This is a genomic window from Gemmatimonadota bacterium (genome assembly GCA_026387915.1).
GTDB lineage: Bacteria > Gemmatimonadota > Gemmatimonadetes > Gemmatimonadales > Gemmatimonadaceae > Fen-1231.
In genome coordinates this window covers 1-56,159 of record JAPLKS010000004.1, presented here as the reverse complement: position 1 = coordinate 56,159, position 56,159 = coordinate 1, and the positions used below count along the sequence as shown (strand labels likewise).

The window sequence follows — 56,159 nt, the reverse complement described above, 5'->3', positions numbered from 1 at the left end:
CACCGGTGGCAGCGGCCACACCACGGAGCGTTTCACGCACGAGCAAATCGCGCGACTGCTGATCGTCGGTACGTAGACGACCATAACTCCACGCCACAAACGCGGTCGCGGGCAGCACAAAGAACGCGAAGAGCACCACCGTCAGTTGCGCGCGGTAACTGCGGAGCCAATGTCGCCGGTTGATGCGCACCCAACGACCGAGTGCGCCGTCGGCAAGAATCAACAGCACCCACAGGGCGCCGAGGAGCAGCAGGTTGAAGCAGACGAGCAGCGATCCGCGCGTGACCAACACTTCGTACCCACGCATTTCGACCCGCGCATGCACGCGGGCAATGCGCCCACCCGTCACGGGGACGAACCAGTCGCCGTGCATTTCACTGCCGCGACGCGTCCATTTCTCCCCCAGACTAATGTAGCTCGTCGGGTTCGTTTCACTCAGGGAAAGTGAATAGGGCGGCTCGGTGGTCGTCGGTTCGCCCACGCCCACGAGGGCGCCAAACGGATCGTGCGGCAGCAGCCGCGAGCGCGGGCCCACCACGACGGTGGTGACCGAACCGTCGCTGTGCGGTGCCGACAGCACGAGATTCACCGACGCTCCTGCTGGCGACGCTCGCATGATCGGCTGCGCCGCGCCGCGCGCCTCGCGCGCAAAGATGTCGAGCCCCGCGGGCTCCGATGTCCCCATGGAGACCCGCAGATCTGCCATGCGAACGCCGCGCGCGTCCCACGTGGTCACCTCCACGGGATAGTCGCCCGCCGAGAGATACGACGCAGCGTACTGGGCCAGCAGTTCCACGCGACTCTGCGCCGCTCGCGCGGGATCGAGTTGCGCGGTAAAGCCCTTGAGCAAGTTGGCAGCGGCGCTGTCCACCACCTGCAGTGCACCAACATCGCGTTCCGCCAGCAACACCCGCGCACGCACGGACTGCCCCCACGTGAGCGTCACGGCGCCACAGGCGGCAATGAAGGCGGTCGCGAGCATGGCGCCGCGCGTGCGACGCGAGAATGCGAGGACGCCAATCCCCAGCACCCAGAGCAGCGGGTACCAAGGAGGAAACCCTCCAGGAGCGTCAATGAGGAGGGGCGCCAACAGCGCCGACACCGACGCAATCAGCACCGCGACCCAGGGCGGCGCGCCACGACGATCACCGAGCGCGGCACGCCCCGCCGTAATGCCGGCGATCATCACCGACACGGCCGCGAGAAAGAGCACCGCTTCCCACCCGAGCCACAACGCCAGATTCGCACCGTTCTGCGGCACCTGCATTCCACGCGCGAGGTCGCGCAAAATGAACGGACCGATTCCCGCGACAAGTACCACCGCCACTAATGCCTGTGCCCGCGAGCGACGACCCACTCGGGCGCGCAACGTGGCCAACAGCGCCGTCAGAAGAATCGTGCTGGTCAGCGCGAGGGCGGCAATGCTGGCCGTGAACGGGCCACCGTCTGGGACGTAGTATGCGGCCGGATCGAAAAGCACCGACACGTTGGAGAACGACGTGAGCGGCACAATGGCGACACACGCCAACGCCACACCCAGCGCGCCGAGGCGCAACCGTACGTCACGCGTGGCGCGCCAAGAGGCCGAAAGCAGAAACCCAAGGGCAATCGCGAGCGCGAGCCCCCCGCGGACGCGTGCGCGCTCCACCACGCGCGCGCTCAGCACCTCGACCGAGGGCGCCACGCCGTGCACGCCCAGCAGCGGGACACCGCCCGCATTGAGAATCGCAAACGTATCCGCCGGCGACGACGCCGGATCGCGATACGCATAGCCGTCAATCTCGTGCGTCTGGGCCATCGCACGGTCGAGTGTTGGCGCGAGTTCATCGGCGGGTTTTTCGGCGTGGACGAGTGTGGCCGCAATCGCCCGTTCGTTCCCGCGTCCGGCAATCGCGTAAATGGCGAGGTAAAAGGGCGTGCCCACCACCCCCACTGGCCCGGCCAACGAGTCGAGCGGCACCATCATCCGTCCCGACCACGCCACTGGGGTGGCGATCCCCGGGCCGACGGCGCGCACCAGCACGACCGCGCGAGTTGGCGAGTCGCCTCGCAACTCGTCGAGAAAGCCAAACGCTGCGGCCGCACGCGGCGGAGCGTCGAGCGCGGCGTTCGCCAAGCGCTGCAGCTCACTCGTCTCCCGCTCCAACGCTGCTACGAGATCGGTCGTGGCTTTATGCTCGACCGCGATTCGCGTCCCCGCCGCATCCAGTGCGCCTGCTGACCGCGCCAAACGGTCCCGCTCCGCTACCCCCGCAATCACCAAAAAGACGGCGAGCGCCGTAACCAGCCCCACGCGGGGCCAGCTCCGCGGGAGGCGAGAGACCGCCACCACCGCGGAGACCGCAGCCACAAATGACACGCCAAGCGCCAGCGTGGACGGCGTGCGCAACCACGCCGCGCCTGCCAGCACGGCAACCGTGGCCGACACCCCCCACCAGAACGCGCGGCGCGTATTCACGGACTCATTATACCGCAGGCTCGCGCGCGCCGCGCCTTGGCTATCTTTCATCGATGCGTCGGATTGCAATCATCTTGCTTTGCGCCTGCCTTGCCCCTGCCGCTGGGGCCCAGGTGGTGACGGTGGACGAAGGCAGCTTTGCCCTCGTCCGTAATGGCGAGCGCGTTGGCCGCGAGGACTTCTCCATTCGGAGCGCTCCAGGCGCGGCGGGGCGGATGTTTGTGGCCCAGGGCACCGTCGTCACAGGGACCCATCGCGTGGCACCAGGGCTCAACGCCGACACCGCGGGCTTTCCCGTGCGGTATCAGGTCGAGGTGCGCGAGGATCGTGTGGTCACCGAGTCCTATGCGGGCCAGAGCGCCGGCAACCGCTATTCGTCGCGGTCCCAGCGGGACGACGGGGAGTCGGCCCGGGAGTATCGACTCCCAGCCGGTACGGTGGCGGCCGAAGACGGGGTGATCCATCACCTTTGGTTTGTCGTACGACGAGGCGCGGGCAGCCGTGTTCCGGTGCTCGCCCCACGTCGCGGCGCAGTGGACACCCTGCGAGTAGAACTCGTGGGGCCGGAACGGCTGACCATCGACGTTCGTGAGTTTGAGGCACGCCATTTCCGGGTACGGGGGGCGTCCGATGACTCAATTCGGGACATCTGGGTCGACCTGCAAGGCCGGTTACTCAAGGTCTCAATACCGTCCAACAAGTTTGTGGCGGTGCGCGAAGAAGGACCCCGGTAGCGACGGGCGGGAGTGCCAGTGCCCACCCCATCGGGAATGGACGATGCGGGGTATTGCAACTTCCTGAAACAGTTTAGCGGCATCAAGCGTAAGACCCTACGAATCTCAGCCAGGATCCATTTCCCATGCGAAAGCTGTGGAGTGCCGTACTTCTGCTCGCGACCGCCGGACCGCTCGCCGCTCAGGCGACGGCGTCGTTGTCGCTAGACGAAGCCATCGATCTCGCCAAAAAGAACAGCCCCATGGTGCTGACGTCGCGGAACAATCGCGCGCGCGCCGAGGCCAGTCTCAAGTCGGCGTACGGGGCGCTGCTGCCGAGCGCCAACTCGTCGCTCAGCACGAGCCTGCGCCAGGGTAAGCAACAGTACTTCAGCGGCGTGGCGTTTGGCGCCACGAGCGATGTGCTCAACTCATCGTGGGGGCTCGACCTGAGCGCTCGCCTGAGTGCTCGCACCCTCGCCAACATGCGCTCTGCGAAGGCCGCGCTCGACGCCTCGGAAAATGCGCTGAAGGCGGATGAGAACAGCATCCGTAGCACGATCATTCAGCAGTACAACCTCGCGCAGCAGATGCAGTCCCGAGCGGCGTTGCAAGACACGCTCGTCGCCAGCACACAGCTCCAGCTCGACTTGGCCCGCGCCAAGGCGGGGGTCGGCTCCGCCACGTCACTCGACGTGAAGCGCGCCGAAGTCGCGTTTGGACAGCAGCAGGTGGCAGCGCTCCGCGCCCACAATAGCGCGAACGTCGAGCGGCTTCGCCTCTTTCAAGCCATCAGCATCCCGGCGCCAGACGCGGTCACCCTGACGTCCAAGACGGCAGTCACGGAGCCGACCCTTGGCGTGCAGGAGTTGGTGACTGCGGCGCGTCAGTCGAACCCGACGGTGCTCGCCTCACGGTCGCAGGTCACGCAGGCCGAGAGCGAGCTCTCCGCCGCGCGCGGCGACTATCTCCCGTCGGTGGGCTTCAACGCCTCGGTGGGTGGATCGGCTCAGCAGTATCGCGATGGCAACTATTTGGTGAATCAGGCGCAGAACTCCGTCGCGAGCTCGCGCGCCAACTGCTTTAGCACCGATTCCCTGCGCCGCGGCGCCGGGCTCTCGGGCATTTCGTCGTGCGGCGCGATTGCACTGAGCGCCGCCGACGCCCAGAAGCTGCGCGACTCCAACAACCAGTTCCCTTTCGGCTTCACGCCCAACCCGTACAGCGTGTCGCTGTCGGTGTCGCTCCCGCTCTTCGACGGGTTCTCCCGCGAGCAGCGCGTGCAGGCGCAGACGCTCACCCGCAACGAGTCGCAGCAGCGGGTGCGGGCCTACGAACTGCAGCTGGTCACCGACATCACGTCGGCACACGGTACGTTGCTGGCCGACTATCGCACCGTGAAGTTGCTGGAGAACAACACGCAGGCCGCGCGCGACGCACTGCGCTTGGCCGAAGAGCGCTACCGCGTAGGGCTGAACAGCCTCGTCGACCTGCAACAGTCGCGGTCGGACTACGAAAGAGCGCAAACGGATTTGATCGACGCTAGCTTTGAATTCCACCGGGCGTACGCGGCGCTGGAAAATGCCGTCGGCCGCCCCCTTCGCTGACCGGGGACCGAGATGAGTAAGGGAATGAAGTACGGCATCTTCGCCGTCGCCGTGGCCGCGATTGGCGGCGTGGTGTTTGTCACCGCGCGCCAGAACAGCAACAAAGCCACGGAAGTCCGCGTCGAAGCCGTCGCAAAACGCGATCTCGTGGCGTCGGTGACGGCCAGTGGTCAGGTGCGCCCGCATACGAAGGTCGACCTCTCGTCCGACATCACGGGCAAGATCGTGAAGCTGTCCGTGCGTGAAGGCGACTGGGTGACGAAGGGGCAGTTCCTGCTCCAAATCGACCCCCAGGTGTTTGAGGCAGCCGTGCAGCGCGCCGAAGCGATGGCGTCCAACGCCAGAGCCGGGCTCGCGCAGGCGCAGGCCAGTCTGATCCAGTCGCAGAACAACTACCGTCGGTCACTAGAAATCCGGAAGAGCAATCCGAATCTCGTGGCCGAAGATCAAATCGAACAGCTCAAGACCGCCTCAGAAGTTGCCGCCGCACAGCTGGATGCGGCCAAGCACAATGTGGAGCAGGCCGAAGCCTCCGTGAAGGACTCCAAGCTGCAGCTGGGCAAGTCCACGATCTACGCCCCGATGACGGGACGCATCACGCGCCTCGTGGTGGAGAACGGCGAAACCGCCATTCAGGGCACCTTCAACAAGGACGCCGCCACCCTGCTCACCATCTCGGACATGAGCGTGCTCGAGACCAAGGTGAAGGTCGACGAAACCGACGTGAGCCGCATCCACCTCGGCGACTCCACGGTCGTGCAGCTCGACGCCTTCCCCGACACCACGTTCGTCGGCAAGGTGGTGGAGATCTCCAATAGCTCGGTCAAGGGCACAACCACGGCCACGGGCGATCAGGCGATCGACTACGAAGTGACCGTGCGCCTGCTCAATCCGCCCAAGGACACCAAGCCGGATTTCTCGGCCACGGCCAAGATTATCACCTCGTCCGTGACCCAGAAGCTCTCCATTCCGATCATCGCCCTGACGGTGCGCGAGAACGAAGCGCTGGCCAACACCGACACCGCGCAGCGCCCAGGCGCCAAACAGACAAACAGCAAGCAGGTGGGGAAGAAAGACGTCGAAGGCGTCTTTGTGGTGGGCGCGGACAACAAAGTGACCTTCCACCCCGTAAAGGTAGGGATCGCGGGCGAGAAACACTTTGAAGTGCTTTCGGGTCTGAAGGAAGGCGACCGCATTGTCGCCGGCACCTATCAGGCGATCCGCGAACTCAAGGACGGCACGCTCGTGCGCGAAGCCAAAGTTCCAGAAAAGAAGCCGGGGAGCACCAAGTCGTGAGCCAGCAAATGGAAGAAGTCGCACTCGGGATTACCGCCGAGCGTCAGGTCGTGATGTCGGCGGCCGGCATGGCACCAGGGAAAGACTGGGTCATCGTCTCGCGCGGTCTTAAGCGTGAATACGACATGGGTGGTGAAATCGTCCGCGCCTTGCGCGGCGTCGATCTCGCCATCCATCGCAATGAATACGTTGCCATCATGGGACCGTCGGGGTCGGGCAAGTCCACCCTGATGAACATGATCGGCTGTCTGGACACGCCAAACAGCGGCGAGTACTGGCTGAACGGCCAACTCGTGTCGACCATGAAGGACGACGAGCTGGCGCACGTGCGGAATAAGGAGATCGGCTTCGTCTTTCAGACGTTCAACCTGCTCCCCCGCGCCACGGCGTTGGCCAACGTGGAACTGCCGCTTGTGTACGCCGGTGTCTCGGGGAACGAACGCCGGGAACGTGCGGCGGCCGCCCTCGAGCGTGTGCAGCTCGGTTCGCGTATGACGCACCGACCGAACGAACTGTCCGGCGGCCAGCGTCAGCGTGTGGCGATCGCGCGCGCCTTGGTCAACGATCCTTCGATTCTTCTCGCCGACGAGCCGACCGGTAACCTCGACTCCACGACGTCAGAAGAAATTATGCGTGTGTTCGAGCAGCTGGCCGAAACCGGCCAGACGGTCATCATGGTGACGCACGAGCCCGACATCGCCGCGCATGCGCGTCGCGTGGTGGTGCTGCGCGACGGCCTCGTGGCCAGCGACGACAAGCGCGACACGTTCACCAAGTCCGTCGGGCTGGTCTGATCACAGGGCGAACGCTCAAACGGGCGTCGCCCGCGTGAGGCCACATTACTGCGGGGGATCCGGTGCTTCGCCGCGTCCCCCGCGCTGTTTCTCCACTCGCACCTCCCCCCGATTCCAGGTTGCACATGCTGTTCTTTGAAGCCGTCCGCATGGCGCTCAATACGATTCGCGTGCAGAAACTCAAGAGTTTCTTCACGGCGCTTGGCGTGTGCATCGGCGTGATGTTCCTCATTACCGTCGTGTCGATCGTGGACGGCATGGGGCGTTACATGGAAACGGAGTTGGTCGGCAAGCTCATTGCCGTGAACTCCTTCGAGCTCCGCCACCGCCCCAACTTCGGCGCGGGCGAAATGAGCCGCGAGGCACAGCAGGAGTTCAACCGCCGGCCGCGCCTCCTGGAGAGCGACGTGGAACCGGTCGCCGAAGCGCTCGGTGAAGGCTCGCTCTGGGCGATGTATTCCACCGACCAGCTCAAGGTGGAGTCGCCCTACTCGCGCCCGCGCTCGGCGAGCATTACGGCCATCGACGGCCAGTACTTTGAAATCAAGAAGCTCGACGTCACCGTTGGCCGCCGCTTTACCCCGGCCGAACTCTCCACGGGTGCCAGCGTCGTGATTCTCGGGCCGGACCTCGTGAAGCGCCTCTTCCCTACCGTGGCTCCAGTAGACCGGCAGATCAAGCTCGGCGGCAAGATGTATACGGTCGTGGGCGTGGGCGAGTCACTCGGCAGTGCGTTCGGCATGAGCTTCGACAACTATGTCTATGCACCGTTCCGCTCGCCGGTGCACCGGTTGCTCAACAAGCAACCACACGTCATCGACGGCATCATCATTCAGGTGCCGGTGGCCGACATGCTGGCCGACGGGCAAGAGCGCGTGCGCACCACTATGCGCGCGCGGCACCAACTGCACCCGGCGCAGAAGGATGACTTTACGCTCGAGACGTCCGACACCGCGCTCGAGTTCTGGAATAAAATCAAGCAGTATCTGATCCTCGCCGGCGTTGCGTTGCCAGCGATTGGCCTCGTGGTGGGCGCCATCGTCATTATGAATATCATGTTGGTGGCCGTCGCCGAACGCACGCACGAGATTGGCATTCGCAAGGCGATGGGCGCCAAGCGGCGCGACATCCTGATGCAGTTTCTGATTGAGTCGGCCACGCTGAGCACCTTTGGTGCCGCCATGGGGATTGCACTCGGCGCGTTGTTCGCATTGCTCATTCGTTCGACCACGCCGATGCCCACGTACGTGGCGCCGTGGTCGATTATGGTGGGCGTGTTGATTGGCGCCGGCGTGGGAATTATTTCGGGGGTGTACCCCGCGAGCCGCGCGTCGCTGCTCGATCCGGTGGCCGCGTTGCGGCAGGAGTAGCGCATGCGTTCAATGGATAAAATCAAAATGTCGCTCGAGGGCGTGTTCATTGCCTTCGATGCCATGAAAGCCAACAAGGTGCGCGCCGGTCTCACCATTCTCGGCGTGGCGGTGGGCGTGTTTGTCGTCGTCGTGATCTCGGCAGCGGTGCACGGCATCAACGAGAGCGTGGCGCAGCAGTTTCAGTCGGCTGGACCGACGACGTTCTTTGTGCAGCGCTACCCGATTGTGTTTGAGAACTGTCACGATTCGGGCGATGCGTGCACCTGGCGCTCGAACCCTCCGCTCGCGTACAGCGAAGCCGACATTCTCAAACGCCTGGAATCGGTGGAAGAAGTCGGCATTCGCTCCGGCTGGGGCGCGTCGGTCAAGTACCGAGATCGTGAACTGCCGATGGTGGGCATCACCGGCATTACCGCGAACTGGCCGCAGCTCAATCCGCCGGACATGATTGACGGGCGCGTCTTTACCGAGCAGGAGTCACGCGCGGCGGCTCCCGTGGTGGTGATCAATACCACCGCCGCGGAGCGGCTCTTCGGCGACGACGCCGCGCTCGGCAAGGAAATCACTCTTACGGCGTTGCAAGGCGCGAAGCGCGGAAGTCCCTTCCTCGTCATTGGCATTTACAAAGACAATGCGAGTTTTCTGCAGGGGGGAGAGCGTCCGGCGATCGTGACGTCGGTGTATGCGCTCAACCGTCGCCTTGGCTCCAATCCGCGGCAGAGTGCGTTCATCATCAAGCCGAACCCGGCGGTCCGTCAGGACCAGACCATCGACGATGTCACGGCGGCGTTGCGTGGCGCGCGTGGGCTCCGGCCGTCCCGCGAATCGAATTTTGCCATCACCACCCAAGACAAACTGTTCGACATCTACAACAAGGTGTTCGGCATGTTCTTCTTGGTGATGATCTCGCTGAGCTCCGTGGGATTGCTGGTCGGCGGCGTGGGCGTGGTGGCCATCATGATGATCTCGGTCACCGAGCGCACCCGTGAAATCGGCGTGCGGAAGGCGCTGGGCGCGACCCGCGGGATCATCCTCTGGCAGTTCCTCGTGGAGGCCGTGACGCTGACGGCCACGGGTGCGATGATCGGCTTGGCGGTGGGCTGGGCGGTGGCGCTGCTCATTCGGAGCACGACCCCCATTGCCGCCTCGGTGCCCCCGCTGGCCGTGGTGGCGGCGCTGGGGGCCAGCGCCTTCACGGGGGTCGTGTTTGGCATGCTGCCAGCGATTCGGGCCTCGCGTCTGGACCCTGTAACGGCGCTCCGGCACGAGTAACGGTCGCCCGCCGGCGCTCGGGGGCATTCGCACCCTGAGCGCACCCTGAGCGCACCCTGAGCGCACCCTGAGCGCACCCTGAGCGCACCCTGAGCGCACCCTGAGCACGCGCGGAGCGGTGAGGGCCAGCGGGGTTGCTGTCGAACGAAACATCTCAGCCCCGCCCCTCGTAGGGGCACCATGCAACTGTTAGAGGCCGTCCGGCTGGCCCTGCAAACCATCCGCGTGCAGAAGCTCAAGAGCTTCTTCACGCTGTTGGGCGTGACGATTGGCGTAATGTTTCTGATCGCCGTGGTCTCGATCGTCGAAGGGATGAACCAGTACGTTAAGAACGACTTCGCGGGCAAAATCTTTGGCGTGAACACGTTTACGTTTCGCCGCCTGCCGGACTGGAATCAAAACAGCACCGACGCCCAGTGGCGCGAGTGGATGCGCCGTCCGCGCATTTACATGCCCGAAATCCAGATCGCGCGGAGTGCCCTGCCGCCTGGTTCGCGCACCGCGGTGGTGAGTCAGAGCTTCATGAAAGCCTCGTCGCAGTTCGCGCGGCCACGGCAGGTCGATGCCATTGCCACGGAAAGCGACTACTTCGTGATGAAGAAGTTCAAGGTCACCAGCGGACGTGCCTTTGTGCCGCAGGAAGTCGCCGCAGGCAGTCGCATCGTGGTCATCGGCGTCGAAACCGCGAGTCACTTTTTTCCTGGGCTTGACCCCATCGGGCGTGAGCTGCGCATTCGCGGCACGCCGTACACGGTCATTGGTGTGATCGAGAAGCAGGGGAACGTGTTCGGTATGTCGCTCGACCGTATGGCGATTGTGCCCTACACCACCCCGCTCCAGCGCGTGTTGCGCCCGCGCGGCGACATCATGCAGCTCGAGGTGCAGGCGGCCTCGGCGGAGATGGTCACGGAGGGGATTGATGTGATCCGTGAAGTTGTGCGGGCCAAACGGCGACTCGCGCCAGGTCGCGTGGACAACTTCACGATCGAAACGCCGGCCGCAGCGCTCGAGTTTTTTGCGACCATCTCGAACCGCGTACAGACGTTCGGCACCGCTCTGCCCGCGATCGGCCTGTTGGTCGGGGCGATGGTGATCATGAACATCATGTTGGTGGCAGTAGCGGAACGCACGCGTGAGATCGGCATTCGGAAAGCGCTCGGCGCTCGGCGCAAAGACATCATGGCGCAGTTCCTCATTGAAGCCGCCACGCTCAGCCTCATTGGCGCGGCGCTCGGCGTCGTGCTCGGCATTGCGGCCGCAAAGACGGTGGCCGCGTTCTCGCCGCTCCCAGCGGCCGTCGCGCCATGGAGTGTTGGGGTCGCCTTGCTCTTGGGCGCGGGGGTTGGCATTGCCGCTGGCGCGTATCCCGCGTCGCGCGCCAGTCGGCTCGACCCCATTGCCGCGTTGAGGCAGGAATAATGCGCGTCGTCGACCGCGTTCTGATGGCGCTCGAAGGGGTGACGATTGCCTTCGATGCAATTCGTGGCAACAAGGTACGCGCGGCGCTCACCATCTCGGGTGTGGCGGTGGGCGTATTCGTGGTCGTCGCCATGGGCGCGGCGGTGCATGGCATTCGGCAGAGCTTTCAATCGGACATGGACGAGTTTGGCGCCACCTCATTTCAACTCCGTCGCACGAACCCCGTGAGCGTGTGCGACGGATCGGATGAAACGTGCCCCGAGCAACGAAACCCCGCCATCACGGTGAGCGAGTGGCGAGCCATTCAGCGGCTCCCTGAGGTGCAGTCGGCGATCGGCTGGTTGTTTGGCAGCGGCGATTTTGCGTACCGCGACCGGTATGTGAAGGGCGTTAACTACGATGCGCAGAGCACTGAGTGGGCGCAGGTGGATCTCGCCGATGTTTCGCCAGGGCGGAGCTTTACCGAGAGCGAGCACGACGGCGCAGCGCCGGTCGCGCTCGTGAACGACTCGCTGAAATCTCAACTGTTCGGTGACACCGACCCCATCGGCAAGTCAATCACCATCAGTGGCAAGCCGTTCACCGTGATCGGCGTGTTTCATACCAAGGCCGGCTTTATCAAGGCACTTGACGGACGCGGCCCCGACAAGCCGCGGGCGCTCCTCCCGATGATGTCGGCGTACCGCCATCTCGATGTGTGGAAACGCGGGTTTATGGCGTTCGTCAAGCCACGATCGGACGTCACGCAGGCAGAGGCAATCGACGCGGTGACCGCGCTGCTCCGAAGCCGACGCGGCCTCAAGCCCGGCATGCCCAACAATTTCTATTTGGTGGGCCAAGACCGGATGCTCGATATTTTCAATCAGCTCTTCGGGGCAATCTTCTTGGTAGGCCTCGCCCTGAGCGGCGTTGGCCTGCTGGTGGGTGGCGTGGGCGTGGTGGCCATCATGATGATCTCGGTCACCGAGCGCACGCGCGAGATTGGCGTGCGTAAAGCACTGGGCGCGACGAGTGGACTGATCCTCTGGCAGTTCCTCATTGAAGCGGCCACACTCACCTGCCTCGGAGCCGCTATTGGACTCGGCGCGGGCGCCGGATTGGCGGCCCTCGTGAAGGCCTTCACTCCGATTCCAGCTTCTGTCCCGCTTTCGGCGGTCGTCAGTTCGCTCGTGGCCGCCGCGCTCACCGGCGTGCTCTTCGGCGCGGCGCCCGCCGCGCGGGCCGCGCGCCTCGATCCGATCGCGGCACTCCGGCACGAGTAACGCACCTCTTGCGCGTGCGCACGCATCTCCTGTGATTTCATAGGGCATGCGCTTCGCTGACGTCCTGATCACCGCGCTCGGGGAAATCCGAGCGAATGTTCTCCGTTCGTTCTTTACGCTGCTCGGCATTATCGTGTCGGTGGCGTTCCTTGTGGCCGTAGTCGCGATCATCCAAGGGATGAATGCGTACGTCAAGGAGAACATCGCGGGGGCCGTGATTGGCGCGAACTCTTTTCAAGTGCGCCGCACCCCTATTCAGATTGGCCAGTTCAACGATCAAGAGTGGCGTCGCGTGCAACGCCGCCCTCGCGTCGACGAACGCGATGCTGCGGCCGTACGAGCCGCCGTGCCCGACGCAGATGCCATTGCCCTTACCTCGGGGTGGCCCACGCCGGTTGCTGACCTCGTCTGGCGCGACCGCACGATGGGTGACGTCCCGGTGTTTGGCGTCACGGCGCCCTATCAGACCGTGCAGGACTACCGCTTTGAATCGGGGCGCCCGCTCACCGACGTGGACGTCACGGGTCGGCGCGCCGTAGCAGTCATTGGGCATGATGTCGCCGAGAAACTGCTCGACGGCGTTCAGGCCGTTGGACAGGAGATTCGCGTCGCCGGGCAGCGACTCGAAATCATCGGCGTCGTTGCACCCAAAGGGCGAGTGCTCGGCCAATCGTTTGATTCGTTCATTCTGACACCGATCACACGATTCGAAATGCTGTACGGTCGCCGCCTCACGGCAACGATTTCCGTGAAAGTTGCCGATGCCGCCAACGTCGCTCCGGCCATGGAGAAAGTTGAGGAGGCGCTGCGCCTCTCGCGGCACCTTCGGCCCGGACAGGACAACACGTTCTCCGTTGAGACCGCCGACGCGCTCGTCGCGTTCTGGAAGAGTCTCACCGCCGTGCTCTTTAGTGTGATTCCTGCGGTCGTGGCCATCGGGATTGTCGTCGGCGGAATCGTGATCATGAACATCATGTTGATGGCCGTCAACGAACGCACGCGCGAAATCGGAATTCGCAAAGCGGTCGGTGCGCGCGCGCGCGACGTGGAGCGGCAGTTTCTCGCCGAGGCGGTGATTTTATCGACACTCGGCGGGCTCGCCGGTGTCTTGGTCGGCTGGGGCTTTGCCGAACTGGTATCGGCGGTCTCGCCGCTGCCGGCTCGCATCACCGCGTGGAGTGTGCTGCTCGCAATGGGGCTCGGCGCCAGCGTCGGGATTCTCTTTGGTGTGTATCCGGCACGCCGTGCCGCGCAGCTCGATCCCATTACCGCCATGCGGCAGGAGTAACAGCTATGGCCTGGCGTGCGGATCAGCTTCGAGAAAATCTCGTGATTGCGGTCGATACGTTGATCGCCAACCGCCTACGCAGCGCGCTGACGATTCTCGGCGTGGTGATTGGCGTGGCGACCGTGATGACCATGGCGACCATTGTGCAGGGCGTGCAGGAGCAGATCGTCCGATCCATTCAGGTAGCTGGCCCCACCACGTTCTACGTGCTCCGCGTTTTTTCGACATCGCCGGTCAACCCAGACGCGCTCCCCAAGTGGATGCGGGTGCGTCCCGACCTCACGATTGGCGACGCGGAAGCCATTGGGACGCTGCCGATCATACGGTACGCCGGCATCTGGGCTCGCGCGCAAGGACGGTTGGAGTTCCTGGGTCAGCGTACACAACCGCTGGCCATTTGGGGCGCAGATGACCGGTTTCCCGAAGTGCAGGGCGGCGGCCTGCAGGACGGACGCTGGTTCACGAAGGCGGAACTCAAGAGCGGGGCCGCGGTCGCGGTGCTCGACGAAACGCGGGCACGGCAAATCTTTGGTCGCGTAGATCCGATTGGAAAGACCGCCATCGTCGGCGGCAAGCCGCTCACGGTCATTGGGCTCTATGTGCCGGTGGAAAATATTTTCCAACCGCAGGGGCAGGAAATCGGCGCCATCATCCCATTTCGAACTGCGTATTACGGGTATCGCATCGACAAGATGCGGGGCATCTGGATTCCCGTGAAGCCTCGAGACGGTGTCACCGTGACGGAAGCGCAGGAAGCGGTGACCGTGCTGATGCGCGAGCGACGCACGCTCCGCCCGGGCGAAGAAAATAATTTCGATCTCGTCACGCAAGACCAAATTCTTGACACCTTCAACAAGATCACGGGCGTCTTTTTTCTGGTGATGATTGTGCTGGCGTCGGTGGCGCTCATGGTCGGCGGCATCGGCGTGATGGCCATCATGATGGTGTCGGTCACCGCGCGTACGCGAGAAATCGGCGTACGCAAAGCGGTCGGCGCCACGCGACGCGACATCATGGTGCAGTTTCTGATCGAAGCGGCGTTCCTGACGGGAATGGGCGGTCTCATTGGTATTCTCATTGGGCTCGCCGCGGGGCAAGGCGTCAACGCCGTCATGCACATCAAGGGCGAGGCCCCCATTGGCTTGACGTTAATCGCCGTGGCGGTCAGCGTCGGCATTGGGCTGGTGTTTGGAGTGGCACCCGCCAGGCGCGCCGCGCGGCTTGATCCCATTGAAGCGTTGCGGCACGAGTAAACTGGCGCCAATGTTCAGGGTCTCCCCCAGCGTGGAACCCTTATGACGTCTGTTCGCCTCACGGCACTGATCCTCGCCGGCTATGGCGTTGCCGCCTGCGCGGCACAGCCCCCTGCTCCGGCTGCGACGCCGGCGTCGCCTCCGTCCGCCGCTGGCGCAAGTACAGGCGCGGCACCATCGACTACGCCAGCAGCAAACGGCGAACGACTCGGCATGGTCGGCATCCGCCGACTCGATGTCCCGTACGTAGCCGAATCCAAGCTCCGGAAATTCTTCGACGGGCTGCAGAAAACCGGCATCATGGTGCGCGACAAAGAGTGTGGCGGGAATCTCTGGAACGTGGAGATCGTCACGCAGACGTCGGTCACGCTGGGGCAGCAGGGGGAGAGCGCCAGCGGGCACAAATGCACCATCCAGTTCGGCCGGATTACCGAGGTCTTTGACGAAAACGGTGCGCCAACGATATACCGCCAGCGGCGTTAGCCGCCTTGGGGCGGAACCTTGTTCCGGCCCACCGGGGTATGATCTACAGGCTCAGCTGGGGCTTACGGCGCGTTGGACCAGCGGTAGGCTGGGCGACACGGGGCCGAACCCCTCCCATTGGGAGGCCAAAACCCCTAACGTTTTACGCTAGCTGGGCGTTATCAGGAGGTCGGCGGAATTTCGCCGCTCCCACTCACGTTGTCATTGGAGGATGGACTCGATGAAGAAGTTCTTTGCGATGGCTGCAATGCTGATGGTGATGGCTGGTTCCGCGGCTGCCCAGGGCGGCGGCGGTATGGGCGGCGGCCAGCAGATGGACCCGGCTCAGATGGCCGAGCGCACCATCGGCGGTCTGTTCAAGGACATCACCGTGACGGACGCGCAGAAGAAGTCGGCCACGGACATCATCGTCAAGGCGATGACGGACTCGCGCGCGATTGACCGCGCGGCCCCGGACGCGCAGGAAAAGCGCGCCGCGGTCACGAAGAAGCGCAACGACGACCTCAAGGCGCTGCTCACGAGCGACGCCGACAAGAAGAAGTTCGATGACAACCTCGCTGCGATGCCGGCCGGTGGCCGTCGTGGCGGTGGCCCGCCGCCGACGCTCTAACGCTCTGTAGGCGCGCTTTGGCGGCAGGCTCGCCAAGCAACGATTCGAAAGCGGGCTGACGGATTTTCCGTCAGCCCGCTTTGTTGTTCCGGTCGAAGTCCGCCGACCCCTGTGTTGTTCCGGCGTGACGCCCGCGCTACTTCCCGCGCGAAATCGCCTTCGCCGCTATCCGGTCAATCAGAGCCGGCGCAAACAGCTTGAGCCACATCCCAATCTTCCCGCGCGCGGTCATCACCAGTTCGCGTTTGCGCGCCGCTGCCGCCTGTAGCACGTGCTGGGCGCACACGGATGGCGTCATCGCGGCATTCAGGTCGATCGGCACAAAGCCCAGTGGCACGCCGCTCGCATTGAGATTGCGTCCCTGTACGCCGGTGCCAACGAAGCCCGGGTTCACGATGGTGACAGTCACGCCGGTCCCCTCGAGTTCGATGCGCAGTGAATCAAAGAAGCCATTCATCGCGTGCTTGCTCGCCGCGTAGCCGCTGCGCATGGGCACGCCGGTACGTCCCGCCAAACTCGACACGCACACAATGCGACCGCGCCGCGCACGGAGGTGCGGCAACGCCGCCGCGGTGGTGTACACGGCACCGAAATAATTGACCTGCATCACTCGCTCGAACACGCGGAGATCCTGCACTTCGTCCACGCGCGCCCACATCCCGAGCCCCGCGTTGTTGACGAGGGTGTCGAGCCGTCCGTAGTGAGCGACGGTGGTGGCCACGGCCGCCGCGCAGGCGTTCGGATCGGTGAGGTCCGCAGGTACGGCAATGGCGGTTCCCCCCGTGGAGGCCCCGGCCGTTTGACAGGCACGGACGACGCGCTCGAGTTCGTCGGCGCGACGCGCGACGAGCGCCAGCTTGGCGCCCTGCCCCGCCAACTGCACCGCCATCTGTTCGCCTATCCCGCTGGAGGCGCCGGTGATCATCACGACGTTATCGCGGAACTCACCGTTCATCGCACCGTCCTCATTCGGTGACCGCCCCGATGGCTTGCACTTCAATCTGATACCCAAAGTGCAGGTCATTCACTGGCACGACGGCGCGCGCTGGCCGGTGGCCGCCCATCACTTTGGCATACGCCACATTCACGCGGCCCCACAGTGCCATGTCGGAGACGTAGATGGTCATCTGCACCACCTGGTCGAGCGAACTCCCCGCGGCCTTCAGCACGGCCTCGACGTTGCGGAGCACCTGCTCGGTCTGCTCTTCGATGGTGCCCGCCACGTGCGTGGTGGCACCCGGCACCATCGGGAGCTGTCCCGCCACGAAGGCAAAGCCGTTGTGGACAATGGCCTGCGAGTAGTGACCACCAGGGATGGGCGCGTTCGGCGTTTCAATAATCTGCATGGGGAGGGGTTTGAGGACCCCTCAACTTACGAGATTGGGCGCCCTGCCGTGATAGCCACCCGACTCGCCCCGCACCCGGTGTGTGCCCTATCTTTCACATATGACCACCGTTGACGCCCTCGCCATTTTTGCCCATCGGGACGACGCCGAACTCTGCTGCGGCGGCACACTCGCCAAGCTGGTGCGGCTCGGGCACCGGGTGGGAATCGTCGATCTCACGCAGGGCGAGATGGGCTCGCGCGGGTCAGCGGCCACGCGGGCCGCAGAAGCGACGGCGGCCGCGGCTGTGCTTGGGGTTCAGGTGCGCGAGAATCTGGCGCTGCCCGACGCCGCCATTATCAACACCCCCGAGACGCGCGCGGCGCTCGCCAACGTCATTCGCAGGCTCGCCCCGCGTATCGTGATCACGCATGCCCCGGCGGGCCGGCATCCCGATCATCGCGTCACCGCACAGCTCGTGCGCGATGCCTGCTTTGTGGGCGGATTGGCCAAAGTCGCGCCCGATCTCCCGCCCCACCGCCCGCTCAAGATCCTGCACGCTATTGCCTACCGCGAAGATCAGGAGAAGCCGACGTTCGTCGTGGACATCTCCGACGACTTCGACACCAAGCTGCGCGCCATTCAGTGCTATGGCTCGCAGTTCGACGGCGCCACACAAGCCGGCGAAGTGTATCCCACGGGCGAACCGCTCTACGATGTGATCCGCCATCAGAGTGCGCATTACGGGTCGCTCATTCGCCGCCCATACGGGGAGCCATTTTTTACCTTCGAGACCATGCTCGTCGACAACCCGCTCTCGCTCGACGTCTCCTCGATGTAACGTCCGCGCGCCCCCAGCGCGCTTATATTTCAGGACTTATGACAGCCCCGATTTATCTCGATCACGCCGCCTCCACGCCGGTGCGCCAGGAAGTGCTCGACGCCATGGCGCCGTTCTTTGACATGCGCTTTGGCAATGCCTCCAGCACGCACCGCTGGGGCCGCGAGTCGCGCGCGGCGCTCGACGACGCCCGCGACCGCATTGCGGCCTGCCTCGGCGCACACCCCGACGAAGTCTGCCTCACCTCCGGCGGCACCGAAGGCGACAACCTCGCCATCCTCGGCGCGTGGCGCGCGCTCCGTGGTGCCGGACGCACCGCCGTCGCCACGTCGGTGATTGAGCACAAAGCCGTGCTGGCCGCCATGCATCACTGCGCGGCCGAAGGGGCCACGGAACGGACGATACCGGTGGACGCCACTGGCACCGTCTCGCTCTCGCACGCACGCGCGATGATTGCGACCGACACCGCGCTCGCGAGCGTGATGTGGGTGAGCAATGAGATTGGCACCATTCAGCCCATACAGGCGCTCGCCGAACATGCGAAGTCGGTGGGAGCGTTGTTTCATACCGATGCGGTGCAGGCGTTCGGCAAAGTGGACGTGGACGCCCGCAAAACGCCGTTCGATTATCTCGCGATTAGCGGTCACAAGTTCGGCGCGCCCAAGGGCTCGGGCGCAATGTTCATTCGGCGTGGCACGCCGCTCGAGCCGCTGTTCTTTGGAGGCTCACAGGATCGTGGCCGACGCCCCGGCACCGAGAACGTGGCCTTTGCCGTGGGGCTCGCCACGGCCTGCGAACTCACGCTCAGCGAGCACGTGCGCGAACATGCGCGCCTCACCGCGCTCCGTGACCGACTGCAGGCCGCCATCGTGGCCGCAATCCCAGATGCCGTGGTGCATGGACGCGACGCACAACGGGCGGCGCATATTCTCAATGTGTCCATTCCGGGAACCGACAGTGAGTCGCTGCTGATTGCGCTCGATCTCCAAGGCATTGCCTGCTCCGGCGGCTCCGCGTGCCAGAGCGGAAGCGTGACACCGTCACACGTGATCAGCGCGCTCGGTGTTCCCGCCAACATTGCGGCCAGTGCGATTCGCATGAGCGTGGGCTCGCTCACCACCGATGCCGCGATTGACCGTGTTGCCGAACTGTTTCCCAAACTCGCGCTGCGGGCGCGGGGCCATGCGGCGGCATAGCGAGTGAGCACCAAGCCGCGTGTGCTCGTCGCGATGAGCGGCGGCGTGGATTCCAGCGTCGCCGCCGCGTTGCTCGTGCGCGATGGCTACGATGTGGTTGGCGTGACCATGAAACTGTTCGACGACGGCAACGAGCTCCCCGACCGCCCCTGCTGCTCGCTCGACAGCACCAGCGACGCGCGCCGAGTCTGCGAACGTCTAGGCGTGCCGCATTACGTCCTCAACATGGTTGATCATTTCAGCCGCGATGTCATCACAGACTTCGTGGCGGAGTACGCTCGCGGCCGCACGCCCATCCCCTGCGTGCGCTGTAACACCTTCACGAAGTTCAGCGATCTCGTGGCCAAGGCCGACGGCATCGATGCGCCACTCGTGGCCACCGGCCATTACGCACGCGTGATGGACGGCGCCCTGCATCGCGGCGCGGATGACAACAAGGACCAAACGTATTTCCTCTGGGGCATTAACCGCACCGTACTCCCTCGTCTCCTCCTCCCCGTGGGGAACATGACAAAGGTGGAGACGCGGGCGATTGCGCGTGAACTTGGCTTCGCTCGTGTCGCGGATAAGCCGGAGAGTCAGGAAATTTGCTTTGTTCCCGACGGTGATTACGTCAAGATTCTGCGCCGTGAGCTGCCGGCCGACGCTCCGGCGTTGTCGCGTGGCGCGATCGTCACGCTCACCGGCGAGGTGATTGGCGAGCACGACGGCTTTGCGCAATTCACCATCGGACAGCGTCGCGGGCTTCCCGGCGGGTCGGCAGAGCCGCTGTTTGTCGTCGCGTTGCGGCCGGACACGCGCGAAGTGGTGGTGGGACCGCGCGAGGCGTTGCTGGGATTCGGCGTTGTGGCCACCGAAATCAACTGGCTCGTGGCGGATGCGCCGTACGTGGGCAGCGAGGTGCAGGTGCGCGTGCGGCATCGTGCGCCACTTGTCGGGGCGCGCGTGACGCGCCTTGCGGGTTCCGAAATTGAGTTGGCGCTCGATGCGCCGATCAGCGCCATTGCGCCAGGCCAGTCGCTGGTACTCTATGACGGCACGCGCGTGCTCGGCGGCGGGTTTATTGAGTCGTCGCGGTCAGCGACGATCACTCGCGCATAGCCGTCGCACGGCGGAGGGCGATGTCAGCGGTCGGTGGTCGATGCTCCGACTCAATGTACGCCCTTTCGGTAAAGCACAAGCGTCTCAGCGGCCCGCACGAGTAGGTACAGCACGAACGAGAACGCGCCGTAGATAGCGAACCCGATGGGCCACAGGTTGGCGGCCGTGGCATCTTTCGAAAGGGCCCAGCCGGTCGTTCCCGAGACGACGACCATCGGCAGCGCCGGCACGAAATGCAGCAGGCGGAAGACTCCGCGGGCTCGCGTCGAGCGTCGCCACGCCGGAAGAAGCACCGCCGCGCTCGTGACCACAAACAACAAAACCGCGAACGCGAACTCCCATATGGTTGGTGGACGGCTCATCGGCACTCCAATCGAGCGGTGGACGACCCCTTAGTACTCCAACCCAGCCGACTTCGCGAAGTCCTGCATCAGCTTTTCCTGCTCTGCGCTGAGTTTGGCCGGCACCACCAGTTCGATCTCGACAATGAGATCGCCATGCTTGCCGTCTTTTTTGATGCCATGCCCGCGCACGCGGAATCGTTTTCCACCCGCGGTCCCCGCCGGCACCTTGATGGACACCCGTTTGTCGTCGAGCGTTTCGACGCTGACTTTGGAGCCGAGCGTCGCTTGGGCAATGTTGACCGTTGCGATGGCCACGAGATCGAGCCCTTCGCGCGACCAACTCGCGTCGTCCTTCACCTGAAAGGTGATGACGATGTCGCCGTTGCGGCCGCCGTGCAGGCCGCGGCCACCTTGCCCCTTCAGCCGGATCTTCGCGCCCGTATCCGTGCCTTCCGGCACATTGATAAGCAACTTCTTGCGACTGCGCGCCTCGCCCGCACCGCGACAGGTGGCGCAGGGGCTTGAGGGAAGACTTCCCTTGCCCAAGCAGGCCGGACAGGGACGATTGACCGCAAAGCCGCCCTGGCCGAACGAGATGGAGCCACGCCCCGAGCACTCATGGCAGACGGCAATCTTCGCGCCCTTCGCCGCCCCAGACCCAAGGCAGGTGGCGCATTCTTCCGTAATGTCGAGCTCGATCGGCACCTTGCCACCGAGCGCGGCCGTGCGGAATGGCACCTCGAGCGTGGTCTCCACACTCTGCCCTTGCTCAGGCTCGCTGGCCTTCGGGCCTTTGGCACCGCCACCAAACATCGAGCTGAAGATGTCGCCGAGGCCACCGAGGCCACCGACATCAAACTCGTCGTAGCGATAACTCTGCCCAGCAGCCCCCGGCGGCGCGCCCGCCGGACGAGCCCCACCGCGCGAACCGCGCGGGATGTTATCAAAGGCGCCCAGTCGACGCATCTCGTCGTACTGTTCGCGTTTCTTTTTGTCGCCCAGCACCTGATACGCTTCCGAAATTTCTTTGAAGCGATCGGCGGACTTGGTGGCGCCCTTGTTGGAATCGGGATGGTGTTCTTTGGCGAGGCGGCGGTACTGCTTTTTAATATCCTCCGCCGTCGCCGACGAAGAGACGCCGAGGACGCTGTAATAGTCTTTCTGAGCCATCGGCGGAGTCGCCCGTTACTCGGCGGCGGCGTCAGCCGGCGCCGACCACTGTTTGACCACCACACGCGCGGCCCGCAACAGCTGCCCGTTGAACAGGTAGCCGACCTGATACACCATTCCCACGAGCTGATCTTCGTCGGGGCTCCCTGCCGGCATCGTGGTCAGCGCTTCGTGCACCGCGGGATCAAAGGGGACGTCCACCGGATTCACGACTTCGAGCCCGTGACCGGCGAGCGACTTAAATAATTTCTTCTCCACCATCTCGGCGCCCTGCACCACGGCGGCGGTCTCCACCTGACTGGGGTCGAGGTGCGCAAAGCGGCCGAGGTCATCGAGCGCGTCGAGAATACCGCGAATCAAGATGCCCATCCCCTTGAGTTCCGCTTCCTGCCGCTCGCGCACGGTGCGCTTGCGGTAGTTGTCGTACTCGGCGAGGAGGCGCAGGTGTTTGTCGCGCTGTTCGTTGAGCTGCGTGGACAGCGTCGCGATCATGGCGTCGGTATCCGATCCTCCTTGAGGAACGGAGGCGGCACTCTCGGATGCGGCATAATCAGCGGCGTCAGGACCATCGCCGTCGGGGGCTGTCTGTGCGGAGGTATCGGTAAAGTCAGTCATTGGGTGTTTTGAATTTCGCGTCTGGAAGAACGTAGTTGCAACGGCCGTGCCACGCCGGTCTGCCGGAATGCCAGTCCGCGTGGGGGGCTCACTAAACCTACGGGGCTGTGCGGCTTCCGTTTCGCCTAAATCGGCCCTGGGGCCACCGTCGTTGGCAGAGCCCGTCCGCCTTAGAGGCCCTTGGTGAGGGCTCGCCGGAGGGCATTGAGGGCTGCCTGCGCCGCCCGCTCTCGAATTTCGGGGCGATCTCCGTAGAGGTTCGCCGAAAAGGTCTTGAGGGAGTCGCCGAGCGCCACCCCAAAACAGACCATGCCGACCGGCTTTTCGGGCGTTCCTCCACCCGGCCCTGCCACCCCCGTCACACTGAGTGCGGCCGAGGTCTTGAACCGCTTTTGCGCGCCTAAGGCCATCTCGCCGGCGGTCGCCTCGCTGACGGCCCCATGCGCGGCCAGCGTCTCGGGACGCACGTCGAGATGCGAGACTTTGACCTCGTTGGCGTAGGCCACCACGCCGCCCAGCAATACGTCGCTGGATCCCGGCACAGCCGTAATGCGCTGCCCGAGGAGACCGCCGGTGCAGCTCTCGGCGAGTGCGAGCGTAAAACCGCGCGCACGCATTTCGGACAACACGATCGCGGCGAGGTCGTCATTCCCCTCACCGTAGATGGCGTGGCCGACCTGCGCCCGAAGTGCCTCCGCGCCCTGCGCGAGCAACGCATCGGCGTCTCCCCCGCTGAGATTGCGGGCGGTGAGACGCAGATCCACCCCCGCCACCCCTGGGAGATAGGCAAGCGAGAGCCCGAACGGCGCCTTGGCAAGGGGGCCGAGCAGGTCAGCGAGCGCTGACTCCGCGATACCGCTCGTGCGGAGTGTGCGCGAGCGAATCACGAGCGGCGTTCCGGTCAGGCGCTGTTCGATGCGCGGGAGCAATGCATCCGCGAGCATCCCACGCATCTCGCGCGGCACCCCCGGGAGCATCGCCACCCAACGGCCGCGGTCGTCTTCGAGCCATATGCCAGGCGCAGACCCGTGATTATTCACGAGAATGTCGCATCCCTCGGGAATCATCGCCTGCTGGTAGTTGGCTTTGGGCAACTCGCCCGGCCACCCACGTGCCTTCCAGCGCGCCTTGAGATTGTCGACAATCTCTTCGTCGAGGCGCATGGCGCGACCAAAAATGGCAGCGATGGATTCTTTGGTGAGGTCGTCGGAGGTGGGACCGAGTCCGCCCGTCGTGATAACTGCACCACTACGGTCGAGTGCGTCGCGAACGGCCGACGCAATTTCGCTCGCGCTGTCGCCGCAGGTGGTGCGGCGCACAATCGCCACACCGCGCGACGCGAGCTCACGCGCCAGATGCGCGGCATTGGTGTCGATGGTGAAGCCGAGCAGGAGCTCGTCGCCGATGGTGACTACTTCGATCTGCATAGTGGCCCTGCGACTGCGAGTAAACGGTTGACCGTTTGCCGTTGTCCGTTCATTGCGCGGCGATCGAATTTCTGGCAACGGGAACTTCAACGGACAGCGACTGACGAATTACGGCTTACTCGCTTTGGTCGTAAACACATACCCAAACCGCCACAAGTACACCGCCATCGAATACACCGTCAGCGCCACACTCGCGATCATCGTGATGGCTCCAATCACGCCGGCTGCAATGGCAAAGAAGTCCCAGCCCATGCGATCGCGCGTGTCGGCCACGTCGGCGGTGGCGACGAAAAACCAGAAGTACGCCGAGCCAATCCAGATCAGCTGGAAGATCGTCTTGAGCTTGGCCGGCCCAATGGCGGCTATCACTACGCCGCGGCGGGCGGCCATCTGCCGCATCACGGTCATCGCGAGTTCGCGGCCGAGCACGATGAACGCCACCCACCAGGGAAAGGCGAGCCGCCAATCGACGCTTCCCAAGTGAATGACAAACGGGTAATGCGACATCACTTCGCGCGGCGGAATAAATGTCGTGAGCCAGCGCAGGAGTGGATCGGACGCCGGCGCTTGCAGATAGAACATCGGCACAAAGGTACCGAGCAGGAGCAGTTTGTCGGCGAGTGGATCGAGCATCTTGCCGAGATCTGTCACCTGCCCACGTGTGCGCGCGAGCATGCCGTCGTAATAATCGGTCACCGAGACGGCGAGGTAGAGTACAAACGCCGCAAGCCGATATCCCGGATCGTTCTGCAGCGGAAGCCAGACGAGCAGCGGCGTGAAGAAGATGCGGCCGACCGTGAGCCAGTTGGGGAGATTCACTCGATATTCGGCTGGAGGCTACGCCAACGTCTTGAGAACCAACTTGCTTACCGCGCGTAGCGTGTCGAACACGCCGTCGCCCTTGACCGCGACCGCCTCAAAGAAGGTCGCGCGCTCAATCCACTCGCCGGTGGGGAGCTGCTCAATGAGATGTTCGCCCGGACGGAACGGATCGGCCGTTTGCCGCTGCCGCGAAACATCCGTGACTTCCCACCCGGGGTTCAGCGCACCCTGCAAATCTGCGAGGGGCGACGCATTGGGGAGATCGCGTTTGTTGTACTGAATCACGAACGGCATCTTCGTGAGATCATAGCCATACTCGGCCATGTTGTCGTACAGGTTCTGCATCGCTTCCTGATTCGCTTCCATGCGTTCGACTTGCGAGTCGGCCACAAAGACGATGCCGTCGACGCCCTTCAGGATGAGCTTCCGCGAGGCATTGTAGTACACCTGCCCCGGCACCGTGTACAGGTGAAAGCGCGTTTTGAAACCGCGAATCGTGCCGAGGTCGACTGGCAGAAAATCAAAGAACAGGGTGCGTTCGGTCTCGGTGGCAAGCGAGATGAGCTTACCGCGGGTATCCGGTTTCACCTTGGTGTAGACGTGCTCGAGATTGGTCGTCTTACCGCCCAACCCTGGGCCGTAGTAGACGATTTTGCAGTTGATCTCGCGCGAGGCGTAGTTGATCATCGACATGGCTGAGTCTCCTTATCCGAACAGCTTGTCGATTTCGTCTTCGGCGCCCGCGAGCAACCCCGGCGCCTGCGGCTGCCCGGACGCATGGCGCGCGAACACTTCTTCGAATTGCCGCGTCAGCTCGTGCACGGTGTCCTTCATCTTGAGGCGCACGAGACCCAGTGTCGTGCGGTTATCGAACAACGCGACGAGAATCACTCGGCGCGCAATATCCGCGAGGTACATCGACTCTTTTTCGCCCTGGTGAAAGAGCGAGTTGAAGTCATTTTCTCCGATGAGTTTCGCCAGCTGGTCGTTGGCACTGAAGTCGGCCGCGGTGAGCGTCGCGAACGCGGTGGGATCGAACGAAGGCTGCTCCCCCACCGTGGCCACAAGCTGGCCGGTGCGGTCGACCAACAGCGCGCAGCGCGCGTTGCTGTTGAAGAGAAACTTCTGGAGCGTGTGGGTGATCGCCCCGAAGTCGTCTTCGGTAAAGGACCAGCTCCCAGCGCCAACACTCATGCGGGTGAAGTCCTGAAAAAGGTGATCACGTCATTGCCCGTCGCGCCGAGAATGCCTGCGCGATGGTGACCCCGTCTGCGTATTCGAGGTCGCCGCCGACGGGCATGCCACGCGCCAGCCGGGTTACCGATACTGGGAACGCGGCAAGCTGCTCTTGAACATACAACGCGGTCGCGTCTCCTTCGAGCTTTGGGTTGGTGGCGAGGATAACTTCCCGCACCCCCCCAGCCCGCACGCGCCCGACCAGCGCCTCCACCGTCAGCTGTTCCGGCCCGATCCCGTCCAGCGGGGACAGGCGGCCGCCCAACACGTGATACACCCCGCGGAACTCGCTGGTTCGCTCGATCGCGGCAATGTCGCTGGCCTCTTCGACCACGCAAATCATTGCGGCATCCCGACGGCTATCCCGACAAATCGCGCAGCGCGGTTCCTCGGTGAGATTAAAGCACACCTCGCAGGCGCGCACTCGCTCCACGAGCGTCGCGAGGACCTGCGCCAGCCGCTTGCTCTGTTCCGGCGGCTGCTTGAGCAGGTGAAAGGTGAGCCGCAGGGCTGACTTCCTCCCAATCGTGGGGAGGCGAGCCAGTTCGGTCACGAGATCGTCGATAGCCGACATTTAGAACGGAAGCTTAAAGCCGGCGGGGAGGTTGAGCCCCCCCGTGAGTTTGCCCATTTCGCCTTTGGCCGCCTCGGCCGCTTTGCGCTGCGCGTCGGAGACCGCCGCCGCCACGAGATCTTCGAGGAGCTCGACGTCTGCTGGGTTCACGACGCTCGGGTCAATCATCACTTTGCGCACATTGCCTTTGCCGTCCGCCTCCACGCGCACCATGCCGCCGCCGGACGAACCCGTCACGCTCACGCGTTCCAGCTCGTCCTGCAGCTGCTGCATGCGCGACTGCATCTCGCCCACCTGCTGCGCCATTTTCAGAAAGTCCATCACCGGTCCAGTCGTCTGGTCAAAGTCGGAAGCGCGGGGCCGAGTTGGACCCGCACGGCATCAGTCGATGAGTCGCAGATCGAGCAACTCGACGGCGGCATCGAGCACGGGATCGCGTTTGCGGAGCATCGTCACTCGATTGGCAATCACATCGTCCGCGGTGAGGCGACTGCCCCGCGTCTCACCGGCCATCTTGATGGCGATTTTCGATGCGCCGTCAAAAATGGTCCGCACGGCGGCGAGAATCGGCGCCTGGTTTGCCTCGAGGGCCGACGCAATGGCATCAGAGTTCACCCCCACCGTGATCACGCCCTGTGCCGTGACCGCGACGGGCGTCCCCTCGGCGAGGGCACTCGCAATGACGCCACGGCCGGTGGCGCGTACCGCTTCGATCACATCGTCCCAGTGTTCGGAGAGGCGGTTGATGTCGAGCGCCTGCATTTTGCGCGCGACTGGTGCCACATCGGCGAGGGGCGCGGTCTCCGCCACCTTCGCTGGACGCTCTGCGCGCGCGAGCGGCGGCGGCGCGATGGGGCGCCCCTCAGACGGCGCCTCCATTGGCGGCGAGGCCAGTCGTGCCGATGGTACCGATGGTGCCGATGGTGCCGATGGTGCCGATGGTAGCGTTGGCGCACTCGACGGCGCAGCCATTGGCGCCGAATCAAACGCGCGTGACGGTGTACGAGCCGAAGCGCTGTCGGCCATCATTGGGGCGCGCACATCGCTGGGTGCCGAGCGACGCGTTCCGCCGCCTCCCACCGTTGCCGAAGCGCCGCCGCCACCGCCGGCCAGTCCTCGAAGCACGTCCTCAAGGCCGAGCGTTTTATCGAGCAACGCAAAACGTACGAGCAAGGTTTCGAACAGCATCTGTGGCTGTCCGCTCCGGCGGAAATGCGGTTCGATTTCCACCAGCATCGTCATCATGCGCAGCAGGTCGCCACTGGAGAACTTGTCTTTGCGGGCTTCGAGGGCGAGGCGCAAATGGTCCGAGAGATCGGGCACCGCGCCACCGAGCGTGATCGCCAACTGCGCGCGCACCACATCACCGAACCCCGCGAGCAGCAAGCCAAAGTCCACGCCATAATCGCCGAGTCGCGCGGCGGCGCCAAACACATCACCCGCGCGTCGTTCGCCAACAATATCGAGCAACGCCACATATTCGTCTTCGTGCACCAAGCCAAGCGCGTCGCGCACGCGTTGCGCTGTTACGGTGCCCTCGCCGAGTGACAGCACTTGGTCGGTGAGCGAAAGTGCGTCGCGCATGGAGCCATCGGCGGCGCGCGCGAGCATGCCGAGCGCGTCGGATTCCGCGGTGATCCCTTCGAGAGCGAGCACGGCGGAGAGCCGTTCGCGCACATCGTGCGGACCAATGCGCTTGAGATCAAATCGCTGCACGCGCGAGAGCACCGGCGCGGCGGCCTGCGCAATCTTCTGCGGCTCAGTGGTGGCAAAGGCAAACACCACACGCGGCGGCGGCTCTTCGAGAATCTTGAGGAGCGCATTCCACGCTTCGCGCGTGAGCATGTGCGCTTCGTCAATGATGTACACCTTGTACTGATCCGGCCCGCTCGGTGCATACATCGCGCGCTCGCGCAGGTCGCGGGCGTCGTCCACGCCGCGGTTCGAGGCGGCGTCGATTTCTACCACATCAAGACTCGCCGAGCCCGCCCAAATGCGCGTGCACGAACCACACTCGCCGCACGGTTCGCGGTCTGGCTGACGCTTCTCGCAGTTAAGCGCCATAGCGAGCACGCGAGCAAGGGTTGTCTTGCCGGTGCCGCGAGGTCCGCAGAACAGATAGGCGTGCGCTACTCGGTCGCCGGCAATCGCGTTGCGCAACGTGGTCGCGACGTGCGATTGCACGGCGACATCCGCAAAGCGTTTGGGGCGGTACTTTCGAGCGAGGGCGAGCGACATACATAGAAATTAGCGCCGAGCGGGGCGGGAGGTTAGTGAGGGCTGAAATGGGTTTTCCCCCCACACATCCACCCTCCCAGCCGTGCCCGCTGCCACAGCCCCCCAGCCCGGCTTCAGTGTCCGGAATTCTCCCCTTCGCCCTTGACCGGGACGGCGCAGACGGACTAGACTGCCCTCCATGAACGTCGGCGCCGCCACCTACTTTTATTACTACTATCGCACCCCAGTCACGGGTCGCGGCGGTAGGGGTTAGCGCGCACACAGCGCCGTAACAGCTCCCGCAAGCACGAGGCCCGTGGAAACTCCACGGGCCTTTTTCGTTTGCGCCCATCTCTCCCGACCGCCTTTGGAGGCCCCGTGATTCTCGTCACCCGAACCCACATTACCCCCGCTGAACTCGACGGTATTCGCGAGTTCATGGAGGCACGTGGATTGCGCACCCACGTCTCCACCGGCGTCGACCGGACTGTCATCGGCTGCATTGGCGACGTCGGGGGCATCGACGAAGGCGCCGTCCGGGCGCTCTCTGGGGTGGATTCCGTGCACCGCGTGCGCAAGCCGTACCGCCTCGCGTCGCGCGAGTTCGTGGCGTCTCGCACCACTATCGCGCTCGGCGATGCGGCCGGCACAATCATCGGCGGTCGGGAAATCGTGATCGCCGCTGGCCCGTGCTCGGTAGAAGGGCGCGCGATGCTCATGGAGACGGCCGAGGGCGTGCGGGCCGCCGGTGCCGCCGTATTGCGTGGAGGTGCCTTCAAGCCCCGCACCTCACCGTACGCATTCCAAGGACTCGGCGAGGAGGGGCTCGATCTCCTCGCCGAGGCACGAGCACGCACCGGCATGCCCATTGTGAGTGAAGTGATGGACCCGCGACAGGTGGAGATGATGGCCGAACGCGTGGACATTTTGCAAATCGGCGCGCGCAACATGCAGAACTATGCGCTGCTCGCCGAGGTGGGACGGGTCCGCCGGCCGGTGCTGCTCAAGCGCGGTCTCTCGGCAACCATCAGCGAGTTGTTGCAGGCGGCCGAGCACATCATGGCGCAGGGGAATCGCCAGGTGATGCTGTGCGAACGCGGCATTCGCACCTTTGAGACGGCGACGCGCAACACGTTCGACGTCGCGGCGGTGCCGGTACTCAAAGCCGAGACGCATCTGCCGGTGATTGTGGACCCCAGTCATGCGGCGGGGCGCGCGGATCTCGTGGCACCGCTCGCATTTGCGGCGATCGCGGCTGGTGCCGATGGATTGATTATTGAGGTGCATCCCCGCCCTGCGGAAGCGCAGAGCGATGGTGACCAATCGCTCACGATCGACGCCTTCGCTTCGATGATGCGCGCGCTGGCTCCCTTCGCGGCCGCGGCGGGCCGGACACTCGGTGAGCCGGTAGCCCCTGCGTCGATCGGCGCTGAGGCGAGCGCGCAGTCAGCGTGGGTCGCATGACGCCCGCCGCACCGATCGACGCCGAGTTGAAGGCGTTGCGTGCGCAGGTGGAGGGCATTGACGATCAACTCGTGGCGCTGATTGCCGAGCGCGTGGCGTTGGCGCGAGCCGTTGGTGAGCTCAAGCACGCGCGTGGGCTTCCCTTGCTGGACGCGACGCGCGAAGCGGCCGTGGTGCGTCGCGCCGGCCTCCGCGCGCGCGATGCTGGCGTGAGCGACGAACCCGTGCGCGCCATCTTCTGGCAGCTCATTGAACTCTGCCGACATGCACAGGAGCGCCCGCGATGATCGCGCAGGAACGTATTGCTATCCTCGGGCTCGGACTCGTTGGTGGCTCTCTGGCCCGCGACCTGTCCGCGCGCGGCGCACAGGTGATGGGCTACGACATCGACCCGCTGCAGCTGCGCGCGGCGCAGCGGGCCCGTGCTATTCGCGAGATCGTGGACTCGGACTTCACCACGCTCGCCACCGCGACGATTGTGGTGCTCTGCGTGCCGGTGGATGCGGCCCCAACGCTGCTCGAGGCCATCGCCCCACACCTTGGGGCGTGCACGCTTATCACTGACGTCGGAAGCACCAAACTCGCCATCGGCACGCGGGCTGCCGCGCTCGGCGTGCGCACACGTTTTGTGGGCGCACATCCAATGGCCGGTGACCATCGGGCCGGATTTGCCGCGTCCACGTTGGGGATGTTTACGGGGGCCCGAGTGTATCTCTGTCCTTCGGCGGAATCTTCAACGGCCGCAAAAACCAAGGCGCTGGATCTCTGGCACGCCCTCGGCGCCGATGTGCGATGGACCACGCCCGAGGCGCATGATGCCGAGGTGGCGTATACGAGCCACCTCCCCCACCTGCTCTCGGCGGCGCTGGCGCGCACCATCGAACGTGCGGGACATGACCGTGCCGCGATGGGCGCGGGCGGACAGTCGATGACGCGTCTCGCCGCTTCGTCGCCTGCGATGTGGCAGGCCATTGTCGCCACCAATCACGAGGCCATCGCGCGCGCGCGCTGTCGGAATGCGCCGCGGAACTCGAGGCGGTGCGCGAAACCGTAGCGCGGGGCGACGTGGAGGCGGTGTGCCGGCTATTCACGCACACCGGCCGCTGGCTGGCGGAGCCCACGCCGTAAGTCTTAGCACTCGCAAGAAAAAAGCGCGGGGGGGCACCCGATAGAATCGGATAACCCCCCGCGCCAGTGCCCCAGGCCTGACGATGCGACGTACGACATCACGTACCGTTGCTTCCTTTCGGACCTGGCGGGGTTGGTGCGCGTGCGACCACCGGGACCTGGGACTCCGGAAATGTAAACAGGGCGAGGCCGGTTTTGCACCGACCCCGCCCCGTTTTTCTGCCGGTTCCTATACCAGAATAGGCTTGAGCGCCTCGGCCGCCCGCTGCATCTCGGACAGGGTGCCAATCGAGATGCGCAGCTGCGTGTTGAGCGGCGGGAACTGACGCCCTACGGCCACGCCGCGCTTGAGTGCCTCAGCCTTGAACAGCTTGACGTCCTTGCGGATGTCCACCATCAAGAAGTTGGCGTCTGAGATGCCCACCGCGAAGCCCGCGCTCTCAAAGAATTTGCGCGTGAAGGCCTTGGCCTCGCGATTCTTCTTCTGCTCGGCTGCAATGTGTGCCGTGTCCGTAATGGCCACCGCGGCACCGGCGAGCGCGAGCTGATTCACGCCGGAGTCGAGGATCCACGGGCTGATTTTGTCGAGCGCTTCCGGTAGCCCAATCGCGTAGCCGCAACGCACGCCCGCCATGCCGAACACCTTGGACATCGTGCGCGTGACAATCACATGCGGGTTCTGCATCGCCAACGGAATGGCGGTGGCGTAGGCGGGATCATCCACATACTCGTGATACGCCTCATCTACGAGGATGGTGGTCTGCGGGGATGTTTTGCCGACCTGCTCGACGAACGCCGCGACGGCGGCCTTGCCATGCACCGTCGCCGTGGGATTGTTGGGATTGCAGAAGTACACGAGCCCAGCGCCCTTGGACGCTTCGGCCATGGGCTGAAGGTCGAGCCGTAACTTGGCGTCCACCGGCACAGCGCGAACAGATGCGCCGAGGAATTTCGCAAAGTTCGCGGAGGTCTCGAAGGTGGGCGAGGCCACCACCAGCGCGCGTTCCTTAGAGGTGAGCGCCTGCACCGTCACCCGTAGCAGTTCACCGCTGCCGCAGCTGAGCAAGACGTTCTCACTCTTCACGCCGTGGAGCTTGGCGATGGCGGCGCGAAGGTCTTCTTCAAACTTAAACGGATAGCGATTGGCCTCGGCGAACGCGCCGTGCATCGCCTGAAAGACTTTTTCGCCGGCGCCGTTTGGGTTTTCGTTGCTATCAATGCGAATGATGCCGTTCGCGGCCGCCGCCATGCGGTCGGCGCGTCGCCCGGTACTCGACTGCGCATACAGCGCCTCGCGGCCGCGACCATGGATCAGCGGAAGGGCGAGCACACCTGCGCCACCGGCGCCGATGGAGGTGAGAAACGCTCGACGAGACACCGACATCAGCGACTCCGGGAAGAGGGGGACTACGCCGAAGGGGTGAGCCCCGGCCACGACGCTAAGTTGTAGGTCGCAATGGTAAAGAGATAGTGCGCACCGTCTTCGCCATGGGCGGCACGCACCGCATCGGCGGCGCGCTTCACCGCCGCCTCGGTGGCAAAGGGCGGCTCCAGCGACTCTTCGATCACCCCGTTCGCGTGCTTCACGCCAGCGGCGTCGAGGAAGGTGATCTGAATAGCCGGCTCAAACTCCACATACAGGAGATGGAGCAGGTCGAGTTCGTCTTGGTTGCTTTCGGCGTTCATGCGCACGATTTCACGCGCGAGCCGGTCCACCGGCCACGACATCAGCGTTGCGGCGCGGAAACCGCCGCCGCGCGAAACGAGGCGCTGCACGAATCCAGCGCGGACATCACGATGCGCGGTCATGGCCTTGGTCACGAGGGCCAAGCGGCGGGCGGGAGCGAGCGAACGATACGGAGTTGGATTTGCCATACTGAAAGCTAGCTAATCGGCGAGCCCGCGTCCTTGCACCGTCATCATGGTGCCAAGGAGCTCGAGGAGCTGGGTTTCGGCCCCGTCTGGCGCGATGGCCGAAAAAGTGCCGCGTACCACGCTCACATTGCGCCCTTGGCGCACCACCTCGCCCCGCGCGATAAACCGCGCCCCCTTGGCCGGCGCGAGGAGATTCACCTTGAACTCAATGCTCAGCACCGCTGCGTCATCCGGCATCAGCGTGAGCGCGGCATAGCCGCAGGCGGAGTCGGTTACGGAAGCACCGACCCCCGCGTGCAGAAAGCCATGTTGCTGCACCAAGTCGTTCCGAAACGGGAGCGTAATCTCGACGCGTCCTGGAGCCACGCTGCCGAGCGACGCTCCCAGCAGTTGAAGGAACGCTTGTTTGTCGAAGCTCGTGCGAATGCGCGACTCAAGCGCTGTCTGCAACGCGTCGGCGCCGAGAGCCCCGGCGCCGGACGGTCCATGGGCGTGAGTTCCGCTCACGGCAAGGTGACAGGAGCGCCAGCGGCGGTCCAAGCGCGCCAGCCACCGTCCATCGACACCACGTTGGTGTAGCCCATCTTCTGCAAGACGTCACCGGCGAGTGCAGATCGGAACCCGCCGCCACAATACAGAATGATCTCGGCGTCCTTGTTGGGAATGGCCACCTCAACATCTCGCTCAATCACGCCCTTCCCGAGATGAATCGCCCCCTCGGCGAAGCCCATGTTCCATTCACGATCTTCGCGCACATCCACGAGCACGACGTCGGGATTGGCGAGCTGACGCTCCAACGTCTGCGGCACGTTCAACTCACGCACGCGGGATTTGGCGTCGTCTACCAGAACCAGGAAACCAACGGCATGCTGCGTCATAACCACCTCACGATTGGGATTACTGGATAATGTCGCGAAGAACGATCGCCGCGCGTTCCACATCGGCGGCAGAGGCATCGAGATGCATCACAGCGCGAATTCTTGACGAGCTCCACACCGAGAATCGGACGCCCTGCTCCAGTGCGCGCTGCGCCACGGTGGAGCCGTCGAGATGCGACGGGAGGTCGGTCATCACGATGTTGGTATCGGGCGGCACCACGCGCGCCGCTGGCGCCTCCGCCACAATACTGGCGAAGCGTTTGGCATTTCGGTGATCCTCGGCGAGGCCCTCGTAGTGGTGGTCTAGCCCGTAGATCGCAGCGGCCGCAAGAACGCCGGACTGGCGCATGCCGCCACCAAACCGCTTGCGCGCCTCCCACGCCGCCTCAATGACGGCGGCCGACCCCGCCAGCGCGGAGCCGACGGGCGCCCCGAGTCCTTTGGAGAAGGACACCATCGTCGCGTCGGCACAACGCGTGAAGTCCGTGAGCGGCGTGCCGGTGGCCACGTGCGCATTCCACAGACGAGCGCCATCGAGAAAGACGGCGAGTTTCATGGAGCGACCCACGGCGGCGAGCGCCGCCAGTTCATCGGCAGGCGTGACCACCCCGCCTGCACCGGCGTGCGTGTTCTCGAGCGCGAGCAACGTGCACCGTGGCGCGTCTTGGCTCGGCGAACGGAGCGCGGCGGCCAGCGTGTCGCGCGTGATGCGCGGTGCGCCGCGCACCAACCGAACCTGCACGCCGGCCAATGCAGCCGCCCCCGCCATTTCCCAGTTCACGAGATGCGAATCGTCGTGCGCGAGGATTTCCGTGCCGGGGCGGGAGAGCGCCCACACGGCCGCCTGGTTCGCCATCGTGCCCGTCGGAAAGAACAACGCGCGTTCTGTGCCGAGCATTTCGGCTACGCGATGCTCAAGCCGCCGCACGGTGGGATCGCCGTCGAGCACATCATCGCCGACCTCGGCGTCGGCCATGGCGCGCCGCATGCCGGGGACAGGCTTGGTGACGGTATCGCTACGGAGATCAATGACGGAGGACATCAGGCCCACGGAGTGAGGCGTTCGTCGCGGCGGTGCTCATGCACCTGCGACACCAGCGCGCCGACAATAAAGATAAGGGCCGCGTAGTACACCCAGAACACCACGACGACGATCGCCGACACGGTGGAGGTGTACAGCGATCCGGGATTGAACTCGTGAATGACGACCGCAAACAGACTGCGGGCGATTTCGAACAACACACCGCTCGTGACGGCGCCGATGACCGCCTGTTGCCAACGCATTTTTCGGGCGGGGAGCGTTTTATACACGGCAAAAAAGGTCGCCGCCAACAGGCCAAAGGCCGCCACGCGCCCGCCCAGATAAATGAGCGGCTGCATCACGTTCTGATTGTGCAGCCCCCACTGACTCAGAATGGCCACGCCACTCGACCGTGCGAGCGCGATGTACGCACTCAGCCCCACCCACGCCACGACCAGCGCCGTGGAGACCACGGTGGCACCAACATCGAAGAGCTTTCCCAGCACGATTCCGCGCCCGCCGTCCTCGTTGAACACGCGCGTGAGCACCGACCGCATGGAACCGAAGAGCCGCGTGGAAAACCAGACAAATGCGAACGCCCCAATGAAGCCGGCCTTTCCTTTGGTGCGCACCACGTCGTGCAGCACCGGGTCGAGCATCGATCCGCCACCACTGAAGGTGAGAGGAAAGAGTTGTGATACGAAATCCGCCACAGCCGTACTCGACGCCTTGGCCGATTTGTCGAGCACAAAACCAATGGCCGAGGCGAGCAACAAAAAGAAGGGCACGCCGGCGAGGACAATATTGAACGCGACTCCGCTTGCCAGAAAGAAAATGTCGTCGTCCCCACCTTTTACCCAGATGCGGCGCGCATAATCCCAGGCGACAACAAGCGGCCCCGACGCGCCACGAGAGCGCGCCGGGGCCACAGGCGGATGCACGGGTGAGACCGGCAAGGCCGTTTACTGCTCCATCACGATCAGAAATTTCGACGCGGCCCAGAATTTCTCCGCATTCGTAATCTTGATGCCACCCTTGATGCGTCCGTTCTTGTCGGGCTGCGTCTCAAGCGCCGACACATCCTGGAGCGAGATGATGCGGTAGGTCTTGTCCCCCTTCGGGAACGCGAGCTCGCTCATCTTCGTCTTGTCCATCGCCAGAAAATCCGCCGGGTTGAGATCGCGGGCCGGCACCTGCGACTTGCCGAGTCCGAGCACGCCGCCCTTTTGCTCCACGATCTTGCGCTGAATGAGTTCTTCTTTGGTGCCGAACACGTAGTACACCGTGTTGCGCTCGGTGGTGAGCGCCGCTTTTTCGGTGTTCAACTGCGTTTTCTCGGTGGTCAGCACCGCCTTTTCCTGCTTGAGCGTGGTGTTCTCGGCCTTGGCGGCCGCGAGCTGCTCGGTCAGAGCGACGATCTCCGTCTTCTGGTTTTCGATGATCGAGGTGAACGCCTTGATCGTCGAGTCATACTGGGCCAGCTGCGTGGTGAGCGAGCTGTTGTTGGCGGTCATGTCCTGCACGCGCTTGCGGCTCGCGGCCAACCGTGACTCGCTTTCGTTGAGACGGTCGGTGAGTTCCTTGATCTTCACCTTGATCGTCTCGCGCATTTGCGCGGGCGTCTGGGAGCTCTCCATTTCGCCATTCGCCCCCTGCACGGGCTTGCCGGCGTTCCGGCTGCGCACTTCGGCGATCTGCGTGTTGACGTCCGCAATGAACTGCGACGTCTGCATCACGTCCTTGAGGAGTGAGTCTTTTTCGGCCGAAATCGTCTGAATCTCTTTGAGCGACTTTTCAAGCTCCGGCTTCGACCGATCGCAAGCGGCAACGAGCGCAACGAGGGCGAACAGCGCGGTTACGTTTTTCAGCATATAGTCTTGCCTCCCAAGTGATACAAGATGGCGCCGTCCACAATGGCGTCGCCAAGGGTTGTGAACGCCTACTCGCCGGCGTCCGGGTCGTCGGGTGCGGCCACGTGTCCGTGACCGCCATCCGCTGGTGCCGCGCGATGCATCGGCGCCACCTTCACATACTGCTCCACTGTCGCCGCCGTTCCACCGATGCCAAGCTGGTTAAAAAGGAAGCGGAACTTTGCGTCGTACGCGGTGTCCAACGCGGCCGCCGTCGAGGCGTCCAGCGACCAGAGCTGCCGCTTGAACGGGCCAATCGCCTTTTTGCGCGCCTTGTAATAAAACTGCTCGTCTGAATCCTTTGGCTTCCGCTCGTCTGCGGCGTTCACGCGAAGCCACGCATACATCTCGTCGCGCAACGCAGCGGGCAGATGCTCGTAGAGCATCGTCTGGAAACCCGTGGCCAAATGAATTTCCGCCGTCTCCGCACGCGGGAAGGCGTCGAACGCGCTGTCGGGGAGCGTGCTCGCACCGTGCTGCACGGCGCCGCTCATCCCATACTCGTCGCGGGCCACCTTCCCGAGCGCCGCAAGCGTGTCGATGTCGAGCGACACGGCGGCGATCGAACCGTCGGGGAGCACAATGCCCCCGTGCGATGTACCGCTCTGCACGCTGATCTTCGACAACCCCGTCACGCCGGGCGCTTCGCGCGCCAGCGTACGGTTGTAGCCATCCATGAAGGCGCGGAGTTCCTCGACGGTAGAGTTGGAAGTCCCAACTTCGCCAATCTCTCCGCCCAGCGAGATCGTGACCCCAGCTGGCTCGAGCGCGCGCACATGCCGCGTGAGTTCGACGCCGACTTCAAAGTTGAGCCGCTGTTGCGCGTCGAGCGTGTCGTGCGCGAGGTCCACCAGCGTGGAGGTGTCGAGGTCGATGTTATAGAACCCGGCCTGCACCCCTTCGGTGGCGAGCAACTTCACGTTCTGCACTTCTTCCGCCGCGTTCACGGCGTATTTCTTGGCGTTCACTTGAAAGTGGTCGCCCTGCACGAAGACGGGACCGCGATATCCCTCGCGGAGCGCCGCCGCGAGAATCACGGCCACGTATTCCGCTGGGCGCTGATCGGTGTAGGCGATTTCGGAACGCGCGATTTCAAAAATAAAGGCGCCCGCCTTGGTCGCGAGCGCGGTCCGAAACACGGCGCGCGCCGTGTGATAAGTGCGACCACGCACATTGATGGCCGGCACGGTAAAGCCGTGGCAGAGTCCCTTGCCACGCGCAATGTAGAGATCGTGAATCGAGGCGGAGCGCACACCCACGGCCTGCCCGATTTCCCAGATCGCCCAGCGCGCCCAATCTTTGGATTCGGCCTCGCCGAACACGGCGCGTTCCACCAGCGCGTCCATGAGCGGGCCGCGCAACGCGTCTGCGTCGCGCACGTGGATCGTGTGCCCTTCAATCGTAGCGGCGGGAGCGAGGAGCGCTTGGAGCGCGTCGTGGTGCGTCATTGCGGCGGGCGTGGGAGTGAGGCAGCAACGGCCGCGTGCCGGCCAAGAGCGGAGCCGGACGCGTTCACTATCAATAGATGAATCTGCCCCCGCGCCAAGGCCGAATCAACGGTCCAATAACTGTTTCAGACGGCCCAGCGGCCCGAACCGAGCGGCCTAACCCCATCAGCGAGTTCTGCCCGCGCCAGCACCTTCCCGGCCTCCACCCCTGGCTGGTTGAGCGGGTCGACGTGGTACAGGGCTCCGGCGTACACCGTGGCAAACATCAGGAACATCAGGAGCCCGCCCACCGCGCGTGCATCCGTCTGGTCCACCGACAACGTCTGATTGGGGCGGCCAGCGTGCGCCAGCGCCGCGGCCGTCGCGCGCTGTTCCGCGTCCAGCAGATCGCCAAAGCTTCGTCCGCTCAAATATCCGAGTTCACCCGCCAACGCTGGCGGTGGCTCCGGAATGGCGAGGTCCGTCGTTCGCGATCGCTCCACCAAAAAGGTCACCGTCTTGTCGGTGGGGCCTTCCATATACAGCTGCAACTGGCTGTGTTGATCGGTCGCACCGAGTGCGGCCACCGGCGTCGGGCCGACGGCGGTGCCGTCAGCATCCACCTTCCCAAGACTCTCGCCCCACAACTGCGCAAACCAAGGCGCCATGTCGCGCAACGCGTCGCTGTACGGCATCATCACGTGAATGCCCTGTCCGTGGCGCGTATGCGCGCGCCACTGCAAGAGCGCAAACACGGCGGCCCCGTTGACGGCGAGATTTTGCGATGCCGCACGCTGCACCACTTCGCGTGCACCGGCGAGCAGTGCCGCCGTATCGATTCCCACGAGCGCCGCGGGGAGCATCCCCACCGGCGTGAAGATGCTGTAACGTCCACCGACATTCGCGGGCACGCTGAATACCGGAATCCCTTCACGCTCGGCGATCGGCCGCAGGAGCCCGCGCACCGGATCGGTGACGAAGACCAAATGGCGTGCCAGCGGAAGCCCGGCTGCTTCAAGGCGCGCACGCACGAGCAGATACTGCGCCATCGTCTCGGCCGTGCCGCCTGACTTGGAAATCACCAAGAAAAGCGAGCGCGTGAGATCCACTGCATCGAGGCGCGCGACGATGCTACGCGGATCGACATTCTCATACACGTGTAGACGCGGCTGCCCCGCCCGCGCGGCCGTAGAGCGTGCATTCCAATCCGTGGCACAGAGCGCCGTGCGCAGCGCGGTTGCACCGAGCGCCGAGCCGCCGATGCCGAGGACCACCACGTCGTCGAAGGCGCCGCGCACTGAGTCGGCAAAGGTCACCACGCGCGCCTGCTCGGCGGCCTGCGCATCGACCTCGGCAAATCCGTATCGGCCGGTCGCCGCATCACGCTCCACCGCCTGATGCACCGCCTCAAAGCGCGACGCGAGGGCGCGCCATTCATCTTCGGTCGGGCCTGTGGGCACCGCCGGCGCCATCATATTGGTAAAATCGAGATGCAGCGTCATTCGTCCACCGTCACTTGGAGTCCGTCGAACGCCGGCGCGATACCGGCCGGGAGCTCCGCTTCGAGCTCGGCGTGCGAATCGTTGTGCGTGAGGTGCGTCAAATACGTGCGCTCCGCGCCAATGCGGCGGGCCGTGTCAATTGCCTCTGCAAAACTCAAATGCGTGGGATGTGCTTCGTGAAACAACGCGTTCAACGCGAGCACCTTGACGCCACGCAACTGTTCAATCGCTACGTCGGGCACCGCTTTGGCATCGGTCACATATGCAATGGGACCAACCCGATATCCGAACACGCGCACCCAGCCGTGCGGCACTTCAACTGGCAGTACGTCCAGGTTGCCAATGCGCTCAACCCGCCCAGGCTCCAGCACATGCGTGGCGCCCTCAGGTTTTGCGGTGCCGACGATCACCTGAATGGCATCATCAAAAATATATGGAAAACGGTGCACGAGGCTCGCGAGCGTTTCGGCCGGCCCGTAAAACGGCAACTTGCCCCCACGCCGCACGGAGATCGCGCGAATGTCGTCCACGCCGTGCGTGTGATCCGCGTGATCGTGCGTAAAGAGCACCGCATCCACGTTTGCAACGCCGCTCCCAACGAGCTGGAGCCGGAGCTCCGGCGGCGCATCGATGAGCAACGTGGTCCCTGCTCCCTCAATCACGGCGCCCACACGCGTGCGTTTATCGCGCGGGTCGCTTGAGTGACACACAGCGCACGCGCAGCCGATCTGCGGAACGCCAAAGCTCGTGCCGGTTCCGAGAAAGGTGAGCTTCACACGACTTCGATCTTGAGCTGATTGGTGCTCCCGGGCACATCGAACGGCACACCCGCGGTCACCACCAAACGGTCGCCCGCATGTGCAAGCCCGCGCTCGACGATCACCTGCTTGGCCAGCGCCGCCATCTGTTCATACGTCTTACAGTGCGGCACGAGCACGGGCACCACGCCCCAGACGAGCGCCATCTGCCGGTAGGTGCGCGCCTGATCGGTGAGCACCACAATCGGTACCGTGGGGCGGCGCGCCGCCACAATGCGAGCGCTGAAGCCGCTCTTGGTAAACACCACCACCGTGGAGGCCCCAATGAGCCGCACCGCAGTGACCGACGCCGACGCAATGGTTTCCTCGGTGCTCGCCGTGCCGGCTTCGAGGCGGTCGAGCCCCACACCGCGCGTCACCGGCAACGTTTCGGCAGCACTGATAATGCGATGCATCGCCTGCACCGCGAGTACCGGCCAAGCGCCCGCGGCCGTTTCTGCCGAGAGCATCACGGCGTCGGTACCATCGAGCACCGCGTTGGCCACGTCGTTGGCTTCGGCGCGCGTGGGGCGCGGGTTCTCAATCATCGATTCCAACATCTGCGTGGCGGTAATCACCGGCCGGCCGTAGCGATTGGCCAGCCCAATAATGCGCTTCTGCGCGAGCGGCACCGCTTCGTACGGGAGCTCCACGCCGAGATCGCCGCGCGCAACCATCACGGCATCGGAGGCTTCGAGAATTTCTTCGAGCCGCTCGAGGGCGCTGTCTTTTTCGATCTTCGCCACAATCAGCATCGTCTTGGGCAGACGGGCGCGGAGCGACGTGATATCCTCGGCGCGCCGCACAAAACTGAGCGCGAGATAATCGAGATCCTGCTCCACCGCAAAGGCAATGTCGACTATGTCTTTTTCGGTGAGCGACGGAGCCGACACATCGATACCGGGAAGATTCATTCCCTTGTGCGACTTCATCTGACCGCCGTGTTCCGTGCGCACGCGCACGCGAGCGCCATCAACACCCGTCACGACGAACTCGAGCAATCCATCGTTCACCAGAATGCGCCCGCCGACCTGCACATCCTCCGCGATGTGATCGTACGTCACGGGAATCTCACCAGCCGCGGCCAGCGATTCGTAGACGAAGGTGTGCTCCGACCCGTCCGCAATTTCCAGCGGCGCGGGCAAGTCGCCAATGCGAATGCGCGGGCCTTGCAGGTCACCGAGAATCGCAACGGGGCGGCCCGCTTCGTCGGCGAGCGCACGAACCAGCGCGATCGTCGCCGCATGCTGCGCGTGCGTGCCGTGCGAGAAGTTGATGCGCGCCACATTCAACCCCGCGGCAATCAACGCCCGCAACACCTCGGGCGACGACGACGCCGGTCCGAGCGTGGCGACAATCTTTGTTTTTAAATCGGTCACGCGTTCACCGAACGGCCCAGCGCCTTGGCCTTGCCTTCGAGGCCGGCGATGAGTGTATCAAAACTCTTCTGAAACGAGGCGAGCCCTTCGGTGAGCAACTGGTCGGTGACCGCGCTGAGATCAATGCCCAGCGCCGCAATGGCCGCTAACTGCGCGCGCGCCTCCGCCACATTGGTGTCCACCGTGCGCGCCACCTTGCCGTGGTCACGGAATGCATCGAGCGTGGCCGGCGGCAGCGTGTTCACGGTATCGGCGCCAATCAAGGTCTCGACGTACTTCACATCGGAGTATGCCGGGTTCTTGGTGCCGGTGCTCGCCCAGAGCGGGCGCTGCACCCGCGCGCCCTTGGCCGCGAGCGCGTCCCAACGCGGACCCGCAAAGCGCTCGCGGAAGAGCGCGTAGGCCATCTTCGCATTCGCAATCGCGGCCGTGCCGAGTAACGCGGTGGCGGAGGGCGATCCGATTTGCCCGAGGCGCTTGTCAATTTCGTTGTCCACACGGCTCACAAAGAAACTCGCCACGCTCGAAATCGACGACACGTCACCACCCGCCGCGACGCGGTCTTCGAGTCCGCCGAGGTAGGCGTCGATCACACGGGCGTGGGCGTCCACGGCAAAGAGCAGCGTGACGTTCACATTGATGCCATCGGCAATCAGGCGCCGGAGCGCGATGCATCCCTCCGGCGTGCCCGGCACTTTGATCATGACGTTCGGCCGGGCCACGTTCGCCCAGAGGCGATGCGCTTCGGCGACCGTTGCCGCCGCATCATGCGCCGACGCCGGACTCACTTCGATCGAGACGTAGCCGTCGCCGCCCAACGAGGCGTCGTACACGCCGCGAAAAATGTCGCAGGCATTGCGCACATCGTCTGTTTCTACGAGTTCAAAAAGCTCCCACGCCGTTGCGCCGGCCGGGGCGCTCGTGAGTTGCGCGTCATATGCGGTGCCCTGTGCCAGCGCCTTCTCGAAAATCGTCGGGTTCGACGTCATCCCCGTGAGCGATTCCTCGCGAATGCGACGGACGAGCTCGCCGTTATGCAGCATGGTGCGATCGATGTAGTCGAGCCAAGCGGACTGACCGGCGGCGAGCAACGCATGCAATGGAGTGGGCATCGGCGGAGAATGGCGAGAGTGGCACGGCAGGGTGAGCCAACTGGTACAAAGATAACAAAACGGGCGGCGGATTCGCTCCGCCGCCCGCCCGAGGCGCCCCAAAAGGCGCATCACATGGAGCGCCCTGTTACTTGGCCTTTACCTTTACGCCAAATCCGGCTTTGTCCCAGTGCAGCATGAGCAGGTCGCCCTGGAAAAATACATGAAACCGCTCCTCGAGCTCGGGGAGGCCGTTGTGGTTCGCCAGCGGAATACGGGCGAGGTCCTGCGACGGGTCGTACCCCGTGCCCCAGAGGGGCGTGCCGCGCTCGTCCACCGTCTTTTTGCTGATCACCAGCAGCGAGGTTCCCTTGGTGGGGAGTAGCCACACCGTGTACGCGCCCGCGGGCACGGTGGTTCCGCCAATATCGAGATCTTTATCGGTTTTGAGCTGCGCCGCCGCGTTGGCACCAAAGCGCCAGACGGTGTCGAACGGCACGAGGGCACCCCAAATCTCGCGTCCGCGCTTGGCGGGGCGGCCGTAGTCGAGCGTCACCGTCGCGCCGCCGAGCGTGGCGCGCGCGGTGTCGCGCGTGGACGCCACGCCCACGCCCTGCCCCGCCGCATCGCGCGCCGCCCAACCCTTGGCGAGCGCGTCGGCATCGATGTCACCCGCCGCCATTCCAATCAGCTTCTGCGTCGTGAGCGAGCCATCGCCGCGCACAATGCGTCCGTTCTTATCGAGCTTGTATCCTGTGCGGAATCCTTGCTGCACCACTTCCACCGAATCCGCGCTCACCAGTACAAGATCGACGGTGCTCGGATTGTCCTGCGCCGAGGTGGCGGAGATCGTTTTGTAGCTCGTAGAACCCGCCGCGCGCGCGGCAGCGATCCCCATTTCCACAATCACGTACGAGCCGCCGATGCTCGGGAGCGTTCCCTTTGGCACGGCGTGATGGCGCGACACCGGCTGGCCATTGGCCGTCCACGACCGCGTGACACTATCCGACGCGAACGCGATGCGAATCCCCGTCGCCTGCACCCCCTGCGGAGAGTTCGGCGCGGGCGTGCCGTCGCCCCGATAGGAGCCTTGCTCGTAGCTCGCCACGGTGCCGTCTGCATTCAGCGTGATCGCATACTTGAGCACGGACGTAGTCGGGAGATGACTCACGACGGTGCCGTCGATCTTATTACCCGTGCGGACAACCTTCTCGATACGCGACGTGTCAGCGCCAAGACGCACCACAAACGAGCGGGATTGCGCGCGGACGCTGGTCGGCGCGACGCTGGCGACGAGCGCCGCCAACGTGGGCATCGCGAGCGAAAGCACGCGGTTCAAGCGGAGGACACGTACCATCGAAACTCCTGCGAGTGGGGGGAACGGTGTACGGTAACTATGGAAGGGTACGCGCCATGAGGGTGTCGAGTTCCATTTCGCCACCAAAGAGAAACTCAATTCGGCCAGCCCGCGCGAAGCCTGCCTTTTCGTAAAAGCGAATCGCGCGCGCATTTTCGCGCCACACGCTGAGCCAGACGGCGTCGTGCCCATTGGCAGTCGCGCGCTCGAGGGCGGTGTTCATCAGGCGCATGGCCAGCCCAGCGCCGTGATGCGCCTCGCCCACATAGAAGCGCTCGACCTCCACGGGACGAGCGCCCACCACTTCGGGCGGCGTGTCGCTGCGGTGCATCACCACAAATCCTGCCATCGCGCCGTCGTCGGTGTAGACGCCAATCGACGTCCGACGCGCATCCAACAGTTCCTGCCGCTGCGCGGCTTCACTGAAGGCGGCGCGCACATGTCGCTCGAGCCGAGCCGCCGGATAGTGCGGGCCGTAAGTGGCCACAAAGATGTCGCGGGCAAAGCGCGAATACGCGGCCGCCTCGTCCGGGCCAATGTCACGAAACTGGAAGGATGCTGTCATTGCGCCGAAAGGTAGCGCCAGCGCGCCCGTGGTTCCTCCCCCCCGGCCGGCGCGCCATCCCCCCAGCGGATGTCAATGTGAGACACCGTCTATACCTTTCCTAAGTACGGTCTGCGCTTCCATCGCCACACTCTCCCAGCTGCCCTATGACCCCGCGCTTTGCTTCGGTCATTCTGGATGTGGACTCGACCCTCTCTGGCATTGAAGGGATCGATTGGCTTGCCGCTCACCGGAGCGATGCGCTCCGAGTGCGCGTGACCAAACTCACCGACGACGCGATGTCGGGCCGCGTGACACTCGACAGCGTCTACCGCGAACGACTCGACGCCGTGGCGCCGACCCTCGCGGAATGCCAGACGTTGGGACTCGCGTATCGCATGAAGGTGGCACCTGGCGCGGCCGACACCGTGCGCGCCTTCCTCGACGCTGGGGTGCGCGTGGCAGTGGTGAGCGGCGGCTTGTATGAAGCGATTCTCCCGCTCGCCGAATCGCTGGGCATTGACGAGGCCGACGTGCACGCCGTGCGCACCTTTCACGACGAGCGCGGCTACTACGACGGCTATGACCTGCGGACGGCGCTGGCCACGGAGAGCGGAAAGGTGACGATGGCGCAACTCATTGCCCTCCCCCGACCACTGCTCGCCGTTGGCGACGGTAGCACCGATCTCGCGATGCGCACGGCGGGCGAAGCCGATGCCTTTGCGGCCTTCACGGGATTTATTACGCGTGACGCCGTCGTGGCGGGCGCCGATCACGTCGTGTCATCGTTCGCCGAACTGCGCGCCCTCGTTCTCGGCGACGCTAGCTGAAGCGGACCGGCGCAATCGTGGCGAGGTGCGCCCGAGCGCCAAGCAGCAGTGACGCCACCGTCTCCTGACGGAAGGTGAAGATCCGTCGCAACTGCCGCCGCACAAGCGGATGCACCACGGCTGACAGCGGCCAAAGCGGCAACGCGTAGCGGACCGTGTCATCAATCCGCACGCCGCCTGGAACCTCGGTCAACCGATGCGTGTGTACCCACTGCGCATACGGTCCCTTCAACTGCTCGTCCACAAACACGTCCGGCGGCTCCCACGCCGCAATGCGCGTACGCCAGCGCATCGGCACGCCGTGCAGCCGAATCGTGTAGTCAATCAGCGTGCCCTCGGCCATCGGCACCGGGGTCGGCGAGTCGATACGGAACGAAAGTTCAGGCGGCGTGACGCGACCGAGATTCTCGGCATTTGCAAAGAAGTCAAAGACTTCAGCGCGACCGAGCGGGACGGTAATAGATGTGGACAAGATGCTTTCCATATCTGGACAATAACTGTCGAGATTATAAATGTCCAGCTTTTATTGACAAATAGTTAGACAATGCTTACATTTTTCAGACATCCATTCTGGACACTGATGACTTCAGAGCTTCCCAGCATCGACACGCTGCATCCAGTTCGAGCCGTGGTGGAACGTACCGGATTGAGTCCTGATCTCCTGCGCGCTTGGGAACGCCGCTACAACGCGGTGACTCCGTCGCGGTCATCGGGGCGGCAGCGGCTCTACTCCAGCGCCGACATCACCCGCCTCACGCTGTTGCGTCAGGCTGTGGACGCCGGATGGCCGATCAGCCACGTCGCGCCATACACCACCGAAGCGCTGCAGGCGCTCGTCGACAAAGAAGCGAAATCGCTCAAGATGGCGAGCGACTCGAGCAACGCCGCCGTCTCAACATCATCGGGCGACTCCGTACTCGCGGCGGCGCTCCAAGCGGCTGAGAACCACGACGACCGAGCACTCGAAGCCATTCTTCGCCGCGCCGCTCTCTACCTCGGTGTGGACGAGATGCTCGAAGGGGTCCTCAGCCCCCTGCTCTTCACCATCGGCTCGCTCTGGCACCAAGGTGTGCTACGGCCTGCCAGTGAGCACATGGCCTCGCAGGTCATTCGCCAGACACTGGGCTGGATGATGGAAGGCGCGCAGGCCTCGAAGGCGGCACCGCTTGTGGTGGTGGGGACGCCGTCTGGTCACGTGCACGAGCTGGGCGCGATGCTCGCCGCTGCCGCGGGCGCCACCTCCGGATGGCGCGTGCTCTACCTCGGCGGCAATCTGCCGGCGGCCGACTTTGTGGAAGCAGCGCAGCGTACCAACGCCACGGCAGTTGCGCTGAGCATTGTGGTGCCAAGCGACGACGTGCGGCTGCCCAGCGAGTTGAGGGCATTACGCGCAGCGCTCCCGCACACCAAGCTGGTGGTGGGCGGGAGCGGATCCGGTGGCTACGAGCGCGTCATCAAGGAAGTCGATGCCACGCGCTTGCTCACGTTGGTTCAGTTACGCATCTGGTTCAACGAGCAACTGAACGCGCGCTAGTTACATCTTGGGGCCGCGGTCGAGCTGGTCGATGGTCTTCGTGGACGGCGGCCGTTCCTTCTGGAGCCGCTTGGCCACCTTCTCTGCGGTGCCCAGCGCGCGGAGTACATTCTCGCCGGCGAGTTTGCGCAGGTCGGCATCGCTCCAGCCGCGCACAATGAGTTCGGCGAACAGCGCGGGGTAATCGGCCTGCGACTGAAGTCCGTCTGGCAGATCATCGTCCACACCGTCGAAGTCGCTCCCGATGCCCACATGATTGGGGCCGGCCACTTTTTTGATGTGGTCGAGATGATTCGCCACGTCCCCGATGGTCGCGTGCGGCGCGGGGTGTGCGGCGTCCCACGTCTTCATGTCACGCGCGATCGCGGCGGCATCCGTGCCGAGCCGACGACGTGCATCGGCCGCTGCAGTCGTGCGGGCAGCAGCGTGTGCGAACACCGCCGGCGAATCAAAGCCTGGAACGAACGTCACCATCACGACGCCGCCATTCTTGGGGAGGCGACGGAGAATCGAGTCCGGCACGTTGCGCTTGTGGTCCACGATCGCGCGCGCCGACGAATGCGAGAAGATCACCGGCGATTCGGTGACATCGAGCGCGTTGCTCATGACCGCCGGTGAGACGTGCGACAGATCGAGCAACATGCCGAGCCGGTTCATTTCGCGCACGACTTCCTTGCCGAACGGCGTGAGACCGTTGTGTTTGGCGCTGTCGAGCGCGGCGTCGGCCCAGTCGAGCGTGACGTTGTGCGTGAGCGTCATGTAGCGCGCGCCGAGGTCGTAGTACATGCGGAGGGCGCCGAGTGAGTTCTCAATGGCGTGTCCGCCTTCGAGTCCGAGCATCGAGCCGACCTTGCCCTTCTTGAATGCCGCGCGGATATCGGCGGCGGTGGAGGCTGCGACGAGTTTCTCGGGGTACATCGCCACAATGCGGCGTGCGATGTCGAACTGCTCAAGCTGGATGCGCGCGAAGCCCGAGTCCTTCACTTCTCCCGGGATGTAGATGCTCCAGAACTGACCGCCGAGCTTGCCCGCGGTCATGCGTGCGAGGTCGGTCTGGTGCGGCGTAGTTTTGTGGAGGTCATAGGCCCCGACGTCGCGCGGCGCCGTTTTGCTTTCGCGAATGGCCCACGGCAGATCGTTGTGGCCGTCCACGAGGGGCGTGGTGGCGAGGATTGCCTTGGCGTGAGCGAGGGCGTCGGCCGCTGATTTCGACGCGGGGGCCTGGGCGCTGAGGGAGCCGGCGCAGGCGAGCAGGGCGGCATAGCGAAGAAGGTTCATGGGTATCATTATAGCCATATCAGAACGGCGCCGCCCCCCGCCTCGGCCCGACCCCCTTTCTTGAGGAAGCCCATGCGCGCGCTCAGACTGACTGTCGTGACTCTCCTCGCTCTCGCGTTGCCACTCCGTGCGCGCGCACAAATTGTGCGCGACCAACCGCTCCCCGCGAGCGTCTCGGGCAAGGTGACGCTCGCCGATGGTCGCCCGGTTCCAGACGCCGAAATCTCGATCGGTGGCGCCACCATTCGCATTCGAAGCAACGGGGACGGCACGTTCGTCTTTCCGTCGATCGCGCCCGGGGCTCGTATGCTCGGCGTCCGCAAAGTCGGGTTCCTGCCGGCGGTGGCCAACATTTTGGTGAAGGCCAACGCCACCACGACGGTCGATGTGGAACTCGTGCCGGCACCGGCGCAACTCGACACCGTGCTGGTGGAAGCCAAGGTGAAAATCTTGGCCGGTGTGGTGACCGATTCGAGCGGCTACCCGCTCGCGGGCGCAATCGTGGACTTGGTGGGCGCGGGGCACGCGACCACGACGTCCGGACCGGACGGCTGGTTCTCGTTTACGAACTTGCGCCCAGGCCCTCTGGTGGTGAAAGGCAGAAAGCCGGGGTACGAAATGGGAGTGGTGAGTCTGCGGTTCGAAGATACACGCGGCATCGTCCTCCATCTCAACCTGCTCGACAGCTTGCACACGTCGGCGACGCGCCTCGCCGAACTGAGCGGCAGTTCCAACTTCGTGGAGGCCGCGTGGGCCGATGCGCAGCAGCGGATTGTCTCGCGCGGTGGACGCGCGGCGGTGCTGTCGCGGCAAGATCTCGAGCCATTCGACGATCTCCCGCTGGGGCAGGCCGTGATGCGCTCGCCGAGTTCGGCGATGCTCGTGCTGGATCTCCAAGTCGTGAACAGCATGGCGTGCGTTCTGCTCGACGGCCGCCGCATCGTGGGCAACCTCACGCTCGATTCGTACGACACGAGCGAGGTGGAAATGGTGGAGCTGTACCCGCCGGGGAGCGAGAGCTCGGGGACGATCGCACGCTACTTGCGCGGCGCGGGATGCCGGCCAGTGCAAACGACAGGGTCGCGGCGCGGGCCGTTTTATGCAGTCGTGTGGATGCGCTGAGGGCGCGTGGCGATGGTAGCGACGCGACCGGACTACACGTCGGTCGCGTGGTAGCGACTGCGACCGGTTTTCACGCTGGTCGCGTCGCTACCGCCCCACCGCGCGCAAGGCGCGCCCGCTGCGCTCGTGCGAGCGTTCGCCGTCCCGTAGCGCGACCACGCCGTTGACCACAACGTACGGGATGCCCGTGGGATACTGAAACGGATCGGCGAACGTCGCGCCATCCGCCACGGTCGCAGCATCCAAGACGGCGACGTTCGCGGCCGCTCCCACTTTAAGTACGCCCACGCCGGCGCCGAGTCCGAGGCGCGAGGCGGGAAAGCCACTCATCTTGTAGACCGCTTGTTCGAGCGAGAGCGTGCCCGACTCGCGTACGTACTTGGCGAGCACGCGCGGGAACGAACCCAGCCCACGCGGATGCGGATGGCCGCGACGCGACGCGCCGCTGACGGCAAAGGAGCCGCCGTCGCTGCACACCATGCCCAGCGGATGCGCGAGAAAGCGTTTGAGATTGTCCTCGCTCATCGCGAAGACCACCGTCCCGACGCTCCCGCCATTTCGCTTGAGCAATCCGGCGGCGTACTCGTATGACGCCACACCGGCGGCCTTCGCGAGGTCATCCACGCGCTGCCCTTCGGCGGCACGGTCGGCCGCATTGCTGACGCCGGAGATGGCCACATTGTGCCATCCTCCCACCGTCGCGGCTTTGGCCTCAGACTCGGCGCGCACCTTGGCCGCGGTGGCTGGCGACTCGAGGCGCGCCACAAACTTGGCGCTGCCACCGTCGAGTGCCCACACGGGAAACATGTTGCTGAGCCCCGTGGAATACGCGACATACGGATAGCGATCGAAGGCCACGTCCATGCCGCTGATCTTTGCGGCATCAATACGCGCGAGCACCGTGTCGATCTTGCTGAAGTTCCGCACGCCACTCGTTTTGAGGTGCGCAATCTGGAGCGGCACGCCGGCGCCGCGCGCAATCGCAATCGCTTCGTCCACCGCCTCCACGAGGGTGTCGTCTTCGTTGCGCATGTGCGTGGAGTATGGCAAGCGCTTGGCTGCGAGTGGCTTGCACAGCGCAATGAGTTCATCAATGCTCGCGAATGCGCCGGGCGCATACTCGAGACCCGTGCTCGCGCCGCAGGCCCCTTCGAGCACCGCCTGCGCCACGAGCGCCGTCATACGCCGCAGTTCGTCGGGCGTGGCGGGGCGATCCGCAGGGCCAACCACGGCGCCGCGCACCGTCCCAAGCCCGACCATCGTCGCCACATTCACGGCCGGCTTCACATCGCGTGTGAGCGAGGTGAGATACTGTCCAATGGAGGTGAAGCGCGCGTCGGGGTCATCTTGCTCGCGCGGACCATTGCTCGAGCCATCCTGCCCCACGACGATGGTGGTCACCCCCTGTCGCACGAGCGACTCCGCCATGGGATCGGCGGTGATACCGCCGTCGCCATGCGAGTGAATGTCCACAAATCCTGGAGTGACAATCAATCCGCGGGCGTCTAATACGTCGGCGCCGCTCGACTGCAGATTGGGACCGATCTCGCGAACGATGCCATTCTCTATCAGCACATCCGCCACCACGCGCCGTGCGCCGGTGCCGTCGACGACGGTGCCGCCCTTAATGAGAATCGCTCGGCTCGGGCTCGCCAGACGCGTGAGCGGGGTGCAGGCAGCGGCGGCGACGGCGGCGCTAGTTGCAAGAAAGGAGCGGCGGCTGGATGTCATGGTGGAAAATCTGCCGCATGTTGGCGGTGGCCGCGAGTGGGCGGGCCCGGGCGAACGCAAAAACCGTCCGCGCACCGGGTGGGGGGCGCGGACGGTTGCTGTTCGGCTTCGAGCGAGGACGGACTACCAACTACTGTAGACCGTTCACCGTTTACCGTTTTCCGTTTTCGGTTATAAATGACGGATAACGGAAAACGGAAAACCGTTAACTGCCGTAGCCGTTTAGTACCGGTACTGGTCGGCCTTGTACGGCCCCTTCACATCTACGCCGATGTACGCCGCCTGATCGGCGGTGAGCTCCGTGAGCTTGACGCCGATTTTGTCGAGGTGCAGGCGCGCGACTTTTTCGTCGAGCTTCTTGGGAAGCGTGTACACGGCCTTCTTGTCGTACACGGTGCCCGACACCGTCGGCTTGCCCTGCCCCGCGAGGTGCAGATCAATCTGCGCGACCACCTGATTGGTGAAGGAGCAGCTCATCACAAAACTCGGGTGGCCCGTGGCGCAGCCGAGGTTGAGCAGGCGGCCTTCGGCGAGAATCATCACGCTATGGCCGTCGGGGAACACAAACTCGTCGTACTGCGGCTTGATGTTGATGCGTTCCACGCCCTTGTAGTTCTTGAGGCCGGCCATGTCGATTTCGTTATCGAAGTGACCGATGTTTCCGACGATCGCCTTGTCCTTCATCTTGGCCATGTGCGCGGCGGTGATGATGTCCTTGTTGCCGGTGGCGGTAATGAAGATGTCGGCCGTGCTCACGACGGCGTCGAGCGTGGTGACCTGATAGCCTTCCATCGCCGCCTGCAATGCGCAGATGGGATCGATTTCGGTGATGACCACACGCGCGCCCTGTCCCTTGAGCGCCTGCGCGCAGCCCTTGCCCACATCGCCGTAGCCGAGCACGACGGCCACCTTACCGGCGAGCATCACATCGCTGGCGCGAAGAATGCCGTCGGTGAGCGAATGACGGCAGCCGTAGAGGTTGTCGAACTTGCTCTTCGTGACGGAGTCGTTGACGTTGATCGCCGGAAAAAGAAGCGTGCCGGCGTTCATCATTTCATACAAACGGTGCACGCCAGTGGTCGTCTCTTCCGAAACGCCCTTGAGGTCGGCGGCCACATTGGTCCAGCGCTTGCCGTCCTTCTTGAGCTCGGTGGCGAGCAGGTCGAGAATGACGCCGTACTCTTCGCTCTCCTTGTCCGGGTTGTGCTTGGGCACCTTACCGGCGGCTTCGTACTCGACGCCCTTGTGAATGAGGAGCGTGGCGTCGCCGCCGTCATCAAGAAGAAGGTTCGGGCCGGAGCCGTCGGGCCACCTGAGCGCCTGCTCGGTGCACCACCAGTATTCGGGGAGCGTCTCGCCCTTCCAGGCGAACACCGGCGTGCCGCGCGGATGATCCGCAGTGCCATCCTTGCCAACCACCACCGCGCTGGCGGCATGATCCTGCGTCGAGAAAATATTGCAGCTCACCCAGCGCACATCGGCGCCGAGTTCGGTGAGCGTTTCAATGAGCACGGCGGTCTGCACGGTCATGTGCAGGGAGCCCATGATCTTGGCGCCGGCGAGCGGCTTCTTGCCTTTGTATTCGACGCGGAGCGCCATGAGGCCTGGCATTTCGAATTCGGCGAGGCGGAGTTCCTTGCGACCGAACTCCGCGAGCGTGATGTCGCGGACCTTGAAGGGTTCGCGGCCGGCGGCTTTGGCGGCGTCGAATGGGTGCAGCGTAACGGCAGTGGCTGACATGAGGGTTTTCGTGAGGGGAGAAACGGTTGATAAATGAAATGCGTGATGCGTTGCGAACGGGATGCGTGGTGGAGCTGGAACCATCGGGTGACGGCGCTACATCAATGTCGCCGCGAACAAAGTCGGACCTTTGGTGTTTGGCGTGGGCGGCAACGCGTGCACGATGCACTGCGTAAAGCCCGCCTCGAACGCCCACGTGTGCAGCTGTTGCTCTCCGATGCCGAGCCAGACGTGCCCCATCGTGTCGCGCAGTTCGGCGCGGTCGTGTGGGAGCATGTCCACAATCAAGGCTTTGCCGCCCACGGCGAGGGCGCGGCGCACGGCCGCCAACGCGTGCGCGGGATCGGCGATGTAGTGCAGCACGAGACTGAGGATCGCCACATTGAGCTCGCCTTCTTCCAGCGGGAGTGTCTCGAGTGTGCCCTGACGGACGTCCACATTCTTGAGCCCCGCGAGTCGCGCGCGCGCGGCACGCAACATCGCGGTGGATTCGTCCACGGCAATCACCTGTTTAACAAACGGTGCCACCGCCTCAGCGAGTTGACCGGTACCGCAGCCGAGGTCGCCGACGATCGCGTTGCGATCGAGCAGCCCGAGGAGGGCGTAGAGTTCGGTGCGCGCGCCAAAGAGTTCGGCGCGGAGTTTATCCCACTGCGCGGCACTCGAGGCAAAGAACTGCTGGCTCGTGGAGTGTCGGTCGGCGAGCACGGCGCGCACGCGTTCGGCGTCGCGGGCGGCGGTGGCGTGTGCGCCGAAGTCGTCGCGCACCGACTGCCAGAGCCGGCGCGAGGCGGCGTCGAGTTCACGCACGGGCATGCGATAGCGATTGCTGGTGCCATCTTCGCGGCTCACGACCCAGCCGGAATCCGCGAGCGCGCGCAAATGCCGGCTCACCGTGCTCTGGGGGAGCTGGAGAGCCGAGCGCAGTTCGCCGACCGTGAGTTCGTGCCGCTCGAGGATGAGCAGGAGCCGGGCACGAATCGGGTCGGCGAGCGCGGTGAGGCGATCGAAGACAGGGTTTTTCTTCATCCGTATATCCGGATGAAAGGTTGCTTACTTTCGGCGCCGCGTCAAGGGGCGCGGGATGGGCGCAGCTGGGCCCGAGCGGGCGCAGGGGGTGCGCGCCGCAGTCGGTCAGGGCTTTTTGGCGCCCGGCTTGGTGACGATGAGCACGACGCCGTAGGTGGCTTCAACGCCGTAGAGCTCGATCGCTTTCGCACCCTTCAACACTTCTACGGACGCAATGTCTTCCGGGCGGATTGCCGCGCAGGCGGCGCAGGAGTCGAGCAGCGCGGGCGACGGCACCTTAGCGGGAGCGGCGGGAGCGGCGGGAGCGGCGGGAGCGCTGGCCTTGGCCGCATCGGACGTGGTCACTGCCCGCGCGTCGTTGCGGTTCGCCGTGGGTTCTGCGGCGGCTTTGGGCGGCGTTTGCTTGACGCCGTCAATGAAAAACAACGGCGGTGGCGTTGCGGGACCTTTGCGCGCTTCCGTCGCAGGTGCCGGCGCGCTTTGGGCCCACTGCGTGGCGGGGACGAGTAGCGTAGCGCCACAGAGCAGCGCCAGAATTTTTCCGTTCATCGAGTTCATCGCCGGGCTCCGCCACGAGAGGGACTTTTCTGCACACTCATAACATATCATCTCCGGCCGCAGGATGGCGGGTCGGCCCTGCATCGCGCGGGCACGCGCCACGACGCGCGGCCTAGATTCCCCCGCATGGTACTCGCGATTGGCCCCTGTTTTCTGCTCGCCCCCGTGGTGGCGGCGTTGGCATTGCTGGCCATTCCGCTCTGGCCAATAGCGTTGGTGATTTTGTTGGTCGTCTTCGTGCTCACGTGGATCGTGGAGTTTGCCGGCACGCGCCTGGGGCTGCGTTGGTGGCGTGGGCGATCGGCGGCGGTGTGGCGCGCGTTCCTATGGATGCGTACGCCGTGGAACTGGTTCGACGCGCCCAAGCCGCCGCGTTCGACGGAGACGGCGGGCCGCACGGATCCCAAGACCCCGCCGGGCCGCTAGCCCGGAATCGCCGCCGCGAACGCGGCGAGCTTCTCGGCGTCGAGCGCGCCATTGGTCCGCACGCCGCTGCACACATCCACGCCGAACGGCCGCACCACGTCCACCGCCTCGGCCACGTTCTCCGCCCGCAGGCCGCCGGCGAGGTACACGGGGATGCCGACGGCCTTCACGATGGCGCGGCTCACCGCCCAATCGTGCGTGCGGCCGGTGCCGCCGAGCTCTTTGCTTTTCGCCGTCGGATTGCCGGAGTCGAGGAGAATCGCGTCCACCTCGGCGGCAATCGATTCCGCCTCGCGAATGCTTCCCTCCCCCGTCACGTGGATGACCTGCACAAGCTGAACATGTGGGATGAGATCACGAAGCCGCGCATGCGAACCCGACGCGAGCGCATCGACGATCTGCACCGTATTGGTGCCGGCGCGCATCACTTGCTGCGCGATTTCGTCGGCGTCGAGGCGCGACGTCAGCAAGAACTTCTGCAGATGCGTCGGCGCGGCGGCGGCGATCTCGGCGATCAGTTCGTCAGGGATCGGCCCGGGCCCGCTCGGCATCGCCGACACCAGCCCGATAGCATAGGCGCCGAGCGACGACGCGAGTTCAGCTTCGTCGAGCGACGCGATGCAACACACTTTCATCACAGGCATTTGAACACGCTTGCGGCGCTCCCTTTGGTGAGAGAGAACGTGCCGATTGCGACGGCGGAATCGGTGCGCGTGACGGTGAGCGACATGCTCGTGCCGGTGATGCGCCCGGCGTAGAGCGCGGGGAACGACGGGAGCACCTCGCCATCGCGCACGGGGCCGCCGTGTTCACGCACCCATACGCCCGACGCGCTGAAGCGG

The 56,159-nt window shown here is 64.5% G+C and carries 56 protein-coding genes, 1 other RNA gene and 1 pseudogene (1 of these 58 running past the window's edge); 22 read left to right on the top strand and 36 right to left on the bottom strand.

What is annotated here, in order from left to right; genetic code table 11:
* On the bottom strand, window positions 1–2,509 hold the 5' portion of the coding sequence (locus tag NTZ43_00715) for a HAMP domain-containing sensor histidine kinase (protein MCX5765730.1). 1,232 nt of this gene lie to the left of the window's left edge; the window shows 2,509 of its 3,741 coding nt (coding positions 1–2,509); the start codon lies at window positions 2,507–2,509; its stop codon lies off the left edge, out of view.
* Between the two features lie 2 nt (window positions 2,510–2,511).
* Between NTZ43_00715 and NTZ43_00710 the strand changes: the two genes are divergently transcribed.
* The 12 genes from NTZ43_00710 to NTZ43_00655 all read left to right on the top strand — a co-directional run bounded on the left by NTZ43_00710 (window position 2,512) and on the right by NTZ43_00655 (window position 15,828).
* Window positions 2,512–3,192 carry a hypothetical protein gene (locus tag NTZ43_00710; protein MCX5765729.1) on the top strand — a complete coding sequence of 227 codons (681 nt, stop codon included), beginning with the start codon at window positions 2,512–2,514 and terminating at the stop codon, window positions 3,190–3,192.
* Window positions 3,193–3,317: 125 nt separating this feature from the next.
* A complete protein-coding gene (locus tag NTZ43_00705; protein MCX5765728.1) occupies window positions 3,318–4,778 on the top strand; it encodes a TolC family protein in 1,461 nt (486 codons plus the stop codon).
* 12 nt (window positions 4,779–4,790) lie between these two features.
* Entirely contained in the window at window positions 4,791–6,074 is a 1,284-nt protein-coding gene (locus NTZ43_00700; protein ID MCX5765727.1) for an efflux RND transporter periplasmic adaptor subunit, read from the top strand.
* A gap of 125 nt (window positions 6,075–6,199) precedes the next feature.
* Window positions 6,200–6,868, top strand: a complete 669-nt coding sequence (locus NTZ43_00695; GenBank protein ID MCX5765726.1) for an ABC transporter ATP-binding protein — start codon at window positions 6,200–6,202, stop codon at window positions 6,866–6,868.
* A gap of 125 nt (window positions 6,869–6,993) precedes the next feature.
* Window positions 6,994–8,238 (top strand): ABC transporter permease, encoded by a 1,245-nt coding sequence (locus tag NTZ43_00690; protein MCX5765725.1) that lies wholly within the window; start codon window positions 6,994–6,996, stop codon window positions 8,236–8,238.
* A 12-nt stretch (window positions 8,239–8,250) separates the two neighbouring features.
* Window positions 8,251–9,513: an ABC transporter permease gene (locus NTZ43_00685; protein ID MCX5765724.1), complete on the top strand. Its 1,263-nt coding sequence runs from the start codon at window positions 8,251–8,253 to the stop codon at window positions 9,511–9,513.
* A 180-nt stretch (window positions 9,514–9,693) separates the two neighbouring features.
* Window positions 9,694–10,932, top strand: coding sequence for an ABC transporter permease (locus NTZ43_00680; protein MCX5765723.1), 1,239 nt, complete (start codon window positions 9,694–9,696; stop codon window positions 10,930–10,932).
* Complete coding sequence (locus NTZ43_00675; GenBank protein ID MCX5765722.1) at window positions 10,932–12,194, top strand: ABC transporter permease; 1,263 nt, start codon at window positions 10,932–10,934, stop codon at window positions 12,192–12,194. The genes NTZ43_00680 and NTZ43_00675 overlap by 1 nt, the downstream gene beginning before the upstream one ends.
* A 46-nt stretch (window positions 12,195–12,240) precedes the next feature.
* The gene (locus NTZ43_00670; GenBank protein MCX5765721.1) at window positions 12,241–13,482 is read left to right on the top strand and encodes an ABC transporter permease; all 1,242 of its coding nucleotides are present in this window, start codon (window positions 12,241–12,243) and stop codon (window positions 13,480–13,482) included.
* Window positions 13,483–13,487: 5 nt separating this feature from the next.
* Window positions 13,488–14,735: an ABC transporter permease gene (locus tag NTZ43_00665; GenBank protein MCX5765720.1), complete on the top strand. Its 1,248-nt coding sequence runs from the start codon at window positions 13,488–13,490 to the stop codon at window positions 14,733–14,735.
* Window positions 14,736–14,777: 42 nt separating this feature from the next.
* A complete protein-coding gene (locus NTZ43_00660) occupies window positions 14,778–15,218 on the top strand; it encodes a hypothetical protein (protein ID MCX5765719.1) in 441 nt (146 codons plus the stop codon).
* A gap of 220 nt (window positions 15,219–15,438) precedes the next feature.
* On the top strand, window positions 15,439–15,828 hold the full coding sequence (locus NTZ43_00655; protein ID MCX5765718.1) for a hypothetical protein: 390 nt from the start codon (window positions 15,439–15,441) through the stop codon (window positions 15,826–15,828).
* Window positions 15,829–15,964: 136 nt separating this feature from the next.
* Here the strand turns inward: NTZ43_00655 and NTZ43_00650 are convergent, their stop codons facing one another.
* On the bottom strand, window positions 15,965–16,783 hold the full coding sequence (locus tag NTZ43_00650) for an SDR family oxidoreductase (GenBank protein MCX5765717.1): 819 nt from the start codon (window positions 16,781–16,783) through the stop codon (window positions 15,965–15,967).
* Window positions 16,784–16,793: 10 nt separating this feature from the next.
* On the bottom strand, window positions 16,794–17,174 hold the full coding sequence (locus NTZ43_00645) for a RidA family protein (GenBank protein MCX5765716.1): 381 nt from the start codon (window positions 17,172–17,174) through the stop codon (window positions 16,794–16,796).
* A 100-nt stretch (window positions 17,175–17,274) separates the two neighbouring features.
* On the opposite strand from NTZ43_00645, the gene bshB1 reads away from it, so the two are divergent.
* The 3 genes from bshB1 to mnmA are packed head-to-tail and all read left to right on the top strand — an operon-like array spanning window position 17,275 to window position 20,291.
* Entirely contained in the window at window positions 17,275–17,994 is a 720-nt protein-coding gene (gene bshB1, locus NTZ43_00640) for a bacillithiol biosynthesis deacetylase BshB1 (protein MCX5765715.1), read from the top strand.
* 38 nt (window positions 17,995–18,032) lie between these two features.
* Entirely contained in the window at window positions 18,033–19,190 is a 1,158-nt protein-coding gene (locus NTZ43_00635) for a cysteine desulfurase family protein (protein MCX5765714.1), read from the top strand.
* A gap of 3 nt (window positions 19,191–19,193) precedes the next feature.
* Window positions 19,194–20,291, top strand: coding sequence for a tRNA 2-thiouridine(34) synthase MnmA (mnmA, locus tag NTZ43_00630; protein MCX5765713.1), 1,098 nt, complete (start codon window positions 19,194–19,196; stop codon window positions 20,289–20,291).
* 50 nt (window positions 20,292–20,341) lie between these two features.
* Here mnmA and NTZ43_00625 read toward each other — a convergent pair whose 3' ends face one another.
* The 10 genes and pseudogenes from NTZ43_00625 to dnaX form a co-directional block, all read right to left on the bottom strand.
* Window positions 20,342–20,653 carry a hypothetical protein gene (locus NTZ43_00625; protein MCX5765712.1) on the bottom strand — a complete coding sequence of 104 codons (312 nt, stop codon included), beginning with the start codon at window positions 20,651–20,653 and terminating at the stop codon, window positions 20,342–20,344.
* 30 nt (window positions 20,654–20,683) lie between these two features.
* Entirely contained in the window at window positions 20,684–21,805 is a 1,122-nt protein-coding gene (locus NTZ43_00620; GenBank protein MCX5765711.1) for a DnaJ domain-containing protein, read from the bottom strand.
* A gap of 15 nt (window positions 21,806–21,820) precedes the next feature.
* Entirely contained in the window at window positions 21,821–22,420 is a 600-nt protein-coding gene (locus NTZ43_00615) for a nucleotide exchange factor GrpE (GenBank protein ID MCX5765710.1), read from the bottom strand.
* A 170-nt stretch (window positions 22,421–22,590) separates the two neighbouring features.
* Window positions 22,591–23,847 carry a competence/damage-inducible protein A gene (locus NTZ43_00610; GenBank protein MCX5765709.1) on the bottom strand — a complete coding sequence of 419 codons (1,257 nt, stop codon included), beginning with the start codon at window positions 23,845–23,847 and terminating at the stop codon, window positions 22,591–22,593.
* Between the two features lie 108 nt (window positions 23,848–23,955).
* Window positions 23,956–24,666, bottom strand: coding sequence for a CDP-alcohol phosphatidyltransferase family protein (locus NTZ43_00605; protein MCX5765708.1), 711 nt, complete (start codon window positions 24,664–24,666; stop codon window positions 23,956–23,958).
* 219 nt (window positions 24,667–24,885) lie between these two features.
* Window positions 24,886–25,362: pseudogene (locus NTZ43_00600) on the bottom strand (ADP-ribosylation factor-like protein).
* Window positions 25,363–25,374: 12 nt separating this feature from the next.
* Entirely contained in the window at window positions 25,375–25,863 is a 489-nt protein-coding gene (locus tag NTZ43_00595; protein MCX5765707.1) for a roadblock/LC7 domain-containing protein, read from the bottom strand.
* A 25-nt stretch (window positions 25,864–25,888) separates the two neighbouring features.
* Entirely contained in the window at window positions 25,889–26,479 is a 591-nt protein-coding gene (recR, locus tag NTZ43_00590) for a recombination mediator RecR (protein ID MCX5765706.1), read from the bottom strand.
* On the bottom strand, window positions 26,480–26,800 hold the full coding sequence (locus NTZ43_00585; GenBank protein MCX5765705.1) for a YbaB/EbfC family nucleoid-associated protein: 321 nt from the start codon (window positions 26,798–26,800) through the stop codon (window positions 26,480–26,482).
* Between the two features lie 60 nt (window positions 26,801–26,860).
* Complete coding sequence (gene dnaX / locus NTZ43_00580; protein ID MCX5765704.1) at window positions 26,861–28,717, bottom strand: DNA polymerase III subunit gamma/tau; 1,857 nt, start codon at window positions 28,715–28,717, stop codon at window positions 26,861–26,863.
* 357 nt (window positions 28,718–29,074) lie between these two features.
* Between dnaX and aroF the strand changes: the two genes are divergently transcribed.
* Genes aroF through NTZ43_00565 form a run of 3 tightly spaced genes read left to right on the top strand, consistent with a single transcriptional unit; the run spans window position 29,075 to window position 31,214 of the window.
* Window positions 29,075–30,160, top strand: coding sequence for a 3-deoxy-7-phosphoheptulonate synthase (gene aroF, locus NTZ43_00575; protein MCX5765703.1), 1,086 nt, complete (start codon window positions 29,075–29,077; stop codon window positions 30,158–30,160).
* Entirely contained in the window at window positions 30,157–30,447 is a 291-nt protein-coding gene (locus NTZ43_00570) for a chorismate mutase (GenBank protein MCX5765702.1), read from the top strand. Before aroF ends, NTZ43_00570 begins: the two co-directional genes overlap by 4 nt.
* Window positions 30,444–31,214 (top strand): prephenate dehydrogenase/arogenate dehydrogenase family protein, encoded by a 771-nt coding sequence (locus tag NTZ43_00565; GenBank protein ID MCX5765701.1) that lies wholly within the window; start codon window positions 30,444–30,446, stop codon window positions 31,212–31,214. The genes NTZ43_00570 and NTZ43_00565 overlap by 4 nt, the downstream gene beginning before the upstream one ends.
* Before the next feature lie 141 nt (window positions 31,215–31,355).
* Here NTZ43_00565 and ffs read toward each other — a convergent pair.
* From ffs to NTZ43_00490, 15 genes are all read right to left on the bottom strand, one after another.
* Window positions 31,356–31,451, bottom strand: an RNA gene (ffs, locus tag NTZ43_00560) — signal recognition particle sRNA small type.
* A gap of 66 nt (window positions 31,452–31,517) precedes the next feature.
* Window positions 31,518–32,672 (bottom strand): aminotransferase class I/II-fold pyridoxal phosphate-dependent enzyme, encoded by a 1,155-nt coding sequence (locus NTZ43_00555; protein MCX5765700.1) that lies wholly within the window; start codon window positions 32,670–32,672, stop codon window positions 31,518–31,520.
* Window positions 32,673–32,695: 23 nt separating this feature from the next.
* Entirely contained in the window at window positions 32,696–33,163 is a 468-nt protein-coding gene (locus tag NTZ43_00550; protein ID MCX5765699.1) for a hypothetical protein, read from the bottom strand.
* A gap of 12 nt (window positions 33,164–33,175) precedes the next feature.
* The gene (locus tag NTZ43_00545; protein MCX5765698.1) at window positions 33,176–33,613 is read right to left on the bottom strand and encodes a PaaI family thioesterase; all 438 of its coding nucleotides are present in this window, start codon (window positions 33,611–33,613) and stop codon (window positions 33,176–33,178) included.
* Window positions 33,614–33,666: 53 nt separating this feature from the next.
* The gene (locus tag NTZ43_00540; protein ID MCX5765697.1) at window positions 33,667–34,041 is read right to left on the bottom strand and encodes a rhodanese-like domain-containing protein; all 375 of its coding nucleotides are present in this window, start codon (window positions 34,039–34,041) and stop codon (window positions 33,667–33,669) included.
* Window positions 34,042–34,060: 19 nt separating this feature from the next.
* Window positions 34,061–35,083 (bottom strand): aminotransferase class I/II-fold pyridoxal phosphate-dependent enzyme, encoded by a 1,023-nt coding sequence (locus NTZ43_00535; GenBank protein ID MCX5765696.1) that lies wholly within the window; start codon window positions 35,081–35,083, stop codon window positions 34,061–34,063.
* Window positions 35,083–35,991 carry a YihY/virulence factor BrkB family protein gene (locus tag NTZ43_00530; protein MCX5765695.1) on the bottom strand — a complete coding sequence of 303 codons (909 nt, stop codon included), beginning with the start codon at window positions 35,989–35,991 and terminating at the stop codon, window positions 35,083–35,085. The genes NTZ43_00535 and NTZ43_00530 overlap by 1 nt, the downstream gene beginning before the upstream one ends.
* Window positions 35,992–36,024: 33 nt before the next feature.
* Window positions 36,025–36,933 carry a hypothetical protein gene (locus tag NTZ43_00525; protein ID MCX5765694.1) on the bottom strand — a complete coding sequence of 303 codons (909 nt, stop codon included), beginning with the start codon at window positions 36,931–36,933 and terminating at the stop codon, window positions 36,025–36,027.
* 68 nt (window positions 36,934–37,001) lie between these two features.
* Window positions 37,002–38,420 carry a class II fructose-bisphosphate aldolase gene (locus tag NTZ43_00520; protein MCX5765693.1) on the bottom strand — a complete coding sequence of 473 codons (1,419 nt, stop codon included), beginning with the start codon at window positions 38,418–38,420 and terminating at the stop codon, window positions 37,002–37,004.
* 125 nt (window positions 38,421–38,545) lie between these two features.
* Window positions 38,546–39,901, bottom strand: a complete 1,356-nt coding sequence (locus NTZ43_00515) for a glucose-6-phosphate isomerase (protein MCX5765692.1) — start codon at window positions 39,899–39,901, stop codon at window positions 38,546–38,548.
* A complete protein-coding gene (locus NTZ43_00510) occupies window positions 39,898–40,677 on the bottom strand; it encodes an MBL fold metallo-hydrolase (GenBank protein ID MCX5765691.1) in 780 nt (259 codons plus the stop codon). The genes NTZ43_00515 and NTZ43_00510 overlap by 4 nt, the downstream gene beginning before the upstream one ends.
* Window positions 40,674–42,077, bottom strand: coding sequence for a pyruvate kinase (pyk, locus tag NTZ43_00505; GenBank protein ID MCX5765690.1), 1,404 nt, complete (start codon window positions 42,075–42,077; stop codon window positions 40,674–40,676). Before pyk ends, NTZ43_00510 begins: the two co-directional genes overlap by 4 nt.
* Complete coding sequence (gene tal / locus NTZ43_00500; protein ID MCX5765689.1) at window positions 42,074–43,189, bottom strand: transaldolase; 1,116 nt, start codon at window positions 43,187–43,189, stop codon at window positions 42,074–42,076. Before tal ends, pyk begins: the two co-directional genes overlap by 4 nt.
* A gap of 127 nt (window positions 43,190–43,316) precedes the next feature.
* Window positions 43,317–44,525 carry a DUF2911 domain-containing protein gene (locus tag NTZ43_00495; protein ID MCX5765688.1) on the bottom strand — a complete coding sequence of 403 codons (1,209 nt, stop codon included), beginning with the start codon at window positions 44,523–44,525 and terminating at the stop codon, window positions 43,317–43,319.
* A gap of 37 nt (window positions 44,526–44,562) precedes the next feature.
* Window positions 44,563–45,090 (bottom strand): GNAT family N-acetyltransferase, encoded by a 528-nt coding sequence (locus tag NTZ43_00490; protein ID MCX5765687.1) that lies wholly within the window; start codon window positions 45,088–45,090, stop codon window positions 44,563–44,565.
* A gap of 146 nt (window positions 45,091–45,236) precedes the next feature.
* Between NTZ43_00490 and NTZ43_00485 the strand changes: the two genes are divergently transcribed.
* Window positions 45,237–45,899, top strand: coding sequence for an HAD-IB family phosphatase (locus NTZ43_00485; protein MCX5765686.1), 663 nt, complete (start codon window positions 45,237–45,239; stop codon window positions 45,897–45,899).
* On the opposite strand, the gene NTZ43_00480 is transcribed toward NTZ43_00485, so the two are convergent.
* Window positions 45,892–46,383, bottom strand: a complete 492-nt coding sequence (locus tag NTZ43_00480) for an SRPBCC family protein (GenBank protein ID MCX5765685.1) — start codon at window positions 46,381–46,383, stop codon at window positions 45,892–45,894. The two genes, NTZ43_00485 and NTZ43_00480, sit on opposite strands and share 8 nt — an antisense overlap.
* A 96-nt stretch (window positions 46,384–46,479) precedes the next feature.
* On the opposite strand from NTZ43_00480, the gene NTZ43_00475 reads away from it, so the two are divergent.
* Window positions 46,480–47,433 carry a cobalamin-dependent protein gene (locus NTZ43_00475; protein ID MCX5765684.1) on the top strand — a complete coding sequence of 318 codons (954 nt, stop codon included), beginning with the start codon at window positions 46,480–46,482 and terminating at the stop codon, window positions 47,431–47,433.
* On the opposite strand, the gene NTZ43_00470 is transcribed toward NTZ43_00475, so the two are convergent.
* Window positions 47,434–48,711 (bottom strand): dipeptidase, encoded by a 1,278-nt coding sequence (locus NTZ43_00470; protein ID MCX5765683.1) that lies wholly within the window; start codon window positions 48,709–48,711, stop codon window positions 47,434–47,436. It lies immediately after the preceding gene.
* Window positions 48,712–48,807: 96 nt separating this feature from the next.
* On the opposite strand from NTZ43_00470, the gene NTZ43_00465 reads away from it, so the two are divergent.
* Window positions 48,808–49,833 (top strand): carboxypeptidase-like regulatory domain-containing protein, encoded by a 1,026-nt coding sequence (locus NTZ43_00465; GenBank protein ID MCX5765682.1) that lies wholly within the window; start codon window positions 48,808–48,810, stop codon window positions 49,831–49,833.
* An 87-nt stretch (window positions 49,834–49,920) separates the two neighbouring features.
* On the opposite strand, the gene NTZ43_00460 is transcribed toward NTZ43_00465, so the two are convergent.
* The 4 genes from NTZ43_00460 to NTZ43_00445 all read right to left on the bottom strand — a co-directional run bounded on the left by NTZ43_00460 (window position 49,921) and on the right by NTZ43_00445 (window position 54,891).
* Window positions 49,921–51,564, bottom strand: a complete 1,644-nt coding sequence (locus NTZ43_00460) for a D-aminoacylase (GenBank protein ID MCX5765681.1) — start codon at window positions 51,562–51,564, stop codon at window positions 49,921–49,923.
* A gap of 222 nt (window positions 51,565–51,786) precedes the next feature.
* On the bottom strand, window positions 51,787–53,304 hold the full coding sequence (gene ahcY, locus NTZ43_00455) for an adenosylhomocysteinase (protein ID MCX5765680.1): 1,518 nt from the start codon (window positions 53,302–53,304) through the stop codon (window positions 51,787–51,789).
* A 96-nt stretch (window positions 53,305–53,400) separates the two neighbouring features.
* Entirely contained in the window at window positions 53,401–54,333 is a 933-nt protein-coding gene (locus NTZ43_00450; GenBank protein ID MCX5765679.1) for a metalloregulator ArsR/SmtB family transcription factor, read from the bottom strand.
* A gap of 105 nt (window positions 54,334–54,438) precedes the next feature.
* Window positions 54,439–54,891 (bottom strand): hypothetical protein, encoded by a 453-nt coding sequence (locus NTZ43_00445; GenBank protein MCX5765678.1) that lies wholly within the window; start codon window positions 54,889–54,891, stop codon window positions 54,439–54,441.
* A 126-nt stretch (window positions 54,892–55,017) separates the two neighbouring features.
* Between NTZ43_00445 and NTZ43_00440 the strand changes: the two genes are divergently transcribed.
* Window positions 55,018–55,317, top strand: a complete 300-nt coding sequence (locus NTZ43_00440; protein MCX5765677.1) for a hypothetical protein — start codon at window positions 55,018–55,020, stop codon at window positions 55,315–55,317.
* Here NTZ43_00440 and NTZ43_00435 read toward each other — a convergent pair.
* Both NTZ43_00435 and NTZ43_00430 read right to left on the bottom strand, forming a co-directional pair.
* Window positions 55,314–55,961 (bottom strand): phosphoribosylanthranilate isomerase, encoded by a 648-nt coding sequence (locus NTZ43_00435; GenBank protein ID MCX5765676.1) that lies wholly within the window; start codon window positions 55,959–55,961, stop codon window positions 55,314–55,316. The two genes, NTZ43_00440 and NTZ43_00435, sit on opposite strands and share 4 nt — an antisense overlap.
* Window positions 55,952–56,159: hypothetical protein (locus NTZ43_00430; GenBank protein MCX5765675.1), on the bottom strand; the 208-nt coding region annotated here is incomplete at its 5' end. The genes NTZ43_00435 and NTZ43_00430, both read right to left, overlap by 10 nt.

What these genes read in the sequence shown, in the direction of transcription:
- NTZ43_00710 (MCX5765729.1), top strand. Translation starts at nt 2,512, where the DNA reads ATGCGTCGGATTGCAATCATCTTGCTTTGCGCCTGCCTTGCCCCTGCC.
- NTZ43_00705 (MCX5765728.1), top strand. Translation starts at nt 3,318, where the DNA reads ATGCGAAAGCTGTGGAGTGCCGTACTTCTGCTCGCGACCGCCGGACCG.
- NTZ43_00700 (MCX5765727.1), top strand. Translation starts at nt 4,791, where the DNA reads ATGAGTAAGGGAATGAAGTACGGCATCTTCGCCGTCGCCGTGGCCGCG.
- NTZ43_00695 (MCX5765726.1), top strand. Translation starts at nt 6,200, where the DNA reads ATGGGTGGTGAAATCGTCCGCGCCTTGCGCGGCGTCGATCTCGCCATC.
- NTZ43_00690 (MCX5765725.1), top strand. Translation starts at nt 6,994, where the DNA reads ATGCTGTTCTTTGAAGCCGTCCGCATGGCGCTCAATACGATTCGCGTG.
- NTZ43_00685 (MCX5765724.1), top strand. Translation starts at nt 8,251, where the DNA reads ATGGATAAAATCAAAATGTCGCTCGAGGGCGTGTTCATTGCCTTCGAT.
- NTZ43_00680 (MCX5765723.1), top strand. Translation starts at nt 9,694, where the DNA reads ATGCAACTGTTAGAGGCCGTCCGGCTGGCCCTGCAAACCATCCGCGTG.
- NTZ43_00675 (MCX5765722.1), top strand. Translation starts at nt 10,932, where the DNA reads ATGCGCGTCGTCGACCGCGTTCTGATGGCGCTCGAAGGGGTGACGATT.
- NTZ43_00670 (MCX5765721.1), top strand. Translation starts at nt 12,241, where the DNA reads ATGCGCTTCGCTGACGTCCTGATCACCGCGCTCGGGGAAATCCGAGCG.
- NTZ43_00665 (MCX5765720.1), top strand. Translation starts at nt 13,488, where the DNA reads ATGGCCTGGCGTGCGGATCAGCTTCGAGAAAATCTCGTGATTGCGGTC.
- NTZ43_00660 (MCX5765719.1), top strand. Translation starts at nt 14,778, where the DNA reads ATGACGTCTGTTCGCCTCACGGCACTGATCCTCGCCGGCTATGGCGTT.
- NTZ43_00655 (MCX5765718.1), top strand. Translation starts at nt 15,439, where the DNA reads ATGAAGAAGTTCTTTGCGATGGCTGCAATGCTGATGGTGATGGCTGGT.
- NTZ43_00650 (MCX5765717.1), bottom strand. Translation starts at nt 16,783, where the DNA reads ATGAACGGTGAGTTCCGCGATAACGTCGTGATGATCACCGGCGCCTCC.
- NTZ43_00645 (MCX5765716.1), bottom strand. Translation starts at nt 17,174, where the DNA reads ATGCAGATTATTGAAACGCCGAACGCGCCCATCCCTGGTGGTCACTAC.
- bshB1 (MCX5765715.1), top strand. Translation starts at nt 17,275, where the DNA reads ATGACCACCGTTGACGCCCTCGCCATTTTTGCCCATCGGGACGACGCC.
- NTZ43_00635 (MCX5765714.1), top strand. Translation starts at nt 18,033, where the DNA reads ATGACAGCCCCGATTTATCTCGATCACGCCGCCTCCACGCCGGTGCGC.
- NTZ43_00625 (MCX5765712.1), bottom strand. Translation starts at nt 20,653, where the DNA reads ATGAGCCGTCCACCAACCATATGGGAGTTCGCGTTCGCGGTTTTGTTG.
- NTZ43_00620 (MCX5765711.1), bottom strand. Translation starts at nt 21,805, where the DNA reads ATGGCTCAGAAAGACTATTACAGCGTCCTCGGCGTCTCTTCGTCGGCG.
- NTZ43_00615 (MCX5765710.1), bottom strand. Translation starts at nt 22,420, where the DNA reads ATGACTGACTTTACCGATACCTCCGCACAGACAGCCCCCGACGGCGAT.
- NTZ43_00610 (MCX5765709.1), bottom strand. Translation starts at nt 23,847, where the DNA reads ATGCAGATCGAAGTAGTCACCATCGGCGACGAGCTCCTGCTCGGCTTC.
- NTZ43_00595 (MCX5765707.1), bottom strand. Translation starts at nt 25,863, where the DNA reads ATGAGTGTTGGCGCTGGGAGCTGGTCCTTTACCGAAGACGACTTCGGG.
- recR (MCX5765706.1), bottom strand. Translation starts at nt 26,479, where the DNA reads ATGTCGGCTATCGACGATCTCGTGACCGAACTGGCTCGCCTCCCCACG.
- NTZ43_00585 (MCX5765705.1), bottom strand. Translation starts at nt 26,800, where the DNA reads ATGGACTTTCTGAAAATGGCGCAGCAGGTGGGCGAGATGCAGTCGCGC.
- dnaX (MCX5765704.1), bottom strand. Translation starts at nt 28,717, where the DNA reads ATGTCGCTCGCCCTCGCTCGAAAGTACCGCCCCAAACGCTTTGCGGAT.
- NTZ43_00570 (MCX5765702.1), top strand. Translation starts at nt 30,157, where the DNA reads ATGACGCCCGCCGCACCGATCGACGCCGAGTTGAAGGCGTTGCGTGCG.
- NTZ43_00565 (MCX5765701.1), top strand. Translation starts at nt 30,444, where the DNA reads ATGATCGCGCAGGAACGTATTGCTATCCTCGGGCTCGGACTCGTTGGT.
- NTZ43_00555 (MCX5765700.1), bottom strand. Translation starts at nt 32,672, where the DNA reads ATGTCGGTGTCTCGTCGAGCGTTTCTCACCTCCATCGGCGCCGGTGGC.
- NTZ43_00550 (MCX5765699.1), bottom strand. Translation starts at nt 33,163, where the DNA reads ATGGCAAATCCAACTCCGTATCGTTCGCTCGCTCCCGCCCGCCGCTTG.
- NTZ43_00540 (MCX5765697.1), bottom strand. Translation starts at nt 34,041, where the DNA reads ATGACGCAGCATGCCGTTGGTTTCCTGGTTCTGGTAGACGACGCCAAA.
- NTZ43_00535 (MCX5765696.1), bottom strand. Translation starts at nt 35,083, where the DNA reads ATGTCCTCCGTCATTGATCTCCGTAGCGATACCGTCACCAAGCCTGTC.
- NTZ43_00525 (MCX5765694.1), bottom strand. Translation starts at nt 36,933, where the DNA reads ATGCTGAAAAACGTAACCGCGCTGTTCGCCCTCGTTGCGCTCGTTGCC.
- NTZ43_00520 (MCX5765693.1), bottom strand. Translation starts at nt 38,420, where the DNA reads ATGACGCACCACGACGCGCTCCAAGCGCTCCTCGCTCCCGCCGCTACG.
- NTZ43_00515 (MCX5765692.1), bottom strand. Translation starts at nt 39,901, where the DNA reads ATGACGCTGCATCTCGATTTTACCAATATGATGGCGCCGGCGGTGCCC.
- tal (MCX5765689.1), bottom strand. Translation starts at nt 43,189, where the DNA reads ATGCCCACTCCATTGCATGCGTTGCTCGCCGCCGGTCAGTCCGCTTGG.
- NTZ43_00495 (MCX5765688.1), bottom strand. Translation starts at nt 44,525, where the DNA reads ATGGTACGTGTCCTCCGCTTGAACCGCGTGCTTTCGCTCGCGATGCCC.
- NTZ43_00490 (MCX5765687.1), bottom strand. Translation starts at nt 45,090, where the DNA reads ATGACAGCATCCTTCCAGTTTCGTGACATTGGCCCGGACGAGGCGGCC.
- NTZ43_00485 (MCX5765686.1), top strand. Translation starts at nt 45,237, where the DNA reads ATGACCCCGCGCTTTGCTTCGGTCATTCTGGATGTGGACTCGACCCTC.
- NTZ43_00480 (MCX5765685.1), bottom strand. Translation starts at nt 46,383, where the DNA reads ATGGAAAGCATCTTGTCCACATCTATTACCGTCCCGCTCGGTCGCGCT.
- NTZ43_00475 (MCX5765684.1), top strand. Translation starts at nt 46,480, where the DNA reads ATGACTTCAGAGCTTCCCAGCATCGACACGCTGCATCCAGTTCGAGCC.
- NTZ43_00470 (MCX5765683.1), bottom strand. Translation starts at nt 48,711, where the DNA reads ATGAACCTTCTTCGCTATGCCGCCCTGCTCGCCTGCGCCGGCTCCCTC.
- NTZ43_00460 (MCX5765681.1), bottom strand. Translation starts at nt 51,564, where the DNA reads ATGACATCCAGCCGCCGCTCCTTTCTTGCAACTAGCGCCGCCGTCGCC.
- ahcY (MCX5765680.1), bottom strand. Translation starts at nt 53,304, where the DNA reads ATGTCAGCCACTGCCGTTACGCTGCACCCATTCGACGCCGCCAAAGCC.
- NTZ43_00450 (MCX5765679.1), bottom strand. Translation starts at nt 54,333, where the DNA reads ATGAAGAAAAACCCTGTCTTCGATCGCCTCACCGCGCTCGCCGACCCG.
- NTZ43_00445 (MCX5765678.1), bottom strand. Translation starts at nt 54,891, where the DNA reads ATGAACTCGATGAACGGAAAAATTCTGGCGCTGCTCTGTGGCGCTACG.
- NTZ43_00440 (MCX5765677.1), top strand. Translation starts at nt 55,018, where the DNA reads ATGGTACTCGCGATTGGCCCCTGTTTTCTGCTCGCCCCCGTGGTGGCG.
- NTZ43_00435 (MCX5765676.1), bottom strand. Translation starts at nt 55,961, where the DNA reads ATGCCTGTGATGAAAGTGTGTTGCATCGCGTCGCTCGACGAAGCTGAA.